The organism is Streptomyces sp. NPDC088116 (genome assembly GCF_044741745.1).
In the GTDB taxonomy this organism is placed as follows: Bacteria; Actinomycetota; Actinomycetes; order Streptomycetales; family Streptomycetaceae; genus Streptomyces.
Map to the genome: position 1 here is coordinate 204744 of NZ_JBIUTF010000009.1, position 57671 is coordinate 262414.

The 57671-nt window shown below is 70.5% G+C and carries 46 protein-coding genes and 2 pseudogenes (1 of these 48 only partly in view); 26 read left to right on the plus strand and 22 right to left on the minus strand.

Annotated features, from left to right (window positions below):
• Positions 1-109 precede the first annotated feature (109 nt).
• Positions 110-3637, minus strand: coding sequence for a phosphodiester glycosidase family protein (locus ACIOJD_RS31760; protein WP_401919648.1), 3528 nt, complete (start codon positions 3635-3637; stop codon positions 110-112).
• A gap of 283 nt (positions 3638-3920) precedes the next feature.
• Between ACIOJD_RS31760 and ACIOJD_RS31765 the strand changes: the two genes are divergently transcribed.
• Positions 3921-4238 (plus strand): chaplin, encoded by a 318-nt coding sequence (locus tag ACIOJD_RS31765; protein WP_401919649.1) that lies wholly within the window; start codon positions 3921-3923, stop codon positions 4236-4238.
• 101 nt (positions 4239-4339) lie between these two features.
• On the opposite strand, the gene ACIOJD_RS31770 is transcribed toward ACIOJD_RS31765, so the two are convergent.
• A complete protein-coding gene (locus tag ACIOJD_RS31770) occupies positions 4340-5203 on the minus strand; it encodes a tyrosinase family protein (protein WP_401919650.1) in 864 nt (287 codons plus the stop codon).
• Between the two features lie 18 nt (positions 5204-5221).
• Positions 5222-5800, minus strand: a complete 579-nt coding sequence (locus ACIOJD_RS31775) for a tyrosinase family oxidase copper chaperone (RefSeq protein ID WP_401919652.1) — start codon at positions 5798-5800, stop codon at positions 5222-5224.
• Positions 5801-6203: 403 nt separating this feature from the next.
• Between ACIOJD_RS31775 and ACIOJD_RS31780 the strand changes: the two genes are divergently transcribed.
• Positions 6204-7247: a YihY/virulence factor BrkB family protein gene (locus ACIOJD_RS31780; RefSeq protein WP_401919653.1), complete on the plus strand. Its 1044-nt coding sequence runs from the start codon at positions 6204-6206 to the stop codon at positions 7245-7247.
• An 85-nt stretch (positions 7248-7332) separates the two neighbouring features.
• On the opposite strand, the gene ACIOJD_RS31785 is transcribed toward ACIOJD_RS31780, so the two are convergent.
• The 9 genes from ACIOJD_RS31785 to ACIOJD_RS31825 all read right to left on the minus strand — a co-directional run bounded on the left by ACIOJD_RS31785 (position 7333) and on the right by ACIOJD_RS31825 (position 17597).
• On the minus strand, positions 7333-8214 hold the full coding sequence (locus ACIOJD_RS31785) for a glycoside hydrolase family 19 protein (protein WP_401919753.1): 882 nt from the start codon (positions 8212-8214) through the stop codon (positions 7333-7335).
• Between the two features lie 188 nt (positions 8215-8402).
• Positions 8403-9428, minus strand: coding sequence for a LacI family DNA-binding transcriptional regulator (locus ACIOJD_RS31790; RefSeq protein ID WP_401919654.1), 1026 nt, complete (start codon positions 9426-9428; stop codon positions 8403-8405).
• On the minus strand, positions 9428-10852 hold the full coding sequence (locus tag ACIOJD_RS31795) for an arabinose isomerase (protein WP_401919656.1): 1425 nt from the start codon (positions 10850-10852) through the stop codon (positions 9428-9430). The genes ACIOJD_RS31790 and ACIOJD_RS31795 overlap by 1 nt, the downstream gene beginning before the upstream one ends.
• Positions 10853-10888: 36 nt before the next feature.
• Positions 10889-12328, minus strand: coding sequence for a BNR repeat-containing protein (locus ACIOJD_RS31800; protein ID WP_401919657.1), 1440 nt, complete (start codon positions 12326-12328; stop codon positions 10889-10891).
• 42 nt (positions 12329-12370) lie between these two features.
• Positions 12371-12724, minus strand: a complete 354-nt coding sequence (locus ACIOJD_RS31805) for an L-rhamnose mutarotase (RefSeq protein WP_401919658.1) — start codon at positions 12722-12724, stop codon at positions 12371-12373.
• A gap of 35 nt (positions 12725-12759) precedes the next feature.
• Complete coding sequence (gene rhaS / locus ACIOJD_RS31810; RefSeq protein ID WP_401919659.1) at positions 12760-13845, minus strand: rhamnose ABC transporter substrate-binding protein; 1086 nt, start codon at positions 13843-13845, stop codon at positions 12760-12762.
• 119 nt (positions 13846-13964) lie between these two features.
• Positions 13965-15044 (minus strand): ABC transporter permease, encoded by a 1080-nt coding sequence (locus ACIOJD_RS31815; protein WP_401919661.1) that lies wholly within the window; start codon positions 15042-15044, stop codon positions 13965-13967.
• Positions 15028-16077: an ABC transporter permease gene (locus ACIOJD_RS31820; RefSeq protein ID WP_401880083.1), complete on the minus strand. Its 1050-nt coding sequence runs from the start codon at positions 16075-16077 to the stop codon at positions 15028-15030. Before ACIOJD_RS31820 ends, ACIOJD_RS31815 begins: the two co-directional genes overlap by 17 nt.
• Positions 16074-17597: a sugar ABC transporter ATP-binding protein gene (locus ACIOJD_RS31825; protein WP_401919663.1), complete on the minus strand. Its 1524-nt coding sequence runs from the start codon at positions 17595-17597 to the stop codon at positions 16074-16076. The genes ACIOJD_RS31820 and ACIOJD_RS31825 overlap by 4 nt, the downstream gene beginning before the upstream one ends.
• 308 nt (positions 17598-17905) lie before the next feature.
• On the opposite strand from ACIOJD_RS31825, the gene rhaI reads away from it, so the two are divergent.
• The 4 genes from rhaI (at position 17906) to ACIOJD_RS31845 (ending at position 24120) form a co-directional block, all read left to right on the plus strand.
• Positions 17906-19075 (plus strand): L-rhamnose isomerase, encoded by a 1170-nt coding sequence (gene rhaI / locus ACIOJD_RS31830; RefSeq protein ID WP_401919664.1) that lies wholly within the window; start codon positions 17906-17908, stop codon positions 19073-19075.
• Positions 19076-19191: 116 nt separating this feature from the next.
• On the plus strand, positions 19192-21243 hold the full coding sequence (locus ACIOJD_RS31835) for a bifunctional aldolase/short-chain dehydrogenase (RefSeq protein ID WP_401919666.1): 2052 nt from the start codon (positions 19192-19194) through the stop codon (positions 21241-21243).
• A 200-nt stretch (positions 21244-21443) separates the two neighbouring features.
• A complete protein-coding gene (locus ACIOJD_RS31840; RefSeq protein ID WP_401919754.1) occupies positions 21444-22961 on the plus strand; it encodes a rhamnulokinase family protein in 1518 nt (505 codons plus the stop codon).
• A gap of 106 nt (positions 22962-23067) precedes the next feature.
• On the plus strand, positions 23068-24120 hold the full coding sequence (locus ACIOJD_RS31845) for a LacI family DNA-binding transcriptional regulator (RefSeq protein WP_401919667.1): 1053 nt from the start codon (positions 23068-23070) through the stop codon (positions 24118-24120).
• A 101-nt stretch (positions 24121-24221) separates the two neighbouring features.
• Here ACIOJD_RS31845 and ACIOJD_RS31850 read toward each other — a convergent pair whose 3' ends face one another.
• The gene (locus ACIOJD_RS31850) at positions 24222-24572 is read right to left on the minus strand and encodes an SH3 domain-containing protein (protein ID WP_401919668.1); all 351 of its coding nucleotides are present in this window, start codon (positions 24570-24572) and stop codon (positions 24222-24224) included.
• A 204-nt stretch (positions 24573-24776) separates the two neighbouring features.
• Here ACIOJD_RS31850 and ACIOJD_RS31855 point away from each other — a divergent pair, with 204 nt between their 5' ends.
• Positions 24777-25805, plus strand: coding sequence for a phosphotransferase family protein (locus ACIOJD_RS31855; RefSeq protein WP_401919669.1), 1029 nt, complete (start codon positions 24777-24779; stop codon positions 25803-25805).
• Positions 25806-25876: 71 nt separating this feature from the next.
• Here the strand turns inward: ACIOJD_RS31855 and ACIOJD_RS31860 are convergent, their stop codons facing one another.
• Both ACIOJD_RS31860 and ACIOJD_RS31865 read right to left on the minus strand, forming a co-directional pair.
• The gene (locus tag ACIOJD_RS31860; RefSeq protein ID WP_401919670.1) at positions 25877-26407 is read right to left on the minus strand and encodes a GNAT family N-acetyltransferase; all 531 of its coding nucleotides are present in this window, start codon (positions 26405-26407) and stop codon (positions 25877-25879) included.
• 327 nt (positions 26408-26734) lie between these two features.
• Positions 26735-26842 (minus strand): annotated as a pseudogene (locus ACIOJD_RS31865) (oxidoreductase); the annotation flags it as partial.
• 145 nt (positions 26843-26987) lie between these two features.
• Here ACIOJD_RS31865 and ACIOJD_RS31870 point away from each other — a divergent pair.
• Together ACIOJD_RS31870 and ACIOJD_RS31875 are read left to right on the plus strand one after the other, a co-directional pair.
• Positions 26988-27965, plus strand: a complete 978-nt coding sequence (locus tag ACIOJD_RS31870; RefSeq protein ID WP_401919671.1) for a fibronectin type III domain-containing protein — start codon at positions 26988-26990, stop codon at positions 27963-27965.
• Positions 27966-28118: 153 nt separating this feature from the next.
• Entirely contained in the window at positions 28119-28472 is a 354-nt protein-coding gene (locus tag ACIOJD_RS31875; RefSeq protein WP_401919672.1) for a VOC family protein, read from the plus strand.
• Here the strand turns inward: ACIOJD_RS31875 and ACIOJD_RS31880 are convergent.
• Positions 28444-28854: a winged helix-turn-helix transcriptional regulator gene (locus ACIOJD_RS31880; protein WP_401919673.1), complete on the minus strand. Its 411-nt coding sequence runs from the start codon at positions 28852-28854 to the stop codon at positions 28444-28446. The genes ACIOJD_RS31875 and ACIOJD_RS31880 overlap by 29 nt on opposite strands.
• A 156-nt stretch (positions 28855-29010) precedes the next feature.
• Here ACIOJD_RS31880 and ACIOJD_RS31885 point away from each other — a divergent pair, with 156 nt between their 5' ends.
• Positions 29011-29982 (plus strand): NADP-dependent oxidoreductase, encoded by a 972-nt coding sequence (locus ACIOJD_RS31885; protein ID WP_401919674.1) that lies wholly within the window; start codon positions 29011-29013, stop codon positions 29980-29982.
• A gap of 83 nt (positions 29983-30065) precedes the next feature.
• On the opposite strand, the gene ACIOJD_RS31890 is transcribed toward ACIOJD_RS31885, so the two are convergent.
• Both ACIOJD_RS31890 and ACIOJD_RS31895 read right to left on the minus strand, forming a co-directional pair.
• Positions 30066-31091, minus strand: coding sequence for a DUF6397 family protein (locus ACIOJD_RS31890; RefSeq protein WP_401919675.1), 1026 nt, complete (start codon positions 31089-31091; stop codon positions 30066-30068).
• 154 nt (positions 31092-31245) lie between these two features.
• Positions 31246-31659, minus strand: coding sequence for a roadblock/LC7 domain-containing protein (locus tag ACIOJD_RS31895; RefSeq protein WP_401919676.1), 414 nt, complete (start codon positions 31657-31659; stop codon positions 31246-31248).
• Between the two features lie 209 nt (positions 31660-31868).
• On the opposite strand from ACIOJD_RS31895, the gene ACIOJD_RS31900 reads away from it, so the two are divergent.
• From ACIOJD_RS31900 to ACIOJD_RS31915, 4 genes are all read left to right on the plus strand, one after another.
• Positions 31869-32297 carry a PPOX class F420-dependent oxidoreductase gene (locus tag ACIOJD_RS31900; RefSeq protein ID WP_401919677.1) on the plus strand — a complete coding sequence of 143 codons (429 nt, stop codon included), beginning with the start codon at positions 31869-31871 and terminating at the stop codon, positions 32295-32297.
• A 78-nt stretch (positions 32298-32375) separates the two neighbouring features.
• The gene (locus ACIOJD_RS31905) at positions 32376-33008 is read left to right on the plus strand and encodes a class I SAM-dependent methyltransferase (protein WP_401919678.1); all 633 of its coding nucleotides are present in this window, start codon (positions 32376-32378) and stop codon (positions 33006-33008) included.
• Positions 33009-33171: 163 nt separating this feature from the next.
• Positions 33172-33462, plus strand: coding sequence for a hypothetical protein (locus ACIOJD_RS31910; protein WP_401919679.1), 291 nt, complete (start codon positions 33172-33174; stop codon positions 33460-33462).
• A gap of 161 nt (positions 33463-33623) precedes the next feature.
• Complete coding sequence (locus tag ACIOJD_RS31915; protein ID WP_401919681.1) at positions 33624-34460, plus strand: hypothetical protein; 837 nt, start codon at positions 33624-33626, stop codon at positions 34458-34460.
• 216 nt (positions 34461-34676) lie between these two features.
• Here ACIOJD_RS31915 and ACIOJD_RS31920 read toward each other — a convergent pair whose 3' ends face one another.
• Together ACIOJD_RS31920 and ACIOJD_RS31925 are read right to left on the minus strand one after the other, a co-directional pair.
• Positions 34677-34859 (minus strand): hypothetical protein, encoded by a 183-nt coding sequence (locus ACIOJD_RS31920; RefSeq protein ID WP_401880113.1) that lies wholly within the window; start codon positions 34857-34859, stop codon positions 34677-34679.
• 68 nt (positions 34860-34927) lie between these two features.
• A pseudogene (locus ACIOJD_RS31925) lies at positions 34928-35160 on the minus strand (fatty acid desaturase); the annotation flags it as partial.
• Between the two features lie 98 nt (positions 35161-35258).
• Between ACIOJD_RS31925 and ACIOJD_RS31930 the strand changes: the two are divergent.
• The 12 genes from ACIOJD_RS31930 (at position 35259) to ACIOJD_RS31985 (ending at position 55169) form a co-directional block, all read left to right on the plus strand.
• On the plus strand, positions 35259-38279 hold the full coding sequence (locus ACIOJD_RS31930) for a DEAD/DEAH box helicase (RefSeq protein ID WP_401919682.1): 3021 nt from the start codon (positions 35259-35261) through the stop codon (positions 38277-38279).
• Complete coding sequence (locus tag ACIOJD_RS31935) at positions 38276-39700, plus strand: SWF or SNF family helicase (RefSeq protein ID WP_401919683.1); 1425 nt, start codon at positions 38276-38278, stop codon at positions 39698-39700. The genes ACIOJD_RS31930 and ACIOJD_RS31935 overlap by 4 nt, the downstream gene beginning before the upstream one ends.
• Positions 39701-39828: 128 nt before the next feature.
• Positions 39829-41082, plus strand: coding sequence for a GAF domain-containing protein (locus ACIOJD_RS31940; RefSeq protein WP_401919684.1), 1254 nt, complete (start codon positions 39829-39831; stop codon positions 41080-41082).
• Positions 41083-41342: 260 nt separating this feature from the next.
• A complete protein-coding gene (locus ACIOJD_RS31945; RefSeq protein ID WP_401919685.1) occupies positions 41343-42812 on the plus strand; it encodes an aldehyde dehydrogenase family protein in 1470 nt (489 codons plus the stop codon).
• Positions 42809-44434, plus strand: coding sequence for an APC family permease (locus tag ACIOJD_RS31950; protein WP_401919687.1), 1626 nt, complete (start codon positions 42809-42811; stop codon positions 44432-44434). The genes ACIOJD_RS31945 and ACIOJD_RS31950 overlap by 4 nt, the downstream gene beginning before the upstream one ends.
• A gap of 26 nt (positions 44435-44460) precedes the next feature.
• On the plus strand, positions 44461-46035 hold the full coding sequence (locus ACIOJD_RS31955) for a GMC family oxidoreductase (RefSeq protein ID WP_401919688.1): 1575 nt from the start codon (positions 44461-44463) through the stop codon (positions 46033-46035).
• 130 nt (positions 46036-46165) lie between these two features.
• Entirely contained in the window at positions 46166-47689 is a 1524-nt protein-coding gene (locus ACIOJD_RS31960; RefSeq protein WP_401919689.1) for an aldehyde dehydrogenase family protein, read from the plus strand.
• A 534-nt stretch (positions 47690-48223) separates the two neighbouring features.
• Entirely contained in the window at positions 48224-49918 is a 1695-nt protein-coding gene (locus tag ACIOJD_RS31965) for an AMP-binding protein (RefSeq protein ID WP_401919691.1), read from the plus strand.
• Positions 49902-50750, plus strand: coding sequence for a class I SAM-dependent methyltransferase (locus ACIOJD_RS31970; protein ID WP_401919692.1), 849 nt, complete (start codon positions 49902-49904; stop codon positions 50748-50750). The genes ACIOJD_RS31965 and ACIOJD_RS31970 overlap by 17 nt, the downstream gene beginning before the upstream one ends.
• Positions 50751-50763: 13 nt before the next feature.
• Positions 50764-51024 (plus strand): acyl carrier protein, encoded by a 261-nt coding sequence (locus ACIOJD_RS31975; RefSeq protein ID WP_401919694.1) that lies wholly within the window; start codon positions 50764-50766, stop codon positions 51022-51024.
• Positions 51021-51836 carry an acyl-ACP desaturase gene (locus ACIOJD_RS31980; protein WP_401919696.1) on the plus strand — a complete coding sequence of 272 codons (816 nt, stop codon included), beginning with the start codon at positions 51021-51023 and terminating at the stop codon, positions 51834-51836. Before ACIOJD_RS31975 ends, ACIOJD_RS31980 begins: the two co-directional genes overlap by 4 nt.
• Before the next feature lie 3 nt (positions 51837-51839).
• Complete coding sequence (locus ACIOJD_RS31985; protein ID WP_401919698.1) at positions 51840-55169, plus strand: aminotransferase class I/II-fold pyridoxal phosphate-dependent enzyme; 3330 nt, start codon at positions 51840-51842, stop codon at positions 55167-55169.
• Positions 55170-55190: 21 nt separating this feature from the next.
• Here the strand turns inward: ACIOJD_RS31985 and ACIOJD_RS31990 are convergent, their stop codons facing one another.
• Both ACIOJD_RS31990 and ACIOJD_RS31995 read right to left on the minus strand, forming a co-directional pair.
• Positions 55191-56189, minus strand: a complete 999-nt coding sequence (locus tag ACIOJD_RS31990; protein WP_401919700.1) for an NAD-dependent epimerase/dehydratase family protein — start codon at positions 56187-56189, stop codon at positions 55191-55193.
• On the minus strand, positions 56186-57671 hold the 3' portion of the coding sequence (locus ACIOJD_RS31995) for an MMPL family transporter (RefSeq protein ID WP_401919701.1). The gene runs 749 nt beyond the window's last position; 1486 of the gene's 2235 nt are visible here — the last part of the coding sequence; the start codon falls outside the window, past its right edge; its stop codon occupies positions 56186-56188. The genes ACIOJD_RS31990 and ACIOJD_RS31995 overlap by 4 nt, the downstream gene beginning before the upstream one ends.

A 57671-nucleotide genomic window follows, 5' to 3' on the forward strand; every position in this document is an offset into this window, starting at 1 on the left:
GGCCAAACCACTAACACGGCCCGGGCCCCCGGGGGGGGCCGGGGGGGGGGGGGGGGGGGGCGGCCCCCCCCGGGGGGGGGGGGGGGCGCCCCCGACCGTACTCATCCCCTCACGCCGCGGGAGCGGTCGCTCCCGACGCGGCGGCGATCCTGACCTCGGCCCTTCGTGTCACACCACCGACCGTCACCGCGAGTATGACCGTCCCCGGCCGCAGCGCGGTGAGGGTGCCCGTGGCCGGATCGAAGACCGCCGTATGGCGTGGTCGGGCCCCGTGCCGGCTCTCGGCTGCCCCGGTCCTCCCGGTGTCCGTGATAAGGAGGTCGGGAGACCCGGACCAGTCGGCGCTCAGCGGAAATCGCACCGGCACGGTCCTGCTCCCCTGACCGACGGCCGCCGTGACCCGCCCGCCCTGGCCGGGGGTCAGAACGGCCGGTGCGTCCAGGGTCAGCGCGTCCGCGTGCGCGCGGGTCCGCACGGAGACCCAGTCGGGTCCGCCCTTCCACGGTTCGAGGCGCGCGGCCGTCCACTCGCCCCGGGTCACCCGGTCCACTCCCACCAGCGACCAGCCGGTGAAACCGCCCTCGCCCGCCGGGGCCGACGGCGCCTTGCCGGAGTTGCCGTTGATCAGATACGGGACGCCGTCCACGCGCGAGGCGTCGAAGACTCCGACATGGCTACCGATGAGCCCCGCGCCCTTGCCCGTTGTACGGCGGAAATCCGCGAGCCAGTGTTCGACGAGCGCCGCCTCCTTGCGGTCGGTCAGCTCGCCGGCCTTCTGGACGGTCGGGTCGCGCGGCGGCACGTGCTCGATGAGCATCACCGAGCGGACCCGGTCGTCGCGTGCCGCCGCGTCCAACTGCTCGCGCACCGCCTTGATCTGGGCGAGGCCGCCGCCGCGCAGGCTCAGACTCGATGTGTCGAGCGTGAGGAAGCGGGTCCCCTTGTGGTCGAAGATCCGCTGGGCGGGCCCGAACCGGTCGGTGAAGTTCTTGATGGAGCCGCCCATCACCTCGTGGTTGCCCGGTACGTAGTACCAGGGCAGAGAGTCCCCCAGTTCCTCGGTCAGCACTTTGCGGGCGAAGGCGAGGTCCTCGGGCGATCCCTCGTCGACCAGGTCGCCGTTGACGACCAGGAAGTCCGGCTTCGCGGCCCTGATCTCCCGCAGGGTACGGCGGGCCTGTGCCACGATCGCGCTGTCCGGGTCGCGGGCGACGAACTGGGCGTCGGACATCACCGCGAACCGCCAGTCCCTGCCCGCCGTCCCGGCAGCCGTGTCGATCAACGGATCGACGGCACGGGGCTGTTCGGGCAGCTCCACCGTGGGCGGCACCTGCGCCGTGAGATCGTCGATCAGGATCTCACCCGTGTACTGCTTGGCGGCCGCCGTCTCCGCGAGGTAGAAGCGGTTCACACTGAGCGGCATCGCCGCCCCGGCGGGTACGGCGAAGGTCACCTGCCGCCAGCCCGTCCAGGTGAGGTATGGACCGCGCAGCAACTGGTCCGATCCCGCCGCGTCCTTGAGATGGAGCATGGGCCACGCGCCCTTGCCGTCCCCCTTGATCCAGAGTCTGAAGGACTGCGGCTGACCGGACACCGGGACCGGCTTCGGCGGATTCGCGTAGGCCGCGCGGGTGGCGGTGGACCGGGTGAAGTCGTACGAGAGGGCGAGCCCGGTGCCGTGGTGGCCGTCCGGGGTGGCCGCGACCGAGCCGCCCGCCCGTGCCTGGCTGAACGTCCAGGACGCGGCGTCGTCGAAATCGGCGACCTGCCGCTCCTCCAGTCCGACGCTCACCGCGAGGACGGTCGTGACGCCGCCGGCCGTCGCCGTGATCCGTCCGGCGCCGGTCCCCTTCAGGGACTTCACGGTGAACGCTCCCTTGCCGTTGTCGGCGACGGTGAAGAGCGAGCGGTCGTAGTCGAGCCGCACGTCCTGCGGTTCGATCGGCGCGCCGGCACCGTGGGCGTCGAGTCCGACGATGCCGAAGGTGCCGGTCGCCGCCGCGTCCGCGAGTCCGACCCGGCGTGTGGTCGGCTGGATACGGTCGAGCGCGTCGAGCACCGTCAACTGTGCGCCGCCGTGGGCGCGTCCGCGTTCTGCCCGTACTTCGGTGGTGCCACCGGAGCGTGCGGTGAACACCCCGTGGCTGTCGACCCGGCCCACCGAGGACCGTACGGCGCGCCAGTGGGGAGCGCCGGCGGCCGGGCCGTACGTCTCGTCGTACCCGGTGGCGGTGAGCCGACGGGTCAGCCCGGGAAAGACCCGCTCGGGGTGACCGCCCTTGACGGGGTCGGTGGTCGGGGCGTCGGCGGCGGGTGTACGGGTCTCGACCCAGAAGCCGTCGAGCCGTCCGCTGCCGTCCGGTGCGGTGAGGGCGAGGCCGTTGGGAACCGCGCGCTCGCTGCCGTCGGAGGGGCTGTTCACCACCCGCATCGCGTCACTGCCCGGCCCGCTGGCCACCAGCGTGGAGGAGCCGCCGCCGTCGAGGTTGAGCGCGCTGTGGGCTCCGGCCCGTCGCATCATCAGGCCGAGTTCGGTGAGGGTGACCCCACCGCTGTCGGCCTGCCGGCCATCGACGGTGATCACCTGCATCGTGCCGCCGTCACGGGAGAACCCGACGGCGGTGCGGGGCGCCGCGGTGTTGTTGCCCTCGCCGTCGTGGTTCTGTGCCGTTCCGTCCACGACGAGCAGTTCGCGGCCTCCGACGGCGGTCCGCGGCACCGGCCCGCCGTCGGTGCGCGGCCGGTACTCCAGGCTGACCGGGTCGCCGGGCCGCAGCGCCGCGAGCGCCTTGGCGCCCGCCTCCCGGCCGACGAGCACCGTGGCGCCCTCGGCGACCGGCCCGCTGCCCGGTCTGTCCGTCACGGAGACGACCTTGCCGTCCCGTACGGTCGCTTCCGCGACGGGGGTGGCCCGGTCGACGGTGAGCGCGCGGTCGGCCTCACCCCAGCCCGCCGTATAGGCGCCGATGCCGCCGGCCGGCACATTCGCCGCGTTGTACGCGGCCAGCGCGCGCGGTCCGGAGGGGAGCGTCACGGTGCCGTCGAAGTACAGCTTCAGGAGGCGCCCGGCGTCTGACGGACCGAAGCCGACGGCCTGGTCGGCCCCGGCCGCCGGGGAGTGGACGACCTTGCCGTCCGCGATGCCGGGGCCCTGGGGCGCGCCCGTCTCGTTGATGTCGAAGAAGTCCGCGTTGATCGCGGCGACGGTACGGCGGCCCGGTCCGGGATCGTGGCGGGCGGCGAGGTCGGAGACCGTACGCCGGTCGGAGACCTTGCCCGTGGAGAGGTAGTCGGCCCGTGCGCCCTTGCCGTCGAGATCGACGGAGAGTGCGTTCACGCGCAGCCACTTGTCGGATTCGAGACGGTCGTACGAGGTCAGCCGGATGCCGGGGGCGACCGGACGGGAAGCCCGCGCGGTCTCGATCCCGTCGGCGTCGGCTCGCGAGGGACCGACGGATCCGGGCTCCGTGCGGAGCGCGGAGGCGGGTGGGGGCGCGATCGGCCGCAGGATCTCCGCGGACGTACCTGGACGGGGGTCGGGGGTGGAGTCGGCGGAGGACGGCGATACCGTCCCCGCCGTCAGAGCGGTCACCACCGCGAACAGCACGGCGGACCGCTTGGCGATGCCTGGGCCCACAACTTCTCCTGAAGGACGGGACGTACGTAGGGCAAGCGCTGTCAGCCGCCAGCATTGCCGTGCACACGCCAATGAACCAGGGGTTCGGGGGAACCTCGGGAAGAACACGTGGTGACGCGATCGAACGCTTGGGGCGCCTGCGGCGCTGCGCTGATCCAGTGGTTGTTTCGAAAGATCCCCCATCGAATCGCGGGTTGTCCGTTACCCAGCGTGAGTCGCGGCGTTGAACGTGCGAAGGCCGCACATCGTGCGGTCGTGATTCACACGTTCAAGGAGAAACTTGATGTCGCGTATCGCGAAGGCAACCGCTGTTCTCGTCGGCACGGGTGCCGTGCTGGCCGGTGGCGCCGGTATGGCCGCTGCTGACGCCGGCGCCGGGGCGGCGGCCATCGGTTCGCCCGGTGTCCTGTCCGGCAACGTGGTCCAGGTGCCGGTGCACATCCCGGTCAACGTCTGTGGCAACAGCATCAACGTGGTCGGTCTGCTCAACCCGTCGTTCGGCAACACGTGCGCCAACGTCTCGGCCCCCCACGTCAAGGCCGATCACCACAAGGGTGGTCACCACAAGGCCGATCACCACAAGGGTGGCTACGGCAACTGATTGCCCGCTGAAGGCGCACGGCCACGGGGCCGTGCGATTCCGGTGAGAGACGGCCTCCCGCGTTGTCGCGCGGGAGGCCGTCGCCGCCTGGGGCGTGTCCGTCAGGCCTCGTAGCGGTAGAGCCTGCTGTGGTCGAGCAGTTCGGACGGCTTGACGTTCCACGGCGGCATGGGTTCTTCCAGGCTGATGGCCCGCCCGCGCTGGGGATCACCGGCACGCAGCTTCTTCCTCGGCAGATAGGTCGCCTTCGGGTGCTTCTGCCGCCAGCGGTCCCAGAGCAGGTCGACAAAGGCGTGGTGGAGCCAGAAGACCGGGTCGTTGGGCGAGGAGCCGCCCAGCATGTGCCCGCCGACCCATCGGTGGACCCGGTTGTGATTGCGCCAGCGCTCGGTGCCGCCGGACGCCCAGCCCTCGAGCCGGTTCCGGAAACCCGAGGCCACCGTGGAGTCCCAGGGGGCCGCGTCGTACACCTTCTCGTTCATCGCCCAGGCCAGTTCGTCCTTGGTGGGCAGCGAGATCGGGGCGGAGGGGCGGCCGAAGTTGCGGGTGAGGTAATTCCCCTCCGTCACAGCGTCCTTGATCTCCCAGTTGCCCGTCCTGTAGGCGAAGGGACCGGTCGTGACCTGCTGGTCGCGCGACCGGCCGTTGCCACCGAGGAAGTCCTCGGACCACAGCGAGGCGGCGGGCGTGTTGTCGGCGGTCCAGTCCCAGTACGGGACGGTCACCTTCGGGTCCACGCGACGGAGCGCGCGCTCGAACTCCAGCAGGAAATGCCGGTGCCAGGGCAGGAACGACGGAGCCATGTGCCCGGCGCGCGGCCCGTCCTCCGCGTCGGAGACGTAGTACTGGACGTGCAGTTGGACGAACTCCTCGTACTCACCCCGGCGTTTGAGCTCCAGGACGGCGCCGACGAACCTCTTCTTCTCGGCGCTGGTGAGCTTGCGCTGGTTCTTTCTGGTGTACACCGGTGGGGCCTCCTCCTGTCAGATGTGGTGGATCGGTCCGGAGAGCGACAGTTGGGCACCGTCGAGGTCGTCGACCGCCGCACGGGCCGTTTCGAGCAGCGTCGGGAACGACTCGTAGTGATTGACCACGCTCAGGAAACTGCCGTCGGCGCGCCGCATCACCTCCAGGGGGCGGCCGTCGATCCGGATGCCGTACGTGGATGCCGGCGCGGACGCGACGGGCTTGGAGGCGAGGTGCGCGGGCGCCGCACCCGCACCCGCACCCGCACCCGCACCCGCACCCGCACCCGGACCGATCTGGATACGCCGTCCCCGGTACATCTCGTCGAGGATCCAGCTCACTTCGGCGCCCGCGCCCGGGGCCGCTCCTCCCCCGGCCGCGCCCCGGGCCACCCGGCGGCCCGCCAGGAAGACAGGCGCCAGCGCCGCCGAGACGCTCGCGACCACACCGAGGGAGAACACCGCGCGCAGCAGACGACGCCGGGAGCGGCCGGTGACGGACGGCTCGGCCTCGCGGGGAGGTTCGGGGAAGACGCACACGGGTGCGGGCTGCTCTGTCCGTGCGCGTTCCGGCTCCGTCCGAATTCCGCTGGGCATGAACGACCTCCGTTCGTCGGTGGTGCCCACGCCGTACGTACGGGATCCGGCGGAACCCGCTGGGCCTGCCGGAATCCGGAACGGGCGCGGACACACTGCTTGCTCGGGGCGGTGGCTCCGGTGTGCGACGGGGGCGCAGAGGCCGGCCGCCGCCCCGAGCAGGACAACGAGACGGGGGCCAAACAGTTCTTCGGCGGGCGAACCGCCGCGCACCGCGGAGATGGAGAGATGGAGAGATGTTCGGATTCCCGTAGTACCTGTCGCCCTGATCCGCCGCGGAACGGGTACGAGGCGAAGTGCCGGCCACCGACGGCCCGGCGCGGCGGGTGCGGGTCGTTGCCCCCGGACGCGATGAGGCAAGGTAGGCCGGGTCCGCGGGATCGCGGACCGCACGATCGAGGAAGTGGGAGGCAGCGTGTCCGCCGAGGAACCCGGGCGCACGATCTCGTCGCACGGCGGCGGCGCGGACCCCGCGGAGCGCCGTCGGCCACGCGCGGCCGACGGGACGCGCCACGGCCGGCTGACCCGCGCGCTGCGACGTACACCGATCGGGCTGTGGCGCGACGACGCCACGGACCGGGCCGCGGCCCTGACCTACTACGCCGTCCTGGCGATCTTCCCGGCGCTGCTCGTCACCCTCTGCTCCATCGGGCTCGCCGGCCCCGACGCCAGCGGAAAGCTGGTCGGCCAGGTGTCGGCACTCGTGCCGGGACAGTCCCGGATCCTGGTCCACGACGCGCTGGAGGAGATGGCGCGGCAGCGCGCCGCGGCCTGGCTACTGGCGTCGTTCGGCACGGTCGGCGCGCTGTGGTCGGCTTCCAGCTATCTCGGGGTGTTCCGTCGCGCGCTGCACACCATGCACGGCGCGGTCGACCACCGGCCGCCGTGGCGTACCGCGCCGCGGATCGCGCTCACGGCCTGTGCCCTGCTGGCGCTTCTGGTGACCAGCGCCTTCACGCTCGTGCTGAGTGGTGAGGCGGCGGTCGCGCTGGGGCATGTGCTGGGGATGGGCACCACGGTGACTGTGGTGTGGAATGTGCTGAAGTGGCCGCTGTTGTTGGCGCTCGCGGCGGTTCTGGTACTCATCGTGTTCCGTACGGGTCCGCCCGGGACGCGCCGGCTGCGGCGGTCCCTGCCGGGAGGGATCCTCGGGGTCGTGCTCTGGTTGCTGACCTCCGCCGGCTTCGCCGTCTACACGGCGCACGCCGGCACGTACAACCGGCTGTACGGATCGCTCGCCGGTGCCATCGTGTTCCTCGTCTGGCTCTGGGTCACCAACCTGTCCCTGCTGGCCGGTGCGCAGTTCAACGCCGAGCTGGTCCGGGGCGACAACGAGCGGAGCGCCGCGCCCGTCCCCGTACCGCCACCGGCCGTCGGGCCGCCCGGAACCTACCAAGGCCGGTCCGACGATGTGGATGCCGTCGGACCGGCCCGTCACATGTCCTGAGTGGCTCGGCCACCGGGAGACTCGGCCGCCCGGCGGCTCGGCCCTCCGCGACGTCGGGTCACTCGGGGTTCAGCGGCTCACGAGTTCAGCAGCTCAGGTTGTTGCCGGGGGTGGTTCCGAGGATCTGTACGAAGCGCTGGTAGCTGTTGATCCGGCTCTGCACCTGCCCGGGGTTGCCACCGTTGCACTCGATGCTTCCGTTGATGCTCCGGATGGTCTCCCCGAAGCCACTGCCGTTGATCATCGCGTTGTGCGGGGTCATCCTGCCCGCGCCGGTCTGGGTGTTCCAGAACCAGAGGGCCGTCTTCCAGGCCACGGCCGCGTCCGTCTCCACCAGGCGGGGGTTGTTGAGCAGGTCGATGCCCAGGGCGTCGCCCGCCGCCTTGTAGTTGTAGTTCCAGCTGAGCTGTATCGGTCCACGGCCGTAGTACATGGCCTGGCCCGCCGGGCAGCCGAACGGCTGCGACCAGTCGCAGTAGTGCGGGTAGTTGGCGCTGTTCTGCTCGACGATGTGGACGAGTCCACCCGTCTCGTGGCCCACGTTGGCCAGGAACGCCGCGGCCTCCTGGCGCATGACCGTGTCGCCGCCGGTCTTCGCGAAGCCCGGGTAGGCGGACAGCGCGGCGGTCAGCCCGCTGTAGGTGTAGAAGGGGTTCCGGCCCGGGAACATCTGGTTGAACTGGGCCTCGCTGACGACGAATCCGGTCGGATTCCCGCCACCGTTACAGCTGAACGGCTCCCAGTACCAGGTGCTGATGACCGGGTCGTACCCCGGGTTCTCGTGCTCCGCCCGGTAGTAGTTCCCATCGGTGTACCTGACGATGTCACCGGTGTTGTACCAGCGGCCCGCGACCCACGCCGGGTAGTCACAGGCCATTGCCGCCCGGTCGGCCCCGGAACTGCTCGCCCCTGGGCTGTCCGCGGCGGCGGAAGATGTGGGCAGGAAAATCACAAGGGCTGAAACCATCGCCGTGAGCAGTGCCAGAACGCGCTGCCCCGACCGTGCCGAGATCGGTCTCAAATGACTCACTCCTTCGCGCGAGCAGCCGTCTCCGGCGCTCGCCATGGGGGGTGATGGAACCAAAGCCGAGTTGCGCGGACCTTGTCAAGGTCTAGACCAAGTCGGGGAGTTGTCGAGGGCTCTTCCCGGCCTCTTCAGCAGGGCGGCCTGGAGAGCGTGGAGGCGCGCACCACCAGCTCCGGCTGGAGCACGATGCGCCGGTGCGTGTGTCCGGCGGCCCCCTCGCCGGTCTCCTCGATGAGCAGATCCGCCGCGGCTTCGCCGAGCCGCACGGCGGGCTGGCGCACCGATGTCAGCGGTACGGCGGCGGCGGACGCGAACTCGATGTCGTCGTAACCGGCCAGCGTCACGTCCTCGGGAACCCGTATCCCCGCGTGGTAGAGCGTCTGCAAAACGCCGAGCGCGAGCAGGTCGTTGGCGCAGAACACCGCGGCGGGCCGCCGTGCCATGCCGAGCAGCCGCGCCCCTGCGTCGCGGCCCGCCGCGACATCGAGGCGCGCCGCCTCCACGTGCCGGAGCGCGCCGGGCGGAAGTCCCGCCTCCGCGAGGGCGAGCAGCGCGCCCTCACGGCGGTTCTGGCACTGCGCCAGACGCATCGGACCGCTGACGTACGCGATGTCCTGGCACCCGCGCCGCAGCAGATGCCGTACGGCCAGGGCGCCGCCCGCCACATCGTCCACGGAGACCGAGCAGCCTTCCGCGCTCGGCACGATGCGGTCGACGAAGACGTAGGGGATGCCATGGCGCCGGAACATGCCGATGTTGCGGCCGGTCATGTCGGCCGGGGTGACGAGCACTCCCCGTACCTGCTGCTCGGTGAACATCGTGAGGTACGCGGCCTCCTCCGCCGGGCTCTCCGCGCTGTTGCACAGCATCACGCCGAGCCCGGCCGCGCGCGCGGAGCGTTCCGCGCCCGAGGCCACCTCCACGAAGAACGGGTTGGCCATGTCGAGCACGAGCATGGCCAGAATTCGGCTACCGCCCGCACGCAGCTGACGTGCGGACTCGCTGCGCACATAGCCGAGCCGGTCGATGGCGGACAGGACGCGCCGGCGGGTCTCCTCGGTGACGGACTCGGGGCGGTTGATCACATTCGAGACGGTGCCCACCGAGACACCGGCCGCGCCCGCCACGTCCTTGATTCCCACCGGGCGACGCATCAGACGGAGACTTCCACGAGCTCCAGGCCGCCGAGTCCGGACAGTGCGCGCAGTTCCGGCAGCAGCCGGCCGGTGGCCAGGGCCCAGTGGTGGCCGACACCGCTGGCGCTCCAGGCGTCGGTCCACTCCCCCGGGTCGCAGCCGAAGTCGACGCGGGAGGTGGTGTTGCCGATCTCCAGGTGCGGCCCCGGGACGACCTCCCCCTCGGCGGCGATCAGGCGGTACCGGCCGTCGCGGCTCTGTCCGAGCCCGACCAGGGTGACCGGCCCGTGCCGTACGTCGAACTCGACGGAGACGCCCCAGCCGCGCTTGCCGTGGTAGACGCCGAGCCCGCGCAGCAGGGGCTTGCGCTCGCTGATGGCGAGGTGCCCGGGGCCGTCGTGTCCCATCTCGACCACGCCGGCGGTGAAGTCGAGCGCCTGGAGTTCGGTGAACGAGCCTCCGGCGCCCAGGCGGTCGGCGATCAGCATGGCCAGTGAGGTGCGCAGTTCGTACTCACCGCAGGCCGGGACACCGCGGGCGGTCAGCAGCGAGGAGCCGAGGATCATGCCGGCGCCGAGCCGTTCGTGGATCTCGGCGTCCAGCCCGCGGTGGTAGTACGCGAGCGAGTCCAGGTCGAAGTCGGCGACCAGCCGGTCGAGACCGACGGAGACACGGGCGGCCCACCTCAGGTCGTCCTCCACCACGGAGTCGGCGAGTTCGAAGGTCTCGCGGGTCTCGTCCAGTTTGGCGGTGAGTTCGTCGTCCTTGACCTGTTCGACCCGTACCCGCAGATCGTCGAATTCCACTACTTCCACATGGCCGCCCAGCTGGCCGGGGACCATGGTGAGGTCGGTGGAGACGTCGTACATCCCGGGGTAGAGATGCCCCATCAGGCCGTGCCGGCCGTTGCGGAGGACCGAGCGGACACCGGCGGCGCGGATCAAGCGGCCGATGCGCCGCCAGGCGCGCTCGTCCTCCAGGTGCCCGGAGACGGAGCGGAAGGGTACGCCGACGCGTTCGAAGGCGTTGGCCATCTCCGGCAGCGGACAGGCGCCGCAGTACGCCAGCCACTGCCCGGTGTCGAAGGACGCGTGATCCATCGACGCCGTGGGCTGGAGGTTGATCAGCAGGACGGGCGCACCGCTGCGCTGGGCGATGGGGACGAGCATGGTGGCCGTCATGTAGGTGGTGAGGAAGCCGACGATCAGGTCGCAGTCGGCCGCGCGCAGCTTCTCGGCGGCCTCGGCCCCCTCCTGCGCGTCGGAGATGAAGCCGACGTCGACGACCTCGGCGTCGAACTCCCGCATGCGTTCCGTGACCCGGGACGCGGAGCGTTCGAGTTGCGGGAGCAGGTCGGGGAACTGCGGCCAGTAGGCGCCGAGTCCCCCGGCGACCAGGCCGATCCTCGGCCTGCGGGCGACTGCGGGAGTGCGAGCGGTCATGGTGGATCCTTACTGCCGTGGGGGTCCCGAGGTTCCTCAGGACGGGAGCCGGAAGTCGATGACGCGCAGTGGCGAGGGCGTGGTGCCGCTCGACTTCTGCTGGTACATGAACGACAGGACCCCGTCCTGGGTAAGGCGGGTGTCGTCGACGACCACCTCGCCGAAGGCGTTGAGACCGGCGCCGTCGAACACGGTCTTCCAGTCGCTGTACCCGGAGGACTTGGAGGCGGCGACGATCCGTCCGTACGGCATGACGGCGTAGGCGTTGTCGTACCGGTCGAGGACGAGGTGGGTGCGCTGGGTGGAGTTCGGCGCGACCGGTATCTCCGTCTTCTTCCAGGTGCCCGCGGCGTTCTTGAGGACATGGAAGGCGCGGCCGTTCACCCTCCGGTCGTTCACGTAGTCCGTGGTGCACTGGCCGAACCGGCCGGGCACATAGCTGATGATCGCGTGCGGCAGGCCCGCGTGGTCGGTGGCCTGGCTCTCCTGGTTCATCAGCGAGTGGTCGGGGTTGAGGGGGTCGACGACTGTACCGGCGTCGTCGACAGCCACCTTGTCGGAGCCGCCGGTGGTGCCGACGACCGTGCCGGCGGCGTTGCGCCAGGTGCGGCCGCGGTCGGTGCTGTAGACGTAACCGGTGTCGTGGTTGGTGAGTCCGCCGCTGTCGCACATCACGGCGTTGCTCTGCTCGCGCCAGGTGTAGAAGGCGTTCAGCCTGCCGTCGGCGCCGTAGTCGATACCGTGCAGATACATGTTGCGGGCGGTGCTGGAACCGTGCTCGCTGGTGTACGCGCCGGTGGAACTCGACCATTCGCCGAGGCCGGCCCATCTGGAACCGTCGTACTCGGCCAGCGCGTTGCGGCCGTTGCCGGAGACACCGACGCGATAGCTGAGCTGGAGGCGGCCCTCGGGGGTGGCGACGAACTGCGGATAGGTGAACTGCGAGGTGAGGGCGAGACCGTCGAGGGTGGTCTGTACGGAGCCGAACTGACCGCTGTTCCAGGCGCGTGTGGCGGGGTCGTCGAGCAGCCCGGCCGCCGACTTGACGTAGAAGAAGCCGTTGCTGTGCGAGTCCATGTTGATGTGCAGCCGGCCGTCGACGCGCGAGATGCCCATGGAGATGACGTTGTGGGAGTCGTTGACGGTGAGCTGGTGCGGCAGCCGCGCCGTCTGCCAGGCGGCCGCGCCGAGCGCACGGCGGGCGATGACGGCGGTGCGGTCACCGGTGTACCAGGCGGCGTACTGGTATCCCCGGTAGGTCAACAGCCCGTTCTTCTGGAACGAGTTGTTGTTGACCAGGCCGTCGTACGACACGAAGTAGACGGCCTGGCTGTCGAGTCGGGTGTCGGCGAGCCGGGTGACCGCGGGCGCCGGGTCCGCCGCACGGGCCGTGCCGGCCGCGCCGGGCAGGGTGGCGGCGGTGAGGAGTGCGGTGGCCAGTCCCGCGGTGGTCCTGGGGCGTGTCCTGGGCCTCATGTTCCTCATGTCGATGCCTCTCGGTGTGTGGCTCGGTGTGGCTCAAGCGAGGTGGAACACCTCGGTGAGCGGCTTCATCGCCTCGTCCGGCCCGGGGCGTGTCGCGAAAGCGGCGCCCATGGTTCGCGGCGCGTCGTCGTTCTCGAAGAAGGGCGCCATGTCCGCCTGCCAACGGGCGTTGACCTCGGTGGCGGCCATGGCGGCCTGCGCCGCCGCGAAGTCCTCGGTCTCCAGATAGCCGACGAGCAGCCCGTCCTCGCGCAGGAAGAGCGAGTAGTTCCGCCAGCCGCACTCCGTCAGGGCCTGGAGCATTTCCGGCCAGACGGCGTCGTGCCGCTCGCGGTATTCGGTGATGCGGTCCTGACGGACCTTCAGCAGGAAACAGACGCGTTCCACGGGGCAACCTCGGCTCGGAAGGCGGACGTGACGATTCAGAAGTCGAACGTGTCGATGTTCTTCTTGTCGAAGACGGTCGGCTCGCCGAGGATGACCTCGCCGTCCTTGCCGATGGTGTACTCGCCGAGCTTGCCCGCCTTGAACTTCTCGCCCTGGGCGCCGGTGATCTGGCCGGAGGCCAGCGCGGCGGCCGCGTAGGAGCCCAGGTAGCCCAGCTCCTCGGGGTTCCACAGCGAGAACTGCTCGACGGTGCCGTCCTTGACGTACTTGCGCATCTGGTTCGGGGTGCCCAGCCCGTTGAGGACGACCTTGCCCTTGTACGAGGAGTCGCTGAGGTAGCGGGCGGCGGCAGCGATGCCGACGGTGGTGGGCGAGATGATGCCCTTGAGGTCCGGGTACGCCTGGAGCAGGCCCTGGGTCTGCTGGAAGGACTTCTGGTCCGCGTCGTCTCCGTAGGCGACCTTCACCAGCTGCATCTTCTTGTATTTGGGCAGCTTCAGTTCGTCCTTCATGAACTCGATCCAGGTGTTCTGGTTCGTGGCGTTCTGGGTGGCGGAGAGGATGGCGACCCTGCCCTGGTAGCCGACCTGTTCGCCCAGGTGCTGGACGAGACTGCGTCCGATCTCCTCCGAGCCGGCCTGGTTGATGAACACCTGCCGGCAGTCCTTGGCGGTGTCGGAGTCGTACGCGACGACCTTGATGTTCTTCTTCATGGCCTGCTTGAGCGGGCCGCACACCGCGTTCGGGTCGTTGGCCGCGATCAGGATGGCGTCCTGGCGCTGCTGGATGAGTGTGTTGATGTACGAGACCTGGGACGAGGCGTTGGCGTCGGAGGGGCCGACTTCCTTGCCGGTGCCGCCGTACTCCTTGGCGGCGGCGATGCCGGCCTCGTCGACGATCTTCTCGTACGGGTTGTTGATCTGCTTGGGCAGGAACGCGAGCTTGAGGTCCTTCTTCAGGGGCGCGTTCGGGTCGGCCTCGGCGGCGTTGCCCGCGTTCGAGGTGTCCTTCTCCACGCTGTCCTTGGTGGTTCCGGAACAGGCGGTCAGCGCGAGCGCGAGGGCACAGGCGGTGGCGGCGGTGGCGGCCGCGCGGCGCCGGGCGGCGGTACGGATCATCATGGCGGGCGTGGGCCTTTCGGGAGGTTCGGACGCTCGGGCGGGGAGGGGCTCGGTGGGCTCGTGGACTCGGTGGGCTCGCGGGGAAGCAGGAGGCCGGGGTACTCGGCGGCCCGGTGGGCTCAGGCCCCGGGGACGGCGACGGCCGCGCGCCGGTGCCGGCGTTCGACCACGGAGGCGATGACCCGTGGGGTGAGGACGGAGGCGACGAGCAGCAGCCCGGTGACGATGACCTGGACCTCGTTCGGCACATCGTTCAGCGTGAGCAGGTTCTTGAGGACTCCGACGAGCAGCACACCCGCGACCGCGCCGAAGAGCGTGCCCCTGCCGCCGTCGAAGTCGACGCCGCCGAGCAGGACGGAGGCGATGACGAGCATCTCGAAGCCGAGGCCGTTGTCGGCGCGTGCGCTGCCGTACCGGAGGGTGAAGACGATGCCCGCGAAGGCGGAGAACAGTCCGGTGACGACGAAGAGGATCAGTTTGAAGCGCTTGACCCTGATCCCGGCGAAGTACGCGGCCTCCTCCTGCGCGCCGATGGCGAACAGCGACCGTCCGAAGGCGGTGGAGTGCAGCAGTACGGCCGTGGCGACGGCCAGCACGATGAACAGGGCGATGGGGTAGGTGAGGAAGGTTCCGGAGATGGTGGTGGTGTCCACGGCCCAGTCGGCGTACGCCTGGGGAAAGCCGGTCTCCGCGTCGCTGCCCAGTACGACGGAGGCGAGGCCCCGGTAGAGGGCGAGAGTGCCGATGGTGACGGCGAGTGAGGGCAGGCCCACGCGCGTGACCAGCCAGCCGTTGAGGAGGCCTCCGGCGACTCCGACCAGCAGCACGACCGGCACGATCAGCTCGAAGGCCCAGCCCGCGCTCCACAGCGACCCGGTCAGCGCGCTGCCGAGACCCAGCATGGAGGCGACGGACAGATCGACCTGCCCGGCCACCACCAGCAGCGTCATGGGAAGGGCGATGAGGGCGACTTCGACGATGTCGTTGAAGGCGAAGGCGAGGTTCTCGCCGGAGCCGAAACCGTCGGTGGTGCCGAGGCCGACGGTGAAGACCGCCACCAGCAGGACGCCGACCGCCGTGTCCCAGCGCAGCCCCACGGCTTTGACGGACTCGCGGACCGTCGCGGCAGGGGGCGCGGGCGCTGCCCCCGCCCCTTTCCCGGTCGCTTTGCCTGTCTCTGTCTCAGGCGCCATTCCCATGCCGGGCGCTCCTCTTCCTCAGTGCGGCTGTCATGCGCAGGGTGACGATCCGGTCGACGCTGATGGCCAGGAGGAGCAGTCCGCCGGTGATGGCGCCCTGCCAGAACGCGTCGACCTTGAGGACGACCAGCGCGCTGCCGATGGTGGTGAGCAGCAGCGCGCCGAGCGCCGCGCCCCAAACCGTGCCGGTGCCACCGGTGATGGCGACGCCGCCGACGACCACGGCGCTGACGACGGTGAGTTCCCAGCCGTGGGCGTTGTCCGCGACGACGGTGCCGAAGCGGGCGAGCCACAGGGCGCCGGCGAAACCGGCAACGGCTCCGGAGAAGGCGTACGCGCCGAGGATGCGGCGGCGGATCGGCACACCGGCCAGCCGGGCGGCCTCCGGGTTGGAGCCGATCGCGTACAGCTCACGCCCGGAGCGGTAGCCGCGCAGGAAGTACGCGGTGGCGGCGAGCAGGAGCACGGCGATGAGCGGCAGGTAGGGGATGCCCAGGACGCTCCCGCTGCCCAGGTCGAGGATCGGGTCGGGGACGTCGACGGCGCTGATCTGGTCGCCCTGCGCCCACCAGTAGTCCAGTCCCTGGATGATGTAGAGCATGCCGAGGGTGACCACGAGCGCGGGGACCCGGCCGAAGCTGACCAGGGCGCCGCTCACCAGTCCGCAGGCCACGCCGAGGGCGATGCCCAGCAGCATCACGGTGAGTACGCCGTGGTCGGTGCCGGCGACGAACTTGCCGCAGGCGAAGGCGGAGAGCCCGACGACCGAGCCGACCGAGAGGTCGATGTTGCGGGTGACGACGACCACGGACTGTCCGACGGCGAGCAGGACCAGGATGGAGGCGTTGAGGAGAAGGTCCTTGACGCCCTGGTCGTCGAGGAAGCGCGGGTTGGAGATCCAGGTGCCGAGGACGAGCAGCGCGAGTGCTCCGGCGATGCTGATCTCCCGGGCCCGGAACACCGCGTCGACCAGCGAGCGGGCCGAGCCGTCGTCCTTCTTCGTCGTGGTGGGCTTGTCCAGCGTGGTGGTCATGCCGCCGCCTTCGTGTTGCGCCCGGTCGCGGCCGCCATGACCGTTTCCTCGGTGGCCTCGGTCCGGGGGATCTCCGCGGTGAGCCGGCCCTCGTGCATGACGAGCACCCGGTCGGCCATGCCCAGGACTTCGGGCAGGTCGGAGGAGATCATGAGGACCGCGAGTCCCTCGGCGGCCAGCGAGGACAGCAGTCGGTGCACCTCGGCCTTGGTGCCGACGTCGATACCGCGGGTCGGTTCGTCGACGATGAGCACGGCCGGTTCGGTGGCCAGCCATTTCGCGAGGACGACCTTCTGCTGATTGCCGCCGGAGAGCACGCCGACGGGGTCGGCGAGGCGGTTGTACTTGAGCCGCAGGCGTACGGCCCAGTCCGCGGCCCGGCCCCGCTCCAGCGTGCGGCGCACCATGCCGCCCCGGCCGAGACGGTCGAGTCCGGTGAGGGCAATGTTCCGTTCGATGGACATGTCCATCACCAGACCGCGCTGGCGCCGGTCCTCGGGGACGAGCGCGAGCCCGGCGTCCATGGCGGCGGTCGGTGAACCGGCGGCCAGCGTACGTCCGTTGACCCGCACCTCGCCCGCGTCGGCCCGGTCGACACCGAAGATCGCCTGTGCCACCTCGCTGCGGCCGGCGCCGACCAGCCCCGCCAGCGCGACGATCTCGCCCCGCCGCACATCGAACGACACGTCGCGGAACACGCCTTCCCTGGTCAGCCGGCGCACCGACAGGGCCGTCTCCCCCACCTCAGCCCGCTGCTTGGGATACAGCTCGCCGAGATCACGGCCGACCATGCCGCGTACCAGATCGTCCTCGGTGAGTCCGGCCAGCGGCTCGGAGGAGATCCAGTGGCCGTCGCGCAGGGTGGTGACGCGCTGGCAGAGTCCGAAGATCTCCTCCAGCCGGTGGGAGATGAACAGGACGGCCGCTCCTTCGGCCCGCAGGGTCCGTACGACGGAGAACAGCCGGGCGGTCTCACTGCCCGTCAGGGCCGCCGTGGGCTCGTCCATGATGAGGACGCGCGCGTCGAAGGAGAGCGCCTTGGCGATCTCGACGATCTGCTGGTCGGCGATGGACAGTCCGCGGGCGGGCCGGCCGGGGTCGAGTTCCACGCCGAGCCGCTTCATGAGGGCGGCGGTGGTGTCCCGTACGGCCGCGCGGTCGATACGGCCCAGGGACCGGCGCGGCTGACGGCCCATGAAGATGTTCTCGGCGATGGACAGGTCGGGGAAGAGGGTCGGCTCCTGGTAGATGACGGCGATCCCGGCGTCCCGGGCGTCCGCCGGGCCGTGGAAGACGACGGGCGCCCCGTCGAGCAGCACGGCGCCGGTGTCGGGCCGGTGCACGCCCGCGAGCGTCTTGATCAGGGTGGACTTGCCCGCGCCGTTCTCCCCGGCGAGGGCGTGGGCCTCACCGGGGAACAGTCGCAGGGAGACGTCCCGCAAGGCCCGTACGGCGCCGAAGGACTTGCTGACACCCTTCAGCGCCAGGACCGGGGCGGGACCCGGGGCGGGCTGGTTCATGGAGGCTCCTCGGCGGCGGGGCTCGTGACATCAACGCCATGAAAGGTTTCAACGAGATTGCACGGAAGCTAAACGTCGTTCGCCGACGGCGTCAATGGTCCGTGCGCGACATTTTCCGGTGAATTCACGCGGTGCGTCCCGGGCAACCACATGTGTCGCACGAGGGGTTGACACGCCCGCGCGACTCCCATAGCTTCACCGCGATGAAACGATTCATAAGGAATTGCCTCACTGATTGCCTTATTCGTCGCGCCACTGATCGCATCATTGACTCGCGCCGCGAGTCCGCACCACGGGAGCGCTGAGAGATGACGGGTCAATCCGCCGAGTCCGCTGTGAAGGCGGCGCTGAAATCGCAGGCCGTCGAGACGCCGTCCTGGGCGTTCGGGAATTCGGGCACGCGGTTCAAGGTGTTCGCGCAGCCGGGTGTGCCGCGGACACCGCAGGAGAAACTGGCCGATGCCGCGCGGGTGCACGCGCACACGGGCGTGGCCCCGTCGGTGGCCCTGCACATCCCGTGGGACCGCGTGGACGACTACGGCTCGCTCGCCGCCCACGCCCGGGAGTTGGGACTGCGCGTCGGGGCGATCAACTCGAACGTGTTCCAGGACGACGACTACAAGCTGGGGTCCGTCACCCATCCGGACCCGGCGGTGCGCCGCAAGGCACTGGGCCATCTGCTGGAGTGCGTGGACGTCATGGACGCCACCGGGTCACGCGATCTGAAGCTGTGGTTCTCCGACGGGATCAACTACCCGGGCCAGGACGACATCTCGGCGCGCCAGGGGCGGCTCGCCGAGGCACTGACGGCGGTGTACGAGCGGCTCGGCGAGGGCCAGCGGATGCTGCTGGAGTACAAGCTGTTCGAGCCCGCCTTCTACGCGATGGACGTACCGGACTGGGGGACGGCGTACGCGCACTGCCTGCGGCTGGGGCAGAAGGCCCAGGTGGTCGTGGACACCGGGCACCACGCGCCGGGCACCAACATCGAGTTCATCGTCGCGGTCCTGCTGCGCGAGAGGAAGCTCGGCGGATTCGACTTCAACTCCCGCTTCTACGCGGACGACGACCTGATGGTCGGCGCCGCCGACCCCTTCCAGCTGTTCCGCATCATGTACGAGGTGATCAGAGGCGGAGGGTTCACTCCGGACACCGCGTTCATGCTCGACCAGTGCCACAACATCGAGGAGAAGATCCCCGCGATCATCCGGTCGGTGATGAATGTCCAGGAGGCCACGGCCAAGGCGCTGCTGGTGGATGCGGAGGCGCTGGACGCGGCACAGCGCGGCGGGGACGTACTGGCGGCCAACGCGGTCCTGATGGACGCCTTCAACACCGATGTACGCCCGCTGGTGGCCGAGGCCCGCGCCGAACTGGGCGCGGACGCCGACCCGGTCGGCGCCTATCACGCCTCCGGTTACGGGAAGAAGATCGTCGCCGAGCGGATCGGCGGCACCCAGGCGGGCTGGGGAGCCTGAACGGCCGTCACATACGGCCATCTTCCGACACACGCCCGTACACCTGCCCCGTACGCCCCGTACACCCGCCTCGTACGTCCGCCTCGCCCGCGGACCGCACATCACAGAGGGACATGATGACCGACCAGCCTCACCTCCATCCCGCGGCGGCTCAGCTGCTCGACCGTTCGCACCGGCTCGGCGCCGACCCGCGCAACACCAATTACGCCGGCGGCAACACCTCCGCGAAGGGATCCGCCACCGACCCCGTGACCGGCGACGACGTCGAGTTGATGTGGGTCAAGGGATCCGGCGGCGATCTGGGCACCCTCACGGCGGGCGGACTGGCCGCGCTGCGCGTCGACCGGCTGCGCGCGCTCACCGCCGTCTATCCGGGGGTGGAGCGCGAGGACGAGATGGTCGCCGCGTTCGACTACTGCCTGCACGGCAAGGGTGGTGCCGCCCCGTCGATCGACACCGCCATGCACGGTCTGGTCGACGCCCCTCACGTGGATCACCTCCATCCCGACTCCGGCATCGCCCTGGCCTGCGCGGCGGACGGCGAGAAGCTGACGGCCGAGTGCTTCGGCGACACCGTGGTCTGGGTGCCCTGGCGGCGCCCCGGATTCCAGCTGGGCCTGGACATCGCCGCGGTCAAGGAGGGCAACCCGGCGGCGATCGGCTGCGTCCTCGGCGGCCATGGCATCACCGCCTGGGGCGACACCTCCGAGGAGTGTGAACGCAACTCCCTGCACATCATCCGTACCGCCGAGGCCTTCCTGGCGGAGCGGGGCACGCCCGAGCCCTTCGGTCCCGTACTCCCCGGCTACGAGCCGCTGCCCGAGGACGAACGGCGGGCCAGGGCCGCCGCGCTCGCCCCGCTGATCCGTGGTCTGGCCTCCACCGACCGGCCCCAGGTCGGCCACTTCGACGACAGCGGTCCGGTCCTCGACTTCGTCTCCCGCGCCGAACACGCGCGGCTGGCGGCCCTGGGCACTTCCTGCCCCGACCACTTCCTGCGCACCAAGGTCCGCCCCCTGGTCCTCGATCTGCCCGCGGACGCGCCGCTGGAGCGGACGAGGGAGCGGCTGGCCGAGCTGCACCGCGCCTACCGCGAGGAGTACCGGGCGTACTACGAGCGGCACGCCTCCCCCGACTCGCCGCCGATGCGCGGCGCCGACCCGGCGATCGTGCTGGTCCCGGGCGTGGGCATGTTCTCCTTCGGCAAGGACAAGCAGACCGCCCGGGTCGCCGGGGAGTTCTACCTCAACGCCATCAATGTGATGCGCGGCGCCGAAGCGGTCTCCTCGTACGCGCCCATCGAGGAGTCCGAGAAGTTCCGTATCGAGTACTGGGAGCTGGAAGAGGCCAAGCTGCGCCGGATGCCCGCGCCCAAGGCGCTGGCCACCCGGATCGCGCTGGTGACGGGGGCGGGCTCCGGGATCGGCAGGGCCGTCGCGCACCGGCTGGCCGCGGAAGGCGCGTGTGTCGTGGTCGCCGACCTCAAGGCCGACAGCGCCGCGACGGTCGCCGGCGAACTGGGCGGCCCGGACAAGGCGATCGCGGTGACCGCCGATGTGACCGACGAGGAGCAGATCAGGGCCGCGTTCGACGCGGCGGCCCGCGCCTTCGGCGGAGTGGACCTGGTCGTCAACAACGCCGGGATCTCCATCTCCAAGCCACTGCTGGAGACCACCGCCGGGGACTGGGACATCCAGCACGACATCATGGCCCGCGGCTCCTTCCTGGTCTCCCGCGAGGCCGCGCGGGTGATGACCGACCAGGGCCTCGGCGGCGACATCGTCTACATCACGTCCAAGAACGCGGTGTTCGCGGGGCCCAACAACATCGCGTACTCCGCGACCAAGGCCGATCAGGCCCATCAGGTACGGCTGTTGGCCGCCGAGCTGGGCGGGACCGGGATCCGGGTCAACGGCGTCAACCCCGACGGGGTGGTCCGCGGGTCCGGGATCTTCGCGGGCGGCTGGGGCGCCGAACGCGCGGCGGTGTACGGCGTGGAGGAGGAGAAGCTCGGCGAGTTCTACGCCCAGCGCACCCTGCTCAAGCGGGAAGTGCTGCCCGAGCATGTGGCCAACGCGGTGTTCGTCCTCACGGGCGGCGACCTCAGCCACACCACGGGGCTGCACATCCCGGTCGACGCGGGGGTGGCGGCGGCGTTCCTGCGCTGACGCCAGGACGTGTCGCACACGTCCGTCTCCGTACGGCGTCGGGCCGGGGCCCGACCGGCTCCGGCCACCGGGCTCCGTCCTGCCCGGCTGCCTGCCCGACCGCCGATCCATCGATCGGCGGATCCACCGATCCACCGGCCAGCCGACCAACGAGGTCCGTCGTGTCACCCACTTCACCCACCTCACGCACCTCACCGGTTCTGGGGGCCTCACCAGCCTCGGGGACCGGACCGCTCCCCTTCGCCGCGGTCGACCTGGGCGCGTCCAGCGGCCGTGTCATGGTCGGTCATGTCTCGAACCGTGGCGCGGGCACACTGCGCCTCCAGGAAGTCCACCGGTTCCCCAACCGCCCGGTGCGCACGGCCGGAACACTGCACTGGGACATCCTGTCCCTGTACGGGGGCGTGCTGGACGGGCTGCGGGCGGCCGGTGCGACAGCGGGGCGGGCGCCGGCGAGCATCGGTATCGACACCTGGGCCGTCGACTACGGGCTGCTCGACGCGTCCGGTGCGCTGCTCGGCAACCCGGTGCACTACCGCGACACCCGCACCGAGGGCGAGGCGGCCAAGGTCGCCGCGGTGCTGCCGCCGGATGTCCTCTACGCGGCCACCGGCCTGCAGTACCTGCCGTTCAACACCCTGTACCAGCTGACCGCGGCGCGGGGCGGTCCGGCGCTCGGTGCCGCGCGCCGGCTGCTGCTGATCCCGGACCTGATCGCGTACTGGCTCACCGGCGAAGCCGGGACCGAGATCACCAACGCCTCCACGACACAACTCATCGACCCGCGCACCCGGGACTGGTCCCGGCCCGTCGCGGACGCCCTCGGTATCGATCTGACGCTGTTCGCGCCTCTGCGCGGACCGGGGGACCGGGCGGGACACCTGCTCCCCGAGGTCCTGGCCGAGACCGGGCTGACGGATCCGGTTCCGGTGACGGCCGTCGGTTCCCACGACACCGCTTCCGCCGTGGTGGCGGTCCCCGCGTCGGGCGACCGGTTCGCCTATGTGGCCACCGGCACCTGGTCGCTCGCGGGGCTGGAGCTGGACGCCCCGGTGCTCACCGAGGAGAGCAGGGCGGCCAACTTCACCAACGAACTGGGCGTCGACGGAACCGTCCGCTACCTGCGCAACATCATGGGCCTGTGGCTGCTCCAGGAATGCCTGCGTACCTGGGAGGCCGAGGGCACACCCCAACGGCTGGACCGGCTCCTGCGCGAGGCGGCCGATGTGCCGGGGCTGCGGTCGTCCGTGGACGCCGACGACCCCGCGTTCCTCGCGCCCGGCGACATGCCCCGACGCATCACGGACGCCGTCCGCCGCTCGGGCGGGCGCGCTCCGGAAGGGCCCGCCGAGATCACCCGCTGTGTCCTCGACTCGCTGGCCCTCGCCCACCGGCGCGCCATCGAGGACGCCCAGCGCCTGTCCGGCCGTGTCGTGGACACCGTGCACATCGTCGGTGGCGGCGCGCACAACGAACTCCTGTGCCGCCTCACCGCCGACGCCTGTGGACTGCCGGTGGTCGCGGGCCCCACGGAGGCCGCCGCCTTCGGCAACGTACTCGTCCAGGCACGCGCGGCCGGTTCCGTCGGCGGCGACCTCGCCGACCTGCGCGCGCTGCTCCGGGGCACGCTGGAACTGCGCCGGTACGAGCCCACCGGCGACCGGGCGGACTGGGACCGGGCGGCGGCGTCGACGGGCGTCGAGACGGCCCGGCCGTGACGCGTACGGGCGGCTCCGAGCCGCCCGTCGACGCGGCACCCACCGCGCATATGATGGTCACACCGATCAGGGGTCCCAACACGATGTGACAGGACGGGCAGGACGCGTGGCGCAGACGGTCGGCATCAAGGACGTGGCCCGGCTGGCCGGGGTCTCGGTCGGCACCGTCTCGAATGTGCTCAACCGGCCCGAGAAGGTGTCGGAGCAGACTCGCGTGCGGGTTCGGGCGGTGATCGACCAGCTCGGATTCGTCCGGAGCGAGACGGCCCGGCAGCTCCGGGTCGGCACCAGCCGCATTCTGGCCATCCTGGTGCTCGACATGGCGAACCCGTTCTTCGTCGCCGTAGCGAAGGGCGCCGAGCGCGCGGCCCGCGAGGCCGGGCTCGGGGTGATGCTCTGCAACAGCGCGGGCAGTTCGGCCGAGGAGGCGGAGTATCTGTCGCTCTTCGCCGAACAGCGGGTACGCGGAGTGCTGCTGACGCCGGCCGACACGACCGGCCGCAATGTGCGGGAGTTCGCGCGCCAGAACATTCCGTACGTCCATGTCGACCGGGCCGTACCGGCCGCCGAGGGCTGTTCCGTCTCGGTGGACGATGTGGCCGGCGGCGCGCTCGCGGTCCGCCATCTGCTCGCGGCCGGGCACCGCTCCATCACGTACATCAGCGGCCCGATGTTCCTCCCGCAGTGCCGCGACCGTCGTACCGGCGCGCTGGCCGCCCTTCGCGAGGCGGGTCTGCCCGAAGAGGCCCTGTGGCAGGTGGAGTCGGCGCGTCTCGACGTGGCGTCCGGCATAGACGCCGGGGCGCGGCTGCTGGGTCTCGCGCAGCGCCCGACGGCCGTCTTCTGCGCCAACGACCTGCTGGCGCTGGGAGTGCTGCAAGCCATGTACGGGGCCGGAGTCGACGTTCCCGGCGATGTGTCGATCGTCGGTTACGACGACATCGAGTTCGCCGCGGCGGCGGTCGTACCCCTCACTTCGGTACGGCAGCCGGCGGACGCGATGGGACGCGCGGCCGCGGAGATGCTGATGGACGAGACGGGCCAGGACGCGGAACATCACACTCATCGCTCGGTCGTGCTCCAGCCCGAGCTGGTGGTGCGCAGTTCGACGCGCAGGCTGGGCCCGGACCGGGCCGGGGCATCCGCTTCGGAGGGCTGACCGTTCCGTCCCGTCCGGTGTCCTCACGGGCACCGGACGGGCGGGCGGCTCCCCACTCCCCCGCGACGCCGCGCCCGCTCCGGCCGTGGGGCGAACAGGAGTCAGCAGCGCGCGGAGACCGGCAGCCCACCGTATTTGTCACCCTTGAGGTACACGGCGCTGACATAGCCCTCGGCGAGCCGCACCCAGACGTCGTTGGAGTACCCGTTGTCGGTGATGTTCTGGCCGGTCTTCCAGCACGAGGCGCCACGGGTCTCCTTGGCCGCGACGTGTCCGGTGACCGGACTGGCCGTCGTGGCCTCGGCGCGGACATTGACATTCGTGTACGCCGTGACACCGTACGGCAGACCTGCCGCGGCGGCCTGGGCCGTGGCAGTACCGCTGGCGAGGAACAGACCGGTGGCGAGCACGCCGACACCGATCGATGTGAGCGTCCTGATCCTTTTCACCATGCTTCTCTCCGTGTCCTTCTGCCGTGCTGTCGCGTGATCCATCTCTTCCGTGCCTTCCATGACTCTGGGCCTTCCATGACTCTGGACGATGCCGGAAAGCAGACGGTTGCACGCTATGAGGTCGTTCAGCCGATGTACACCCATCCGTACCATCTGGGAACGAGATTGACGGATCATCAGCAAAGCAGGGAAAGAGGGCAGTCCGTGTTCACTTCCACACTCCTGTCCGCTGTCGACGCGGCGCTCGGAGCCGTCGGCGTCCGACCCGGGGACGTGTCGCTGCGCGAGCCTCTGCCGGGCGGCACGTACAACGCGCTCTTGCGGATCGTCCTGCGCGACGGGCGCCGGTGGGTGGTCAAGATTCCCCCGCCCGTGTCACTTCCCGGTCTCGGCTACGAGCGCGGACTGCTCCACGGCGAGGTGACGTTCTACACGGCGGTGGGCGCGGTCGGCGGCGTGCCGGTGCCGGAGGTCGTGCGGTACGAGACCGATCCGGGCGCGGCGACGGGGGCGTTCCTGATCATGTCCGAGCGGCCGGGTACGCCGTGGCGGGCGTCGGACGGGGAGCTGACTCCTGAGGAACGGGCCGCGCTGCGCGGGGAGTTGGGAAGACTGGTCGCGCGTTCGCATACGGTGACCGGGCCCGGCTTCGGTTATCCGGGGCAGCCCCTGGGCCCGCTCGCCGGAACGTGGCGGGAAGCGTTCACCACAATGATGGAACGGCTTCTGGACGACGCCGGACACTACGGGGCGCGGCTGCCCCGGAGTTCCCACGCGATCCGCGCCCTGACGGCCGAGGTGTCGGAGGTGCTCGACGAGGTCACTGTGCCCGTCGCGGTCCACTTCGATCTGTGGCAGGGCAATGTGCTGCTCGACGGCGCGGCCGGCGCCCGTTCGGTCAGCGGGATCATCGACGGCGAGCGGATGTTCTGGGGCGATCCGCTCGCGGAGTTCGCTTCACTGGCACTGCTCGGCGACATCGAGGACGACACCGACTTTCTGGCCGGATACGCGGCGGCGGGTGGCCGGGTGGTGTTCGGCGCGTCGGCCCGGCTACGGATGGCGCTCTACCGCTGCTACCTCTATCTGATCATGTTGGTGGAGGTGGTCCCTCGTGCCGCTCCGGACGACGGGGTCGACTGGACTTGGCGCCATGTCGCCCCGCAACTCGAAGCGGCGCTGGTGCGGTTGGAGTCGGCGGAGGGACTCAAGCGCGGCGGACGGCGTCACTGAGCGGGGTGCCGGTGGCCCGGCTCCGGGCCACCGGCTCCTGTCGCCCGGAGGGCACTCGGGTCATTCGTCGATCAGGCGGGGGCCGCGAAACACTGGATCGTGACCGTCCGGTCCTGGCTCCAGCGCTGGTCGACCACGGCCAACAGGTTCCAGCCCAGGCGGTCGTAGAGCGCTGCCGCCGCCGTGTCCGAGGCCACGACGTCCAGTACGGGGTGCAGTCCCCGTCCCCGGGCCTCCTTCGCGCCCTGGGCGATCAGCAGGGCACCGATCCCGTGGCCGCGTGCCGACGGCGAGACGAAAAGGCGGTTGACCACCGCGGTGGCCTCCGCGCCCGTTCCGGCACGGCTCCCCCAGAGCGCGGGCGCCACATCGTCCGGGCAGGCCGGGGACAGGGCCAGATGGCCGACGATCCGGCCGTCCAGTTCGGCGACCCAGGCCCCGAACTGCGTCGGCCGTGCGAGCCAGTCAGTGGGGCACGCGGGCCAGTTCACCGGGTAACCGTCACTCTTATGCACTTCGGCGAGCATCCGCACACACTCTTCGAGGTCGCCCTCGTCGCGCCGCCGGACCTCGCACATCGGGATGTCATCTACCGTCGGCATAGTCTGTCGATTCACCGAACCATGCAACCACAATCGACGGCTGCCCTTGCCTCATCCGCCTCACTCCACAGCGAGTCATAAGACAGACCCGTCATGGGGAATGTGATCGGACGACGTCCGACACCACACTGCGTGCACGGTGAACCCTTGCTGTACGACGGGCAGTTGATGCAAGGGTGAGACAACTATCGCTCCAGCACCAATCAGTGGCCAAGGCTGTCACGGACAGCCTCCGTTCGGTCAAGGCCTCTTCGGACAAGGCCTCTTCAGTCGGGTGCTCTTCGGTCAGGGGCTCTTCGGTCAGGGGCTCTTCGGTCAGGACACGATGGGCGGCGAGGAGTCCACCGGTTCACAGCCGAAGTCCTCGACGCCACCCGTGCGGGTCGGGCCCGCGAGCGCGGAGTTGACGGTCACTCCATTGCCCGCCGCCTCACGGAACCCCGGGCGACCCCGAGCAGGGAACTCCGAGCGGAGCCGCTCCAGGGCCACGCCTGCGGTCGGTACATCCCGCCCCCTTGATGTGGCCCCACACCTGTGCCATATATGTCTAGACCATTTCCCCCGGGTGGAGGACACGGCCATGCGAAAGATCCTCAGGATTGCCACGCTCATATCCACCGCCGTCCTCACTCTGGCCGCCTGCGGCTCGAACGACGAGGAACCGAAGGCGCCTTCGGCGCCGAGCGGGGTCACGGCCCAGGCCGCGAGCGCCACCTCCGTCCATGTCATGTGGAACCAGGCCCCGGCCAAGGCCGGTCTCGGCGGCTACACCGTGTACCGGGGCGGAAAGAAGGTCAAGGACGTCCCGGCCACACGGAACATGACCGATGTCACCGGGCTGAAGCCGTCTACCGCCTATACCTTCACCGTCCGCGCCCGGGACACCGACGGCACGCTCTCGCCGCACAGCGCCGACACCCCCGTCACCACTCCGGGCGCGGTCGCCGAGGACAGGAAGGCACCCGCCCGGCCGACCGGGCTGACAGGAAAGAGTGACGGCCCGAGGGGCGCACTGCTCAAGTGGGGCAAGGCCGCGGGACACCAGGGCATCACCTCGTACGACATCCGTCAGGGAGGCACCAGGATCCACAGCGTCCGTGGCGACACGACCACCGCACGCGTCACCCGGCTGCGGCCGGGTACCCACTACCGCTTCACGGTCACCGCCCGGGATGCCGCCGACAATATCTCGTCCGCCAGCCGCTCGGTCGAGATCACCACCCCGCGCGGCTCCGGCGACGATCCCGACACCGCACCGACCGCGTTCCGGGCCACGACGCACACCGCCGACGGCGCGTACTACCTCGATCTGTCGTGGCTGGCTCCGAGGACCGGCGCCGGCACCGGGGTCCCCTCGTATCAGATCCATCTCGACGGAGCGTTCGCGACCACACTGGCCTGGGGCGGCGAGCCTCCCCGGGGCCGGGCCACCCACAGCATGCAGGTCGGCAAGAGCGGCGGGACCTACCGGGTGAAGCTGCGCGCCCAGTTGCCCGACGGCAACTGGGGCGCGTTCTCCACGGAACTCACCGTCACCACCGGCGGCGGCCGGCCCTGACCTCCCCGCGGACCGCGTCCGCACACGAGAGGTGCCCGGGTCGACGGTCCGCGCCGGGCGCTGTGGGCGACACCGGGGAAGGATGTGACACGCGGGGCCACCCGTACCCCCGAGCCGCTCGGGCTCCCCGCAATTCCCCGAGAGGAGATGGCGATGACCATCCGCAGGGTCGTTCCCGACATCCGCACCGAAGCCATGGAGGAGAGCCGGGACTTCTACGTGCTTCTCGGGCTGGAGGAGGTCATGAACCAGGGCTGGGTCATCACACTCGCCTCGCCCTCGCAGCCCACCGCCCAGATCACGCTGTTGCGGCACGACGAGACCTCCGCCATCGTCCCCGACCTGAGCATCGAGGTGGACGACGTGGACGCGGTGTACGCGGCCGTGGCCGGTGGCGGCGCCGAGATCGTGCACCCCCTGCGGGACGAGACCTGGGGTGTACGACGGTTCTTCGTCATGGACCCGAACGGCCGGGTGGTCAATGTGATGAGCCATCCCCGGCGGTGACACAGTCCCCCTCCTCCGTACCTGACGACCTGATCTCGTCGAGGTTGTTCTCCACCCAGGCACGCACCTGCCCGAGCGGCTCGGCCACACCGTGGCCGAGTTCCGTCAGCGCGTACTCGACATGGAGCGGAACCGCCGGGTACACCGTGCGGTCGACGAATCCGTGATCCTCCAGACGGCGCAGGGTGTTCGTCAGAACCTTGGGACTCACGCCCTGAAGCCGTCGCTGGAGCACGCCGAAGCGTCGTGGGCCGTCCTCCAGCGCGCCGATGGCCAGCGCGGCCCACTTGTTGGCCAGCAGATCGAGCACATGCCGGCACGGACACTGTGCCGCATAGACATCGTGCTCGGCATGTCGGCCCGTCGTGCAGGCGATGGCCATGATGTCTCCCTCCATACTGCACTGAACTGCATACTTTCCCAAAGATAGTAATCATCCTTGCGGGATACCACTACCCCGGGACTAGCGTGCAGGTGTCGATCAACAACCGGCCGGACGGTTCCGTACGTGCCCCGGCCAGCACCTCAGGAGAACGCGATGAGCAGCAGCCCGACCATGCGCGCGATCAGCCAGGACATCTTCGGCGCCCCTGAGGTCCTCCACCTCACCGAGAAGGCACGGCCGGAACCGCTGCCGACCGAGGTCCAGGTGCGCGTCCACGCGGCAGGGGTGAATCCCGTCGACTGGAAGACCCGCGAGGGCGGCGGGATGGCCGGCCTGCTGGGCGAGCCTCCCTTCGTACTGGGCTGGGACGTCTCCGGCGTGGTGACCCAGGTCGGCTTCGGTGTCCATACCCTCGAGGTGGGCGACGAGGTGTACGGCATGCCGTGGTTTCCCCGGCAGGCCGGGGCCTACGCCGAGTATGTGACCGCGCCCTCTCGCCAGTTCGCGCTGAAGCCGAAGACCGTGGACCATGACCGGGCCGCCGCGGTGCCGCTGGCCGCGCTCACCGCATGGCAGTCGCTCGTCGACGCCGCACGGGTCGAGCCGGGACAACGGGTCCTCATCCACGCCGCCGCGGGTGGTGTGGGCCACTTCGCGGTGCAGATCGCCAAGCACCTCGGCGCGCGGGTCATCGGCACCGCGCGCGCCGCCAAGCACGACTGGCTGCGCTCGCTGGGAGCCGATGAACTCATCGACTACACGGCGGTCCGGTTCGAGGATGCCGTAGGCGATGTCGACGTCGTGATCGACCTCGTCGGGGACGAACACGACGCGACCAGCACACGCTCGCTGAAGACCCTCCGGCCCGGCGGCATCATCGTCGCCGTCCCCTCGGGAGTCTCTCCCGAGCTTGTGGATGCGGCCCATGCTCAGGGGCTGCGGGCGAGCGCCTTCCTGGTGGAGCCCGACGGGCCGGCCCTGACCCGGATCGCGGGGCTGATCGACGAGGACATCGTGAAGGTCGAGGTCGAGGACGTACTGCCGTTGGCGGACGCCGCCGAGGCCCACCGCCGCGGTGAGTCGGGACGCACCCGTGGCAAGCTCGTCCTGCGTGTCGCCTCCTGACGTCCGGTCCCCGGACCCGATGCCCGCCCTCCGGCCGACGGCCGGACCATGGATCCGGCGCTCGGCCGGAACACGATTCCGGTTCATGGCCGGAACGCGGTTCCGGGCCGGCGGCCCTTCCTGATACGCAGCCGGGGCAGCAGGCCTCTGCGGTCACCTCCGCGTGGCGGCCGGCCCGCCCTCGCCGGCAAGGGCCCTGCTCCGTCACCGTCAGGGGCGCTGCCCTCCTCGGGATCGGGGCCCTGCGGGCGCGGAGCGGGATGTGCGCGCCGGGCTTCCGCCAACAGCGTGTGCAGACTGGCCCGGTGCCACCGGATCTCGTCCGGCTGATCCGCCGTCACCAGGCGCCGCACCGTTGCCAGCGCAGCCTCCGACTCCGGGTAGCCGTGGGCGAGATCCGGTCGCAGCCGGTTCAGCTGGGCCCGTTCGTACGGGTCACGCACCAGCTCTGCGAGCTGGGCCGGGTCGAATACACAGCTCACGACTGCCGCACGCTCCCAGGGGCCTTCGCTCTCGTGCAGGAGATGGCCGATGCGCCTGCCCCGCCAGTTCCGAGGACGCAGGTCGTCGCCCGCGGCCGGTCCGGCGCAGAGCGCCCGTGGGAGCCGTCCGGTGAGCAGCTCCGGTTCCCGGTCCGCGAACGCCCGTAATTCATCGGCCAGATAGAGCCATACGACCGCGCGATAGCGATTCAGATAGAACCTGACCGGCGTGATGAATCCCGCCCTGGCGAGCCGGGCGAAGCGGCCGGGGCTGACGGGCATCAGCGCCGCCCCCTCGGCCGTGCCCACGGTCCGTACCCGCTCGCGCAAAGTGGCCGGGAATCCCTCCGCCGCCCGCAGACGGTCGATCTCCCGCCGGGTGACCTGTCTCCGGCCCGGAGTGGCCCCGGAGGTGGTACGGATATGACCCAGCTGCGCGGCGAGCTCGAACTCGCCGCGCTTCAGGCACAGTTCCCGAGCGGCCCGCGTGACGCCGACGGCCTGTGCCCTGTCCCCCGCTCCGGCTCCGACACCGGTTCCGGGCGCGGGCCCGACGGCCGGAGACTGGCTCCGGACTCCGCTCCGTACACCGCTCAGTCCTCCGCTCCGGACATCACCGACAGACATACTGGTCCTCCCCCGTGAGTCGTAACTACTCTCGGTGACGACCGTAGCGCGGCAATGGCATTCTTCGCGCGGCCTGTGGATAACGTCCGGGCCGAGCGGGAACCTCGGTTCGAAGACTTGTTCACCAGCCTGATCGGCCCAGCTCGGAGCAGGCTCAGAGACCGCTCAGGCTGGTATTACCGGGCTGTCGTGCGGCGACACCGAGGTGTTCACCGACCCGGTTGACGAGCAGAGTCATCTCGTAGGCGACCTGGCCGACGTCGGCCTCGGCCGCCGTCAGGACACACAGGCAGCTGCCGTCACCGGCCGCGGTGACGAAGAGGATCGCCTCGTCGAACTCGACCATCGTCTGCCGGGCCTTGCCCGCCTTGAAGTGACGCCCTGATCCCCGCGCGAGGCTGTGCAGCCCCGAGGAGACCGCCGCGAGGTGCTCGGCGTCCTCACGCGCCAGACCCGTACTGGCTCCCGTCACCAGGCCGTCGTTGGACAGCACCAGTGCGTGCTTTATGTGCTCGACCCGTTCGGTCAAGTCGTCCAGCAGCCAGTCGAGTCCCTTTTCCAGCGGCATTGCCGTTCCTCCCCCTCCATTTGTCCCCCGCTCCCACAACGTCCGTAGCTTTTCGCACCGGCCGCCTGCGGGCAAGCGGTCCCGGGACACCGGCTCCCCGGATCCCTTGGTCCCCACGTCTCCGGAACGTCGCGCCGTGCCGTCCCACCTCGCGCCGTTTCACGTCGCGCCGTATCGCGCCGGATGCGCGGGCGTCGGAAAATGGCGGCATGGCGACAAACATGAGCAAGGCCGAATGGCAGGACTTCGTCTCCCACGGCACACGCACCGGCAAGCTGTCCACGGTACGAGCCGACGGGAGCCCTCATATCGCGCCCATCTGGTTCGTACTGGACGGTGATGATCTTGTCTTCAATACCGGCAGAGAATCCGTGAAGGGCCGCAACCTGCTGCGGGACGGCCGGCTCGCGCTGTGTGTGGACGACGAACGGCCGCCGTTCGCCTTCGTGGTGATTCAGGGGCAGGCCGAAATCGACGAGGAACCGGAGCAGCTGCGCACCTGGGCGACCCGGATCGCCGAACGGTACGTAGGCGAGGAGCGGGCGAAGGAGTTCGGGGAGCGCAACGGCGTACCCGGCGAGCTGGTCGTGCGGGTACGGATCGACAAGGTCTCTGCCTACGCGGACGTGGCGGACTGACCCGCCCGCCGTCCAGTTCCCCGCAACGCCCGCACCGGTGGCGCTGTTCGCACCGTCCGGCTGCGGGATCATGTCTCCATGGCTCATGACCACACGCAGGTGCGGGAATTCTTCGGCTCTCGGGCGGCGGGCTGGGACACGCGGTTCCCCGACGACGGTCCCGCCTTTGCCGCCGCCGTCGCCGATCTCGGACTGCGCTCCGGCAACGCGGTGCTGGACGCCGGGTGCGGGACGGGACGCGCGCTGCCTCCCTTGCGGGACGCCGTCGGTTCCCGGGGCACCGTACTCGGCGCCGATCTGACTCCGGCGATGCTCGACGCGGCCGTACGGGCCGGTCGTGGGCACAGCGGGCGGCTGCTGCTCGCCGACGTTCGCCGGCTGCCGCTGCGCGCGCAGGCGCTGGACGCGGTGTTCGCCGCGGGACTGATCTCTCATCTGCCGCAACCGGCCGAGAACTTGGCGGAGCTGGCCAGGGTCGTGCGACCCGGCGGCAGGCTGGCTCTGTTCCATCCCATCGGCAGAGCCGCGCTGGCCGCCCGCCAGGGACGGCGGATCACGGACGACGATCTGCGCGCGGAGCCCAATCTGCGCCCCCTGCTGGCCGGTTCGGGCTGGCGACTGGAGTCGTACACCGACGAGGACTCCCGGTTTCTGGCCCTGGCCACCCGCCAGGACGTAGCTCCGGTGAACCACCCGGGCGCGCGCCCCTGAACATGACCGTGAGACCGACTCCTGGCAGGCCTTCGGGCAGGTCAGGGCCGGGGCCGCGACAGGGCCTCTTCTGCCAGGGGGCCGCCGACCGTACGTTGGAGGAGCGGACCGTGACAGCCGTACGGGCCGTACCTCGCCAGGCAGCAGGGAGAAGGTGGTCCCGGTGTTCAGCAGACTGCGCAGGATCCTTGTGTCGGACCGTGCCGGCACACCGTCCGCGAAGCATCCCCGGACGCGACAGCACAACATATTCGAGGCCGCCGCCACCTATGTGTCGGCGTGTGCGGAGGACGATCAGCGGCAGATCGACGAGTCGTCCGGCTGGGTCTCGCCGGAGGCGCTCTCCTTCGGTGTCGGCGAACTCGCCTGCCGGGCGGTCATCGCGCTCGCCCGCGAACGGGACGAGTCGCCGCAGACCGTGGCACGCAGCCTGCTCGGCCTGCCGGCCGCGTGACGGCCCGGCTCCCGGTAGCCCGGGACAGCCGCTGCCCCTCGTCGCGCGGCCCGCGCGTCGGGGCGCCTCGAAGCCTGCGGAACCGGGCCCTTCCAAAGCCTCGACGTCCAGGTTACTCACTGGTTAAGGTGCGCCGACAACCGATCGGACGAGGAGACGCTGTGGCCGGGACGGACGACTCCATGGACAGTTCCACGGGCGAGTCCGTGGACGACGACGCGCTGTATGTGCTGACCGCCGCGCTGCTGACACCCGCGCGGTTCCCGGCCGCGCTCGGCGACGACTATCCGCAGGCCTGCGCCGCCCTCGGAGTCGAGCCGTACCCCCGGGGATACGGCCTGATCATGGGCCAGGACGGCGACGGCGCCCGCTGGACCGTGGTGGTGGACGACGTGTCGCTGGTCGCCGTCGCGATCGCGTCCTGGGACTGCGGTATGGAGCACGACCTGTCGCCGGACGAGCGCTCCGTGGTTGCCGCGCTGCCCGGCTGGCCGATCGCTCTCGCGGTCGCGGCGCCCGGAATACCGGCCCCGCATGATCCGGAGCCCGAACCCGGCTCCGAGGAGGGGTACGGCGCACGCCCGGCGCTCGTACCGCCCGACACCGGCACCTGGGGACCGGCCCAGCGGCGCCTCGGCGCGGACGAGATCGCCAAGCACTGGCCGGCGTGGCGGGAACAGCTCGACAACGCAACGGACACCCCCGAGGCCTCCCCGGGCGCGGCACCCTCCCACGAAGGGGTTCTGCGCGTGCTGAAGGAATTGCGTGGTTATGTGGAAACGGCTCCGCCGCCCGGCCGGGTCCGTTCCGGCTTCGCCCCGGACGAGGCGCGGATGCTGCGCGCCGACGGGCCCGGCTGGTCCTTTGTCGCACGGACCGACGACATCGCGTTCGTCCTGCTGGACGAGGAACCGGGCGAGGTGCTGCCGGTGGGCCGGGGCAGCGAACTTCCCGGGCTGCTCAAGGCGCTCGACGAGACGGCCGTACGACCGGCGTGACACCCGTCGCCGCCTTCGCCGCGGAGCGCTCCCGGGCTCCGGTGCGCGACACCGCTCAGCGCCAAAGCGACCTGCGCACCGCGCCGAGGCGACGCACCTCCTTCGGCGGAGTCGCGACAGCCGTCCGCGGGGCGCGGACCCTCCGATCCACGGCCCCACGGACGATCGGTCCCACGGACAGCCCTCAGGGCGCGCTCGACGCGGCGTCCCGCCGACTCAGCGGCCTATCTCCTTGCGGCTGATCCGGCGCAGCCTTTGCCGCTGCGACGGGTCCAGCATCAGATACGCGACCGCCGGCACTCCGAGCACCACCAGCAGCGAGAACCAGAATCCGATCAGCGGAATCAGCAGAAGGCCTACGGCCACTCCCCCGATGGCGATCTTTGCTCTTGTCGACATCTCGACGCCTCCTTCGCGGCCAGGCCGCTCCCTGATCAGTGAACGCACAGCGTCGTCCGCCAGTTCCACTATGCGCCCGTGCGCAGCGGTTCGCCGACATCGTGCCGATGTCCAAGGGCCTGGCGGTACGAGTCGATCAGCCCGGTCTCGGTGTACCGGACCCGGGTGAGGCACAGTGCGCGCCCACCAGCGGCCGGGCGAACCGCAGGTGGGGGCGCGGCATGCCGGGGAAGATGTGGTGCTCGATCTGGTAGTTCAGCCCACCGAGGAACAGTCCGGAACGCCCACGCCGCACCGTGAGTCAGGTCACGGGGATCCCCCGACCCGGATGCCCTCACCGTGAGGTACCCTCGGCGGCTCCGACCCACAGTAGTCAAACTTGAGGAATGCGTCTTCGCTGTGCACAGGCTTCCCGCGGCAACGCTCTCCCGGATCCCCGAACTCGCCCGCTGTTCCACGGTCTTCATCCCGGCGGATCCCGCCCGCACCGGCCGGATCGCCTACTGGCATCCCGACAGCTACTGGCAACCCGACAGCGCGGAACCACCGTCCGGCACGGAGCCGCTGTCCGCTCTCGGCTCCGTGGCGGAGCTGACCGTCGTCGGCACCGACGCCAGGCCTCTCACGGTCAGGGCGCTGCTGATCCCCGTACCCGACGCGCTGCCGCTCCTGACCAGGGCCCGAGTCGCGGCGGGCGCCTCGCCGTCGGCGGCGTTCTGGGGCGCCGCCGCACTGCTCGGCCTTCAACTCGCTGCCCGTGGACGGCTGTTGCCCGGACTGAGCGGTACGGATCACGACGCGTGGCGGGCCGGCCCGCTGACCGCCGAGGACCGGGAGCGGATCCGGGCGCTCGCCGCCTCGATGCCGCCCACCGCGCACGCCGCCCCGCTGCCCCCGACGTCCTGCGGACCACTCCTTCTGCCCGAGCCCGCACGGCTCTTGAAGGACTTCCTCGACGCGATCATCGACGGGCTTCCGCGCACACCCGCCGCGCCGATCGCAACGGCGGGATCCGCCTTCACCGCCGTATCACCGCGCCGGTTTCCCGGGCTGCGGGACTGGGCCGCCGATGTGGCCGCCGGGCACGACGCGGGCGTACGGCTCTCCCTGCGGGTGGAGCTGCCCGGCCTCCCGCACGGCGAGGTCCGGGGCGATTCGCAGGCCGACCGCGAACCGGCGGATGGCGAACTCCCCGGCCGGGACGGCGACATGACAGGAGGGTCCGTTTTCCGTGCCGTGCCTCAGATACACAGCGTCAGCGACCCCTCGGTCGTCGCCGACGCGACCGACGTATGGACCGGAGCGACTGCCGGTGCGGCGTTCGGCCCGCGCGCCCGGATGGACGCCCTGCTGGCCCTGCGCCGCGCCGCCCGTGTCTGGCCACCGCTCGCCCCGCTGCTCTCGGCCGCCGTACCCGACTCCATCGAGCTCGCGGACGAGGAGATCACGGAACTGCTGGGCGAGGCGTCCGAGGCACTCGCCGCGACCGGCGTTCAGGTGCACTGGCCCAAGGAGCTGGCACGCGCGCTGACGGCGCGCGCGGTCATCGGCCTGCCGGACACCACTGCCGGCACGGAAGGCCAGGACGTCCACGGCGCACACGACGACCCCGACGACAGCCGCCGGCGCGGTCGCACCGAAGCGGATCTTCCCTCCTTCCTCTCCGCCGACGCGCTCCTCGCCTTCGACTGGCACTTCGCACTGGGCGATCAGCGGCTCAGCCGTGCCGAGCTGGACCGGCTTGCCGAGTCGAGCCGCCCGGTGGTACGGCTGCGCGACCAGTGGGTGCTCATCGATCCGGCGCAGGCCCGGCGCGCCCGGGAGAAGCGGGACCGCGCCATCGCGCCGATCGACGCGCTCGGCGCCGTACTGACCGGCTCCACCGAAGTGGACGGACAACGGGTCGAGGTACGGGCGGTGGGCCCGCTCGCCCGGCTGCGCGAGCGCATCGCCGACCCCGAGGGCACCGGACACCCGGAGCAGGACATCGCGCAACCGGCGGCGCTCGACGCGACGCTGCGCGACTACCAGCTCCGCGGCCTCAACTGGCTGCACCGGATGACCTCGCTCGGTCTCGGCTGCGCACTCGCCGATGACATGGGGCTCGGCAAGACCATCACCCTCATCGCGCTCCACCTGCACCGGCAGACCGACGCGTCGGCCGCGGGACCCACTCTGGTCGTCTGCCCGGCGTCCCTGATGGGCAACTGGCAGCGCGAGATCGAGCGGTTCGCGCCCGGTACGCCCGTGCGCCGCTTCCATGGCGCTTCGCGCGGCCTGGAAGCCCTGGAGGAAGGGGAGTTCGTCCTCACCACGTATGGAACGATGCGGCTCGACGCGGAGAAACTCGACGGGCCGGACTGGGGCATGGTCGTCGCCGACGAGGCCCAGCACATCAAGAATCCCTTCTCCGCCACCGCCAAGCAGCTCCGCATCATCGGCGCCAGGGCCAGGGTCGCACTCTCCGGCACCCCCGTGGAGAACAACCTCTCCGAGCTGTGGGCGATCCTCGACTGGACAACTCCCGGCCTGCTGGGCCGCCTCGGCACCTTCCGCAGCCGCTACGCGCGGTCCGTCGAGAGCGGCGAGGATCCGGCGGCCGCCGAACGGCTCGCCGCGCTGGTCCGCCCTTTTCTGCTGCGCCGCCGCAAGTCCGATCCGGGCATCGCCCCCGAGCTGCCGCCCAAGACCGAGACCGACCGGGCCGTCTCCCTCACCACGGAGCAGGCGGGGCTGTACGAAGCGGTGGTACGGGAGACCCTCGCGGCGATCGCGGAGGCCGACGGTATGGAACGCCGAGGGCTGATCGTCAAGCTGCTCACCGCACTCAAACAGATCTGCAACCACCCGGCGCAGTATCTGAAGGAGGAGCTGCCACGCCTCGCCGACCGCTCGGGAAAGCTGGAGCTGCTGGACGAGTTGCTCGACACCATCCTGGCGGAGGGCGCGAGCGTGCTCGTCTTCACCCAGTACGTACAGATGGCGCTGCTGCTCGAACGGCATCTGGCGGCGCGTGGCGTACCGACCCGGTTCCTGCACGGCGGGACGCCGATCGCCGAGCGCGAGGCGATGGTCGAAGGCTTCCAGAACGGTGAAGTGCCGGTCTTCCTGCTGTCGTTGAAGGCGGCGGGCACCGGGCTCAATCTCACCCGCGCCGAACATGTCGTGCACTTCGACCGCTGGTGGAACCCCGCTGTCGAGGCGCAGGCGACGGACCGTGCGTACCGCATCGGACAGCACCGGCCCGTGCAGGTGCACCGCATGATCACCGAAGGCACGATCGAGGACCGGATCGCCGGCATGCTGGCCCGCAAGCAGGCGCTGGCCGATTCCGTACTCGGCTCCGGCGAGGCGGCCCTGACCGAACTGACCGACGCCGAACTGGCGGACCTGGTGGAACTGCGAGGGGGCGAGCGATGAGCCGTTCGACGAACCGTGCGTATGGCGACATCGACGAAGACAACGCCAGTACGGAAGACAACGCCGGTACGGATGACACCGTCGGGAGCGACCGTGCGGTCGGTGCCGTCGCTCCCGACGACCACGAGCGCACGTTCGCCGCGCTGGCACCCGTCCCCGGCCGGGGTTTCGCCCGGACCTGGTGGGGCCGGGCCTGGCTGAAGGCGCTGGAGGACACCGCGCTCGACGGCGCGCAACTGAAGATGGGGCGCCGGCGTGCCCGCGAGGGCGCCGTCGGCGCCGTGTCCGTACGGCCGGGCCGGATCACCGCGGTCGTACAGGACCGGGACGGCACCGCGCAGCGCAGCGATGTGCTGTGGCAGCCGCTGAGCGAGGAGGAGTGGGACCGCTTTCTGGACATGGCGGTCGACCGGGCAGGCCATATCGCGGCGCTGCTGGACCGGGAGATGCCGCCGCACCTGGTGGAGGACGCGGCCGGCGCCGGGGTCGAACTGCTCCCGGGCATAGGTGACTTGGAGCCGGAATGCGGCTGCGAGGCCTGGGACCACTGTCCGCACTCCGCGGCTCTGTGCTATCAGATGGCCCGGCTGCTGGACCAGGATCCGTTCGTCCTGCTCCTGATGCGCGGCCGTGGCGAGCGGCGGCTCCTCGACGAGTTGCAGGTACGCAGCATCGCGCGCGCCGCTCGCACGTCCCCCGAGAAGCGGGGCGTGGAGGAACCGGCCGACGAGATGTCCGGCCTACCTGGCGTACCGGCCGCGGAGGCCTTCGCGGCAGGCGACCGGCTGCCGCCCCTTCCCGCTCCCCCGCCGCTGCCGTCGGCGCCGGGACATCCTCCGGCCCTCGACACGGAAGGCGCGGCGCCGTCGGGCGTCGACGCGGACACCCTGGAGTTCCTGGCCGCCGACACGGCGACACGGGCCCTGCGGCTGCTGTCCGACGCGCTGTCACCTGATCATGGACTACAGCCGCTGGAACCGGAATTGACGGAGCGTCAGGATGCCGTGCGACTCGCCGCCTCGGCCTCCGATCCCCGTCTCGCCGCCCGTCTGGCCTCGGGCAGCGGCCGGCAGCGTCCCGAACTGGACCTCGCGGTGCGCGCCTGGCGGTACGGGGGCGCGGCGGCGCTCGCCGTGCTGGAAGAGGAATGGACGCCGGGGCCCGACGCCCTCGCGCGGGCGACGGCGGCTCTCGAAGCGGCCTGGGAGGACGGTGACCGCCCACGGCTGCGCGCCGACAGCAGGGCTCCGGGCGGCGGTCGCTGGACCCTGGGCGACGCGCGCGTCCAGCTGCGTCACGGACCCGACGGACGCTGGTGGCCGTACCGCGAGGAGCACGGCCGCTGGGTCCCGGCGGGCCCCGCCGGTCACGATCCCGCCGAGGCCCTGGCGGGCCTGCTGAGCGAGGAGAGCATCGACTGAACGAGGCCCCGCCCCGGCCGCAGGGCGTGTGGAACGAGGACTGAAGGCGCTCCGCGGCACGGTTGCCCGGCCGGGGCCGCCGGAGCGAGGATGGTCGGGTCCGGTGACATCCCGACCGGGAGGCCGTGTTGACCGACACATGGGTGGCGCTGGAGGCGGGCGCCGATCCGGCGCGACGCCGTGGTGCGCTGCGCCGGGCGTACGAGTCGTTCGCGTCGGCGGGACGGGTCGAGCGGCCCGTGCGGCCCGTCGTCGCCGCTTCCTGGCTGCGGTCGGCCCGCGCGCGTGTCAGCCAGGAGGGCGGCGCGAGCGTCGAGTTGTCGGACGAGCGACTCGTCGCGTACCGGGACGCTCATCCGCTGGCGCGGGTGATGCCGGTCTTCCGTGAGCTGATGGGCGCGTACGCCATGGACGGCGAGCATCTGATGGCGGTCTGCGACGCGCACGGCCGGCTGCTCTGGGTGGAGGGCCACCGGGCGACCCGGCTGCTCGCGGCGCGGATGAACTTCGTACCGGGAGCCCGCTGGTCGGAGACCGCTACCGGTACGAACGCACCGGGCACGGCCCTCGCCGTGGACCGGCCCGTGCAGGTCTTCGCCGCCGAGCACTTCCAGCGGCCCGTGCACCCCTGGACCTGCGCGGCGGCGCCCGTCCACGATCCGCACAGTGGACGGCTGCTCGGCGCGGTGGACATCACCGGTGGGGACGGGCTGGCACACCCCCACAGCCTGGCGTTCGTCTCCGCGGTCGCGCGGGCCGCGGAATCACAGCTGGCCCTGCTCGCGCCACCGCCGACGACCGGATCCGTGCGGCTCGCCGCGCTGGGGCGGGACGAGGCGCTGTTGGTCGCGGACGGCCGCAAGGTCAGGCTGAGCCGCCGGCACAGCGAGATCCTCACCCTGCTGGCACGCCGCCCGGAGGGCGTCGTCGGGGACGAACTGCTGGTGGATCTGTACGAGGACGAGTCGGTCACCCCGGTCACCCTGCGCGCCGAACTCTCCCGGCTGCGCGGTCTGCTCGGCCCCGGACTGCTGCGCTCGCGCCCGTACCGGCTGGCCGCGCCGGTCGACTCGGACGCCGACGCCGTGGCCCGGCGGCTGGCCTCCGGGGCGGTGGCCTCCGCGATGAGCGTGTACGCGGGTCCTCTGCTGCCCTCCTCGCGGGCGCCCAGGGTGGTACGGCTGCGGCGGCGGCTCGCGGACCAGCTCCGGGCGGCGCTCATCGCGCGCGGGGATCCGGGGCTGCTGGCCGACTGGGCGTACAGCCCGTGGGGCGAGGACGACCTGCCCGTATGGCGCGCGCTCGCCTCCGTACTGCCCTTACCGCAGCGTCCGGCCGCGCTGGCACGTGTCGGCGAACTCGAGGCGCGGCACGGCTCCTGACGCCCGGTCTCCGGCGGCAGCGCTCCTGCCCCCGGCACGCACCGCACGCCTGACCGGCACGCTCCGCACGACGCGTTCCCGACGGCCCCGACCCGCCGACGCCCTGTCCCGGCCCGCACGCCTGTGGAGGCCTTCCCGCAGGCGAAACCGGGCATACCTCCTTACTGTCGTGGGATAGAGCACCCCCGGTGCGTGGCCCGTAGGACCGGCCGGACCTCCCCGGGTGTCCCCATCCGGACAGCCGGACAGGAGGAACCTTCATGCCGGAGCTGTTCATCGGCGGTACGTGGACCGCGGCTGTCGGCGGGCAGGTGCGCGAGATCCGCTGCCCCGCGGACGGCACCCTGGTCGCGACCGTCGACGAGGGCGGGCCGAAGGACGCGGTGGCGGCGATCGCCGCCGCGCGTGACGCCTTCGACCGGGGTCCCTGGCCGGCCACCCCGGCCGCCGAGCGGGGCCGACTGCTGCTGCGCGTCGCCGACCTGCTGGAACGTGACAAGGCGGTACTCGCCCGAGCTGAATCCCTGGACACCGGGAAGCGGCTCGTGGAGAGCGAGTACGACATGGACGACATCGCCGACTGCTTCCGCTACTTCGGCAATCTGACGGCGGCGGGCGGCACCGACCGGATCATCGACACCGGCAACCCCGAGGTGGACAGCCGGGTGGTGCACGAGCCGGTCGGTGTGTGCGCGCTGATCACGCCCTGGAACTATCCGCTCCTCCAGACCGCCTGGAAGGTCGCCCCGGCGCTCGGGGCGGGCAACACCTTCATTCTCAAACCGAGCGAGCTGACCCCGCACACCGCCGTTCTCCTGATGCGGCTGCTTGCCGAGGCCGGGCTGCCCGACGGCGTAGCGAACCTCGTTCTCGGCACCGGCCCGGCCGTCGGCGCGCCACTCACCGAGGACCCGCGCGTCGACATGGTGTCGTTCACGGGCGGGCTGGTCACCGGCCGGCGCATCATGGCCGCCGCGGCTGGGACCGTGAAGAAGATCGCCCTGGAGCTGGGCGGCAAGAACCCCAATGTCGTCTTCGCCGACGCCGACTACGAGGCCGCGGTCGACTACGCCCTGACGGCGGTGTTCCTGCACTCGGGTCAGGTCTGCTCGGCAGGCGCGCGACTGCTGGTACAGGACAAGATGCACGACGCGTTCGTCGAGGACGTGGTGGTGCGCGCCCGCGCCATCCCGCTGGGCGGTCCGTTCGACGAGCACGCCCGCACCGGGCCACTGATCTCGGCCGCTCACCGCGACAAGATCGAGGCCTATGTGGCGGCCGGTCTGGCCGAGGGCGCGGTGCTGCGCTGCGGTGGCGCACGGCCCGACGACCCGGCGCTGAGTGACGGCTTCTACTATCTGCCGACCGTGCTGGACGAGTGCACCCCGGAGATGTCCGTGGTGCGTGACGAGTCGTTCGGCCCGGTCCTCACGGTGGAACGGTTCCGGGACGAGAACGAGGCCGTCGCGCTGGCCAACGACACGGTCTACGGGCTGTCGGGGGCGGTCTGGTCGCAGGATGCCGGCCGGGCGCACCGGGTGGCCTCCCGGATGCGGGCAGGCACCGTATGGATCAATGACTTCCAGCCCTACGTGCCGCAGGCGGAGTGGGGCGGGATGAAACAGTCCGGCTTCGGCCGCGAGCTGGGGCCCGCAGGGCTGGCGGAGTACCAGGAGGCCAAACATGTGTGGCGCAATCTCGCCCCGCGGCCGCTGGGGTGGTTCGAGTGAGTACGGGAGAGGGCCAGGGGCCCTCGGAGCCGTCCGGGCCCGGTCCGTCGGAGCCGTCGGTGCCCGCGTCGAAGGGCCGTACCCCCGAGGACATCCAGAGCCAGGACGACGACGATTCGCTCAAGGCCTTCGGCTACAAGCCGGAGTTGAAGCGTACCCTCGGCAACTTCCACACCTTCGCGGCCGGGATCAGCTACATCTCGATCCTGACCGGCACTTTCCAGCTCTTCTACTTCGGAGTCAAGTTCGCGGGGCCCGGCTACTGGTGGTCCTGGCCGATGGTGTTCCTCGGTCAGCTGATGGTGGCCCTGTGTTTCTGCGAGCTGGCCGCCCGTTATCCCGTCGCCGGTTCGATCTACAACTGGTCCAAGAAGCTCGGCGGACCTCATGTCGGCTGGCTGGGCGGCTGGATGATGGTGACGGCGACCATGGTCTCGCTCTCCGCGGTCGCCCTCGCGTACCAGATCACGCTGCCGCAGATCTCCAGCGCCTTCCAGTTCGTCGGGGACGGCAGCGGATCGACCGACGCGGCGAAGAACGCCGTCCTGCTCGGCACGGTACTGATCGTCTTCACCACTCTGGTCAACGCCTTCGGCGTCAAGCTGATGGCCACCATCAACTCCACCGGGGTGATGGTCGAGCTGATCGCCGCCGTCGTACTGATCGGACTGCTGGCCGCGCACATCACCCGCGGCCCCGCCGCGCTCGTCCGGACCGACGGTTTCGGCGCCGGGCAGCCGCTCGGTTACTTCGGCGCCTTCCTGACCGCGTCGCTGGCCTCCGCGTATGTGATGTACGGATTCGACACGGCGTCCTCGCTGGGCGAGGAGTCGCACAACCCGAGGCGCAACGCGCCGCGCGCGATCCTGCGGGCCCTGATCGCCTCCTTCCTCATCGGCGGGCTCATCCTTCTCTTCGCGCTGCTGGCCGTGCCCGATCTGCACTCCAAGAGCCTGTCCGTGGACGGACTCCAGTACGTGGTGCTCTCGACGCTCGGCTCGACCGTGGGCCAGATCGTGCTGTGGTGCGTGGTCGTCGCCATCACCGTCTGCGCGCTGGCGGTGCACGCCGCGGGTATCCGGCTGGCGTTCGCGATGGCCCGCGACAACTGTCTCCCGGCATCCTCGTTGATCGCCAAGGTGAGCCCCCGGTTCGGCACCCCGGTGGTGCCCGCGATCTTCATCGGGCTGGTCGCCATCGCCATCCTGGTCATCAACATCAACCAGCCACAGATCTTCTCGGTGATCACCAGCATCGCGATCATCATGATCTATGTCGCCTATCTCCTGGTCACCACACCCATGCTGATCCAGCGGCTGCGTGGCACCTGGAAGCCCGCCGAGGGGCACTTCACGCTCGGCAGATTCGGGCTGCCGGTCAATGTCCTCGCAGTGCTGTGGGGTCTGGCCATGTCGCTCAACCTCGCCTGGCCGCGCCCCGAGGTGTACAACGCGACCGCGCCGTTCCACTGGTATCTGCGCTGGGGCGCGTTCCTGTTCGTCGGCATCGTCGCCGGTGGCGGCTTCGCCTACTACTGGCTGGTCCAGCGGGGGCGCACCGGCACCCTCGAAGCACACCGGTCAGCGGCGACGCAACCGCCACCCGCCGCCCCCACGGCCTGAGTCGGACCTCTCGATCTGGAGCAGCGATGTCAGCGGAAAACCCTCTGCACGAGTTCGACTACGTGGTGGTAGGCGGCGGTACCGCCGGGTCGGTGGTGGCCGCGCGGCTGACCGAGGACCCGGATGTCACCGTCTGCGTACTGGAAGCCGGTCCCTCCGACGTCGGCGACGACAACATCCTCGTGCTCGACCGGTGGATGGCCCTGCTGGAGTCCGGATACGACTGGGACTACCCGGTCGAGCCGCAGGAGAACGGCAACAGCTTCATGCGCCACGCCCGTGCCAAGGTGCTCGGCGGCTGTTCCTCGCACAACTCCTGCATCGCCTTCTGGGCCCCGGCCGAGGACCTCGACGAGTGGGGCGCCCTGGGCTGTACGGGGTGGAGCGCCGCGGACTGCTACCCGCTCTACCGGCGGCTGGAGACCAACGACGCGCCCGGGGACCACCACGGCCGCTCCGGACCGGTCACCATCCGTACCGTCCCTCCCCACGACCCGTGCGGTACGGCCCTGTTGGCCGCCTGCGCCGCCGCCGGTATTCCCACCACGCCCTTCAACACCGGCTCCACGGTGGTGCGTGGCGCCCACTGGTTCCAGATCAACGCCCGTACGGACGGCACCCGTTCCTCCGCCTCGGTGTCGTATCTGCACCCCGTTCTGGGCAAGCGGCCGAATCTGGAGATCCGTACCGGTCTCCAGGCCCGACGGCTGCTGTTCGACGACGACCGGCGCTGTACGGGCGTCGAATATCTGGAGCCCGACACCATCCACAGCGGCGCTGTCGCGGCACGGCGCGAAGTGATCGTCTCCTGCGGGGCCATCGACTCGCCGAAGCTGCTGATGTTGTCGGGCATCGGGCCGGGCGGGCATCTGCGGGACGTCGGCGTGGATGTACGGGTGGACTCCCCCGGTGTCGGCTCGCACCTCCAGGACCATCCGGAGGGCGTGATCATGTGGGAGGCGAAGCGGCCCATGGTCACCTCCTCCACCCAGTGGTGGGAGATCGGCATCTTCGCCGACACCGAACCGGGCCTGGACCGCCCGGACTTGATGTTCCACTACGGCTCGGTGCCGTTCGACATGAACACCTACCGGCGCGGCTATCCCACCACCGACAACGCCTTCTGTCTCACACCGAATGTCACCCGGGCCCGGTCCCTGGGAACGGTCCGGCTGCGCACCCGCGACTTCCGGGACAAGCCGGAGGTCGACCCGCGCTACTTCACCCACGAGCACGACATCAGGGTGATGACCTACGGGCTGCGGCTGGCCCGGGAGATCGCCGCCCAGGCGCCGATGGCCGACTGGACCGGCGCCGAGCTGGCACCGGGGCCGGCCGCGCAGAGCGACGACGAGCTGTTCTCGTACATCCGGCAGACCCACAACACCGTCTACCACCCGGCGGGCACGGTACGGATGGGGGCGCCGGGCGACCCGGACTCGCCGCTCGACCCGGAACTGCGGGTCAAGGGCGTCACGGGGCTGCGCGTGGCCGACGCGTCCGTGATGCCGTTCCTGCCGGCCGTCAATCCCTGCATCACCACGATGATGATCGGCGAGAAGTGCGCGGACATGGTGAAGGCCGGCAGCGTCCCGCGTTGAGTATCGCGCCGATGCGATCCGAACGGTCGGCATCGGGCCGACGCAACGTACTCGCAACGTCCCGGTCTCTAGCCTGTGGCGTGGGCGCCGTCCAACGGCGGGCGGCGCCGGACCCCGGGAGGCCACAGAGATGTCCCGTTACGCAGCGCCAGGCAGTGAGGGCGCGATCGTCTCGTACCAATCGCGCTACGACCACTGGATCGGCGGTGAGTACGTTCCGCCGGCCCGCGGCCAGTACTTCGAGAATCCCAGCCCGGTCAACGGCCGCCCCTTCACCGAGATCGCCCGTGGCACCGCCGAGGACGTGGAGCGCGCGCTGGACGCGGCACACGGCGCGGCCCCGGCCTGGGCGAGGACATCCGCCGCGGACCGGGCCTCCGTCCTCAACCGGATCGCCGACCGGATGGAGGCACATCTGGAGGAACTGGCGGTCGCCGAGAGCTGGGAGAACGGCAAACCGGTACGAGAGACCCTCGCCGCCGACATCCCGCTCGCCATCGACCACTTCCGCTACTTCGCGGGCGCGTTGCGCGCCCAGGAGGGCACGCTCAGCGAGCTCGACGACGACACCGTCGCGTACCACTTCCACGAGCCGCTCGGTGTGGTCGCGCAGATCATCCCGTGGAACTTCCCGATCCTGATGGCGACGTGGAAGCTGGCGCCCGCACTGGCCGCGGGGAACGCCGTCGTGCTGAAGCCCGCGGAGCAGACCCCGGCCTCGATTCACCTCTGGATGAGCCTGATCGCCGATCTGCTGCCGCCGGGCGTCGTCAACATCGTCAACGGCTTCGGCGTAGAGGCGGGCAAACCGCTGGCGTCCAGCTCGCGCGTGGCCAAGGTCGCCTTCACCGGTGAGACCACGACGGGGCGGCTGATCATGCAGTACGCCTCCGAGAACATCAAGCCGGTCACCCTGGAACTGGGCGGCAAGAGCCCGAACCTGTTCTTCGACGACGTGTGGGCCGCGGACGACGAATTCCGCGACAAGGCGCTCGAAGGCTTCACCATGTTCGCGCTGAACCAGGGCGAGGTGTGCACCTGTCCGTCGCGGGCGCTGATCCAGGAGGGGCACTACAACGAGTTCCTGGAGGCGGGTGTGGCCCGCACGAAGGCGATCGTGCCGGGCAACCCGCTGGACACCGACACGATGATCGGCGCCCAGGCCTCCAACGACCAGCTGGAGAAGATCCTTTCGTATCTGGACATCGGACAGCAGGAGGGCGCCAAGGTCCTGACGGGTGGTCAGCGGATCGAGCACGGCGGCGAACTGGCCGGTGGTTTCTACGTCCAGCCCACGATCTTCGAGGGCCACAACCGTATGCGGATCTTCCAGGAGGAGATCTTCGGTCCCGTACTCGCCGTGACGTCGTTCAGCGACTTCGACGACGCGATCAAGACCGCGAACGACACGCTGTACGGACTCGGCGCGGGCGTATGGACTCGGGACATGAACACCGCCTACCGCGCGGGACGCGCGATCCAGGCGGGCCGGGTCTGGACGAACTGCTACCACGCCTACCCGGCGCATGCCGCGTTCGGTGGCTACAAGCAGTCCGGCATCGGCCGCGAGAACCACCGGATGATGCTGGACCACTACCAGCAGACGAAGAATCTGCTGGTGTCGTATGCGCCGAAGAAGCTGGGCTTCTTCTAGACCCAGAAAAAAGGGGCGCCTGACAGGCAGGACACCTGTCAGGCGCCCTCCGCAGCGTACGGCGCCGGTTTGGCCAACCGGCGATCGTGGTCTGTGTTGCGCTCGCTCCTCGGAGATGAGGACGGGGCATCACGCACGCGCATGCCACCGCTGGCCATGGGGCCGAAAGGGCGCGTCTTCGCCCTTCAGGTGGCCGAACTGAATGCTGTGTCACGGGTATTGCGGCTGGCCCACTTCGTTCACAGACCGCCCGCGCGATTGACGTCCTCTATCCGGGAATCGGTCAAGTTGCCGCTCTTGTACGCCGTGTTGGCCTTCTTGATCGACGAGACAAAGGGGGAGCCTGCTTGCTTCAAGCGGTGCGTAGGCATCAATGACTGTGCGGCCGAACCCTCTGCCGCGAATGATTATCGGTTAATCGGTCCATGGCTGAATACTTCATTATGAGGATTTTGGTTCACTTCTCGGAATGGGACCGTCTGACTATCATGAGTGCCACCTGAATTCCGTGAAGGACTGAAAGGTGAGTGCCCGGTGCATGACCGATGGATCACATCGACACTCCAGATGTACGAGGGGGACTCGCGTTTCGCTCATGCGTATGTCGGCGTGGACGGAAAGATGGTCTCTTTATCGCGCGCCGAACTGCTCGCGGCAGTGCGCGCCTCGGCCGGTGGGCTGGTCGCCGCCGGGTTGGACCCAGGGGATCGGGTCGCGCTTGTCGCCGGTGAGCCAGGGCCCTTCGTGCACGCGTTCCTCGGGGCCGTCTGGGCCGGCCTTGTGCCGGTGCCGGTTCCTCCGCCGCCTCAACTCGGGCGCCGAGACGCCTGGCGCGAGGCACTTGACGAAGCCCTGACCGTCGCCCATGCGCGCATCGTCGTCGCACCGGAGGCGACACTGCCGCTGCTGTCCGGCCTGCGTCCGTGCCCCCGTTCATACGCGTACGAATTCCTCGGTACCGCCGAGGCGGCCGGTCCGCGGGAGCCTGTCCCCTACTGTCCCGACCGGATCGTGTATCTCCAGTTCAGCAGTGGCAGCACCGGCCGTCCTCGTGCGGTGGCCGCGACCGCCGGTGCGGTGAACGCCAACGCGCACGCCATCATGCGGGACGGGCTGGCCGCCGACCCCGACCATGATCAGGCGGTGAGCTGGTTGCCGCTCCACCACGACATGGGGCTGGTCGGATTCGTGCTCGCCCCGCTGGTGGTCGGCGTGCCGGTGACCCTGTTGCCCGCGCAGGCGTTCGTCCGCGACCCCGGGGTGTGGATGCGCACGATGTCCCGGGTGAAGGCCACCATCACCTTCGCTCCGAACTTCGCCTTCGGGCTCGCCGCCAGGCGGAATCGTCCCGAGGACATCGCCGGTCTCGATCTGTCACGGGTGCGCGTCCTCGGCTGTGGAGGAGAGCCGGTCAACGCGAGCACGCTCCGTCGGTTCACCGAGGTGTACGCGGCCGCGGGACTGGATCCGGCCGCGGTGCTCCCCTGCTTCGGGCTGGCCGAGTCGACTCTCGCGGTGACCTTCGGGACGCGGGGGCGCGGTGCACGGACCGACGCCGTGTCACCTGCCGTCCTGCGGGATACGGACCGGGCGGTTCCGCCCGCCGGCGAGGAAGAGCCGCTGGAGGTGATGAACTGCGGCAGGCCGTTTCCGGGGCACGAGGTCGCTGTGGTCGACGGTCTCGGGGCGCAGAGCCCCGACCGCTCCGTCGGAGAGATCTGGGTCCGTGGTCCCTCGGTCGCCGCGGGGTACGTCGGTGACGCCGAGGCCACCGCGCGGACCTTCCGCGAGGACGGCTGGCTGCGTACCGGGGACCGGGGTTATCTCGCGGACGGCGAACTGCACGTCACGGGGCGGGTGAAGGACGTACTGGTCGTCAACGGCCGCAATATCGACCCGACTCGCCTCGAATGGCTGGTGGAGGCGGTGCCCGGGGCCCGCGCCGGAGGCGTGGTGGCCTTCACCCGGCCCTCGTCGTCCACGGAAGAGGTTGTCGTGATCGTGGAGTGCCACCCGGACGCCGCACCCGGGCTGGACAGCGCGATCCGGGAAGTCGTGGCAGAGCACCTGGCGCTGACCATCGGTGAGGTCGTCACAGCCGGGCCCGGGACGATCCTCAGGACGACGTCGGGGAAACCGCGCCGCCAGGAGATGCGCGGCAGATACCTCGCCGGACAACCGGCCGTCGCGAAACCGCACGCGGAGACACATGATGTCCACAGCGGCTGAGATCGACATCAGCTATGGAGTGAGCCCCGACTTCTTCCGCCTGTGGCTCGGTCAGGAACTGCACTACACCTGCGCGGTGTTCGACGACACCGACGACCTGCACGACGCGCAGCTCGCCAAGCTTGCCGTGATGTACGAGTACGCCCAGGTCCGGCCGGATTCCAGAGTGCTGGACATCGGGTGCGGCTGGGGCGGCACTCTCGCGCATCTGGCGGTCGACCGACAGGTCGGGGATGTGCACGGCATCACGCTCTCCCGCGATCAGCACGCGGAGATCGAGCGGCTGAACCTGCCGAACGTGACGGTCAGTTGTGTGGACTACCGCGACTACGAGCCACCGGGCAGGTTCGACGCGCTGATCTCGATCTGCATGATCGAGCACGCGTGCCGACCGGAGCAGGTCCGCGCCGGCGAGGCGGTGGACGTCTACCGGGACTACTTCCGAAGGGCCTGGGAATGGGCTGTGCCGGGCGCTTCCTTCGCCCTCCAGCACATCCTGGGCGACCGCGTCCCGCGCGACATCGCGGACATCCGGGAACTGGGCCGGTACAGCCGCCGTGTCTTCCCCGGCGGATTCGCTCCGCGCATGGAGCACATCGTGCGCGCGGTCGGCCCGTACTGGGAGATCGTCCGCCTCCGTACACGCCGTTCGGACTACGCGCGTACCTGTGGCCACTGGCGCGCACGCCTGCGGCGGAACGAGATGCTCATCCGCGCGACGTGGGGTGATGAACTTTTTATCGATTTCGATCGATATCTGACTTTTTGTATACGCGCCTTCGAGCAGGGGTACCACTCCCTGGCCCAGTGGTCGCTGCGGCGTATCGACTGATCAGGAGAGTGGCATGAACCGTGCCGAGGCACTCGCGGTACTGCAGAGCGCCGGTGAACACGTCAGTCATCACGAGCTGGGACCGTTGACCGCTGAAGCGGAACTGCAGGCGCTGGGCCTCGACTCCGTACAGCTCCTCGAAATGATCACGGTGGCTGAGCACAGCATCGGACTCCGCCTGCCGGACGAGGCATTCGGACGCGTACGTACGGTCGGTGATCTCTGCGAGGTGCTCATGGCGGCGGCCCCGGAGCGGCAAGCGGGCACTCGATGACCTCCCGTGCGCTGCGTGAGGCGTTCCACCGTGAGTACATGTCGTTCTTCGAACGGGCGGAACGCACCCGTCGCTGGAATCTCTTCGAGGATGTGCCCTGGGAGCGGCTCGACGGGGCTCCCAGGGACGAGCGGCTCGCGCTGTGCGCCGAGACGTTCTGCGGCGTGGAGATGTTCCTCCCGGACTATCTGCGCGAGCATCTGTCGCTGCTGGCCGGCGACTACGGCCAGGCGTGGTTCGCGGCGAACTGGGGTTACGAGGAGGCCAAACACTCTCTGGTGCTGCGCGAGTATCTGCGCCGCAGCGGGCAGCGCACCGAGGAGCAGTTGCACGACTACGCCGAGGAGATCATGGCCCGCCGGTGGCGGGCACCGCACAGCGAGCCGCGGCAGATGACGCTCTACCTCGCCGTGCAGGAGCTGACCACCTTCGTGATCTACCAGAAGCAGCGAGAGCTGGCGCGACGGACGGGCGATCCCGTACTGGCCGAGGTGTACCGGTTCATCGGGCGGGACGAGATGGCGCACGCCCGGTTCTACCAACGCATGCTCGCTCTGCACCTGGACGTCGACCGCGCGGGCACACTCACCGATCTCGCGCATGTGGTACGCACCTTCCGCATGCCGGCCCAGGATCTGCTGCCCGACTACGCCCACCGCACCGCCGTCATGCGTACGGCGGGGGTGGACGCCAGGGTGTTCTTCACCGAGGTGGTGCTGCCCCTGCTGGCCGCGCTGGGGCTCACCCGCGAGGACCTGTTCTCCGTCCCGGTCCGGCCGGCATCGGGCGCCTCCACCCGCACGGAGGGCTGAGCCATGGTCCCGATCGCGATCACCGGTATGGCCTGTCGTTTTCCCGGGGCGCCTGACCTCCATGGCTACTGGCGGCTCATCCACCGCGGCGTCGTGGTCGGCGGCCCCGTCGGCGGGCGGTGGAATCACGAGCCGTTCCACCGCCCGCAGGACCCCCGCGATCCCGATGGCTCCTACACCGACCGGGTGGCTCACCTCGACGACGTACGCTCCTTCGCGGCGTTGCACTACGGACTCCCTCCACGACGTGTGGAGGTCGCCGACCCTCAGCACCGGCTGCTGATCGAGCTGACCCGGGTGGCGCTGCAGGACGCGGGACTGGAACGCGGCCCGTTCCCCAGGGAGCGTACGGGGGTCTACGTCGGCGCCTCGGTGACCGAGTACAAGGACATGCTGACCTCCCGGATCCGGGCCCGTCAGCTCGCCCAGGGGGAGTTCGGGAGCGTGGACGCGGCGGACGCGGACCGTCTGACGGCCGCCGCCGACGCGGTCGCGCCGATGAACGCCTACACCGTGCCGGGCACGCTGCTGAACATGGCGGCGGCATCCGTCAGTTCCGTCTTCGATCTGGGCGGCCCGAGCTTCGTGGTGGACTCGGCGTGCTCCGCGTCCCTCGCCGCCGTGCACGAGGCGGTCACGCATCTGCGCGCCGGTCAGTGCGAGGTGGCCCTGGCCGGTGGGGTCTACCTCAATCTGGTGCCGGACAATCTCATCGGCTTCTCCCGCATCGGCGTCATGTCCCGCACCGGCGTCTGCCGCCCCTTCGACCGGCGTGCCGACGGATTCGTGCTCGGCGAGGGCGCCGGAATGGTGGTCCTCAAACGACTCACCGACGCCCTGCGCGACGGCGACCGGGTGTACGCGGTCATCCGCGGCAGCGCCTGCACCAACGACGGCCGTTCCAGCGGACCCATGACACCGAGCAAGAAGGGACAGACCGCCTGTCTGGAGCGTGCCTACGACGACGCGTGCGTCTCACCGGGCAGCGTGGGGTTCGTCGAGTGCCATGGCACGGCCACCCCTACCGGCGACGCGGTGGAGATGGCCGCACTGCGTGACCTCCGGTCGGGATCGCCCGCCGGGCCGCCGGCTTATGTCTCCTCGGTCAAGGCGAACATCGGCCATACGCTCTCCGCCGCGGGCATCGCGGGTCTGCTGAAGGCGGCCCTCGTCGTCCATCATGGTGTCGTTCCGCCGCAAGCGGGCTGTGAACAGGCCGAACCCGCGCTGCTCCCGGACGGGGGCACGTTCGCGATCACACGCGAGCCACGGGCCTGGCGGCCCGAGCGGGACGCGCCGCGCAGGGCCGGTGTCAGCGCCTTCGGATTCGGCGGCACGAATGTGCACCTGGTGCTGGAGCAGGCCCCGGAGCCGTCGGCGGGACGAGCGGTTTCACAGGACGCCGACGGCCTGCTGTTTCTCCTGACCGCAGGATCGGGCACTCTGCTCGCCCAGTACGCCGAACGGCTCGCCGGGGCACTGGGCGAGCCGGAGCCGCCGGCGCTCGCCGATGTCGCGTACACCCTGGCCTCGCGGACTCCGCTGCGGGCCCGAGCCGTGGTGGCCGCCGCCACCCGCACCCAGTTGTCGGAGCGGCTGGGCGAGTTGGCGAGCGCACTGCGCGACGACACCGCCGCGCCGCCGGGCGCATGGCTCCGGTGCCCCGGCTCCCTCCCGCGCGGCCGCGGCGGACCACCACCCCTGGAGGCCGGGCGCCTGCTCGGTTCGCGGCGGCCGCCGTCCGTGGGCGCCGGACGACTGGTGAACCTGCCTCCCAGTCCGGTCGAGACCAGTACATACTGGGCGCTGGGCGACCCCGAGCACACCACGGCGCCCGACGGCTCCGTGACCGAACGCCTGCTGGCAGCCATCGCCCGGGTGTCGGACTTCCCGCCGGACGTACTCGGACCGGACCAGGCACTCGTCGACGACCTGGGGTTCGACTCCCTGCTCGTCGCCGAACTCGCCGAGCAACTGGCCCATGAATGGCCCGAGTTGCCACCGCTCACCCGCGTACCGCGGCCCGGGACCACGGTGCGGGAGATCGCGGACTGGATCACGGCCCATGCCCACGGGTTCGCACCGGAACAGATCCCGTCCCCGCCACCGGTCCCGTCCCCGCTAGCCGAGAGGCCGCCGGAGACCGACGGGCTCCCCGGCGTCGCCGGCCGGCTGCGTCTGCTCGGCCTGCCGAGTCCCTACTTCGCCGTTCACGACGGACTCCTCGGCGCCACCACGGTGGTCGACGGCGTGCGCCTGACCAACTACTCCGGATACGACTATCTGGGGCTCGCCAGGGATCCCGTGGTGACCACGGCCGCGAAGGAGGCCATCGACCGGTACGGCACCTCCGTCTCGGCCAGCCGCGCGGCTTCCGGGGAACGACCGGTGCACGGCCTGCTGGAAGAGGCGCTCGCCCGGCACCTGACCGCGGAACGGGCCCTCGCCCTCGTCGGCGGGCACCCCACCAATGTCGCCGTACTGGGACATCTGCTGGGCCCGGCCGACCTCATCGTCCATGATGCGTTCGCGCACAACAGCATCGTGCAGGGAGCCCAGCTCTCCGGTGCCCGCCGACGGATCTTCCCGCACAACGACATGGCCGCACTGGACCGTCTGCTCGCCGAACAGAGGCCGCTGCACCAGCGCGTCGTCGTCGCGGTGGAAGGCGTCTACAGCATGGACGGCGACCTCGCGGACCTGCCGGCCCTGATCGAGCTGCGGCGCCGCCACGACATCCTGCTGTACCTGGACGAGGCGCACAGCGTGGGCGTCCTCGGCGCCACGGGAGCCGGCGCCGCCGAGCACTGGGGCGTCCCGGGAGACGAAGTGGACCTCCGTATGGGGACACTCTCCAAGGCACTGGCCAGCTGCGGCGGGTATATCGCGGGCGCCGAACCACTCGTCACCCACCTCAGGCATACGACACCCGGATTCCTCTACAGCGTCGGCATACCGCCGAGTGCGGCGGCCGCGGCACTGGCCGCGCTCGAACGGCTCCGCCAGGAACCCGCACTGGCGGCGACGGCCCGTGCCCGTGCCGCACGATTCAGGGAACGCGCCGGGAAGACGGGGCTGAACACCGGCCTCAGCACCGACGGTTCCTGTGTCGTGCCGGTCGTCACCGGTGACGCTGCCAGTGCGCTGCGGCTGGCCGACCGGATGCGTCGACGCGGCGTCAACGTACAGCCGTTCACCCCACCGGCGGTGGAGAACCACCAGTCACGCCTGCGGTTCTTCGTGACCGCCCGGCACAGCGAACGACAGATCGACGAAACCGTCCGGACTCTGTCAGCCGAATGGACTGCGCTCAAGGGCGCGCTCACCACGTGACGACCGGGGCTCCGGTGCCCGCTACCGCGCCAGCAGGTCGGCCAACCCCTCCTCCAGACGGACGGCGGGAACGAAACCCAGCTCACGGCGCGCCCGTTCCGTGGAACAGGTCCACCACGCGTTCCGCAGCTCGACGGCCTTGTCGCGGTTGAGCGGAGGATGTACGCCACGGACACGGCCGACCAGCTCGGCGCCCCTGGCCACCGTCCCGACCAGAGGGAGGGGCACCGGCAGTACCAGCGGACCGCGGCGGCGGCCGAGTGCCCTCGCCAGCGCCGCGCACAGCTCCTCCCAGGTGTGCGTGGTGCCGTCCGACACGGTGTAGACGCCGTCGGCGGGCCGCGTCACACTGAGCCGGCGGCCCCGGAGCGCCGCCGCCAGCAGTGCCTCGCAGACGTCGTCGACGTGCACCACGGAGTATCCGCGCGGACCGAACCCGGCCTTGAGCACAATTCCCGCTCGCACCATGGGCAGCAGCGAGGGGACGAACGCCGGGTCCCCCGGGCCGTAGACGATCGGAGGGCGGACGATCGTCGCGGGCAACCGGTCGGACAGTGCGCGAACCGCCTCCTCCGCGGCGAGCTTGCTCCGTCCGTAGCGGGACACCGGACGGGGAGGGTCTTCCTCCCTGCGCGGCCGGCCCCTGTGCGAGGGGCCCGCGGCGGCCAGGGAGGAGCACAGGACGAGCGGCGGCGGGGGCGTCAGCGCGGCCGCTTCCTCGGCGAGTCTGCGTGTGCCTCCCTCGTTGCACCGGCGAAATCCCTCGTCTGTGGGCGACTTGACCAGGCCGCCGAGATGTACGACGTAGTCGGCGCCGCGTACGACCTCGCGCAGACCCTCCCCGGTGACGAGGTCGCCGGTCACCGGGCGCACCCCCGCCGCGGCGATGACCCGGTGCGCGGAGGTGCTTCGTACCAGGGCGACCACTTCGCCGCCCTCATCGATGATCCGCCGGCACAGCCTCCGGCCGATGAACCCCGTCGCCCCGGTGACCGCGAAACGGGGGCGTGCGGTGGTCATGGGTCCTCCGTGAGTGCCGCTGGAACGGGAGTTCCTGAAGAGACAGGACGGTCCTTTTCACGCCCGAACCGCGGCAGCCACCAGTTGGCGCGCCCGGCGAGCCGCATCACGGCCGGGACGAGCAGGGCGCGGATGACGGTGCAGTCCAGCAGTACGGCGAAGGCGAGCCCCACGCCGATCACCTTCAACAGGACGAGGGAGGAGAGCGCGAGCGCCGCCGTGACCGTGGCGAAGACCAGGGCTGCGGACGTGAAAAGCCTGCCCGTGCGCTGCAGACCGATGGCCACCGCGGTCGCCGTGTCGCTCCCGCGGCGGTGCTCCTCGACGATGCGGGACAGCAGGAACACCTCGTAGTCCATCGACAGACCGAATGTCACGCAGAACATCAGGCTCGGCACGACCACGTCCGTGATGCCGCCCGCGGTGATGTCACCGAGCAGCGGTGACAGGTGCCCCTGCTGGAAGACGGCGACCAGAACTCCCGAAGTGGCGGCCAGACCAAGTGCGTTGAGCAGGAGCGCCTTGAGGGGAATGAGTACGCTCCGGGTGAACGCCAGCAGCAGCGCGAAGGCGGCCAGCACCGTGACGCCGACGACCAGGGGCAGGCGGCCGGCCAGGGCGTGTTCGGTGTCCGCGAGTCTGGCACCGGGGCCGCCGACCAGGACAGGTCCGGGCGCGGGCACCGCGCGTAGCCCGGCGGCGAGGCGGCTGCCCTGAGGGGACAGCGGGTCGTTGCCCTCCGGGATCACCGACAGCCAGGTGCCACCGGGACCTGTGAACCGGGCGGACGACGCGTCCGGCGCCGCCGACCGGCGCCCGTCGCGGTACGTGCCGGTTCTGGCATCCACCCGTCGTACACCTGGCGTCAGGGCGAGCCGACGGGCATAGGCGTCGAGCACCGGGTCGGGCACCGTGCCGGAGCGCCCGGCGCCGGATGCCGGAAGCACCACGCCGGCCGCGTCCACCCACTCCGACCCGAAGTCCGCGCGCAGCCGCTGGGACGTCTCGGCGACGGGTGAGGACGACGGGAGGATCCGGTCGTCGTACATTCCGAACCGCACGTGCAGCACCGGGGCTGCCAGCAGGACGAGGAGGGCGAGCGCCCCGACGGTCACCAGGACCGGGCGTCGCATCACCGCGCGCGCGAGCCGGAACCACGCGCCCGACCGCAGGGCGCGGTGAGGGCGACGGAGACCGGCGAACACATCCCAGCAGTCGAGGCGGTCACCGAGAAGGATGAGCAGGGCGGGAAGTACCGTCAGTGCTCCGGCGGCCGACGCGCACACCACCGTCGCTCCGCCGTAGGCGAGCGATCTCAGCAGCGGCAGCGGGAAAAGCAGCAGTGCGCACAAGGAAGCCGCGATGGTCGCCGCGGAGAACACCACGGTGCGGCCGGCACCGCGCAGAGTCCGTCGCAGCGCCCGGTCCGCTCCGGCGCCACCGGCCAGCTCCTCCCGGTATCGGCTCACGAGCAGCAGGCTG

Coding starts and splice junctions, on each gene's coding strand:
- ACIOJD_RS31890 (WP_401919675.1), bottom strand. CDS start 31,091: ATGTCTGTCGGTGATGTCCGGAGCGGAGGACTGAGCGGTGTACGGAGC.
- ACIOJD_RS31795 (WP_401919656.1), bottom strand. CDS start 10,852: ATGACCGCTCGCACTCCCGCAGTCGCCCGCAGGCCGAGGATCGGCCTG.
- ACIOJD_RS31775 (WP_401919652.1), bottom strand. CDS start 5,800: ATGCCCAGCGGAATTCGGACGGAGCCGGAACGCGCACGGACAGAGCAG.
- ACIOJD_RS31955 (WP_401919688.1), top strand. CDS start 44,461: ATGTCAGCGGAAAACCCTCTGCACGAGTTCGACTACGTGGTGGTAGGC.
- ACIOJD_RS31905 (WP_401919678.1), top strand. CDS start 32,376: ATGGCTCATGACCACACGCAGGTGCGGGAATTCTTCGGCTCTCGGGCG.
- ACIOJD_RS31975 (WP_401919694.1), top strand. CDS start 50,764: ATGAACCGTGCCGAGGCACTCGCGGTACTGCAGAGCGCCGGTGAACAC.
- ACIOJD_RS31800 (WP_401919657.1), bottom strand. CDS start 12,328: ATGAGGCCCAGGACACGCCCCAGGACCACCGCGGGACTGGCCACCGCA.
- ACIOJD_RS31765 (WP_401919649.1), top strand. CDS start 3,921: ATGTCGCGTATCGCGAAGGCAACCGCTGTTCTCGTCGGCACGGGTGCC.
- ACIOJD_RS31970 (WP_401919692.1), top strand. CDS start 49,902: ATGTCCACAGCGGCTGAGATCGACATCAGCTATGGAGTGAGCCCCGAC.
- ACIOJD_RS31870 (WP_401919671.1), top strand. CDS start 26,988: ATGCGAAAGATCCTCAGGATTGCCACGCTCATATCCACCGCCGTCCTC.
- ACIOJD_RS31900 (WP_401919677.1), top strand. CDS start 31,869: ATGGCGACAAACATGAGCAAGGCCGAATGGCAGGACTTCGTCTCCCAC.
- ACIOJD_RS31985 (WP_401919698.1), top strand. CDS start 51,840: ATGGTCCCGATCGCGATCACCGGTATGGCCTGTCGTTTTCCCGGGGCG.
- ACIOJD_RS31895 (WP_401919676.1), bottom strand. CDS start 31,659: ATGCCGCTGGAAAAGGGACTCGACTGGCTGCTGGACGACTTGACCGAA.
- ACIOJD_RS31880 (WP_401919673.1), bottom strand. CDS start 28,854: ATGGCCATCGCCTGCACGACGGGCCGACATGCCGAGCACGATGTCTAT.
- ACIOJD_RS31860 (WP_401919670.1), bottom strand. CDS start 26,407: ATGCCGACGGTAGATGACATCCCGATGTGCGAGGTCCGGCGGCGCGAC.
- ACIOJD_RS31825 (WP_401919663.1), bottom strand. CDS start 17,597: ATGAACCAGCCCGCCCCGGGTCCCGCCCCGGTCCTGGCGCTGAAGGGT.
- rhaI (WP_401919664.1), top strand. CDS start 17,906: ATGACGGGTCAATCCGCCGAGTCCGCTGTGAAGGCGGCGCTGAAATCG.
- ACIOJD_RS31945 (WP_401919685.1), top strand. CDS start 41,343: ATGCCGGAGCTGTTCATCGGCGGTACGTGGACCGCGGCTGTCGGCGGG.
- ACIOJD_RS31935 (WP_401919683.1), top strand. CDS start 38,276: ATGAGCCGTTCGACGAACCGTGCGTATGGCGACATCGACGAAGACAAC.
- ACIOJD_RS31785 (WP_401919753.1), bottom strand. CDS start 8,214: ATGGTTTCAGCCCTTGTGATTTTCCTGCCCACATCTTCCGCCGCCGCG.
- ACIOJD_RS31820 (WP_401880083.1), bottom strand. CDS start 16,077: ATGACCACCACGCTGGACAAGCCCACCACGACGAAGAAGGACGACGGC.
- ACIOJD_RS31990 (WP_401919700.1), bottom strand. CDS start 56,189: ATGACCACCGCACGCCCCCGTTTCGCGGTCACCGGGGCGACGGGGTTC.
- ACIOJD_RS31875 (WP_401919672.1), top strand. CDS start 28,119: ATGACCATCCGCAGGGTCGTTCCCGACATCCGCACCGAAGCCATGGAG.
- ACIOJD_RS31980 (WP_401919696.1), top strand. CDS start 51,021: ATGACCTCCCGTGCGCTGCGTGAGGCGTTCCACCGTGAGTACATGTCG.
- rhaS (WP_401919659.1), bottom strand. CDS start 13,845: ATGATGATCCGTACCGCCGCCCGGCGCCGCGCGGCCGCCACCGCCGCC.
- ACIOJD_RS31790 (WP_401919654.1), bottom strand. CDS start 9,428: ATGCGTCGCCCGGTGGGAATCAAGGACGTGGCGGGCGCGGCCGGTGTC.
- ACIOJD_RS31960 (WP_401919689.1), top strand. CDS start 46,166: ATGTCCCGTTACGCAGCGCCAGGCAGTGAGGGCGCGATCGTCTCGTAC.
- ACIOJD_RS31920 (WP_401880113.1), bottom strand. CDS start 34,859: ATGTCGACAAGAGCAAAGATCGCCATCGGGGGAGTGGCCGTAGGCCTT.
- ACIOJD_RS31850 (WP_401919668.1), bottom strand. CDS start 24,572: ATGGTGAAAAGGATCAGGACGCTCACATCGATCGGTGTCGGCGTGCTC.
- ACIOJD_RS31885 (WP_401919674.1), top strand. CDS start 29,011: ATGAGCAGCAGCCCGACCATGCGCGCGATCAGCCAGGACATCTTCGGC.
- ACIOJD_RS31835 (WP_401919666.1), top strand. CDS start 19,192: ATGACCGACCAGCCTCACCTCCATCCCGCGGCGGCTCAGCTGCTCGAC.
- ACIOJD_RS31815 (WP_401919661.1), bottom strand. CDS start 15,044: ATGGGAATGGCGCCTGAGACAGAGACAGGCAAAGCGACCGGGAAAGGG.